The sequence below is a fragment of the Gilliamella sp. Fer1-1 genome (assembly GCF_001690825.1).
Classification (GTDB): domain Bacteria; phylum Pseudomonadota; class Gammaproteobacteria; order Enterobacterales; family Orbaceae; genus Gilliamella; species Gilliamella apicola_C.
Genome location: NZ_LZGX01000037.1, coordinates 1 through 44,896 on the forward strand (window position 1 = coordinate 1; position 44,896 = coordinate 44,896).

General features: G+C 35.8%; 31 protein-coding genes, 3 pseudogenes, 1 CRISPR repeat array and 1 riboswitch. Of the genes and pseudogenes, 17 read left to right on the forward strand and 17 right to left on the reverse strand.

Annotation, left to right across the window (positions count from 1 at the left end; all coding sequences use genetic code 11):
* Nucleotides 1-131: 131 nt before the first annotated feature.
* On the forward strand, nt 132-2,267 hold the full coding sequence (gene yccS, locus A9G28_RS05280) for a YccS family putative transporter (protein ID WP_065579981.1): 2,136 nt from the start codon (nt 132-134) through the stop codon (nt 2,265-2,267).
* Nucleotides 2,268-2,543: 276 nt separating this feature from the next.
* On the opposite strand, the gene A9G28_RS05285 is transcribed toward yccS, so the two are convergent.
* The 9 genes from A9G28_RS05285 to yejK form a co-directional block, all read right to left on the reverse strand.
* Complete coding sequence (locus A9G28_RS05285) at nt 2,544-4,778, reverse strand: hypothetical protein (protein ID WP_065579982.1); 2,235 nt, start codon at nt 4,776-4,778, stop codon at nt 2,544-2,546.
* Complete coding sequence (locus tag A9G28_RS05290) at nt 4,778-5,950, reverse strand: VWA domain-containing protein (RefSeq protein ID WP_065579983.1); 1,173 nt, start codon at nt 5,948-5,950, stop codon at nt 4,778-4,780. The genes A9G28_RS05285 and A9G28_RS05290 overlap by 1 nt, the downstream gene beginning before the upstream one ends.
* Before the next feature lie 9 nt (nt 5,951-5,959).
* A complete protein-coding gene (locus A9G28_RS05295; RefSeq protein WP_081301509.1) occupies nt 5,960-8,587 on the reverse strand; it encodes a DUF5682 family protein in 2,628 nt (875 codons plus the stop codon).
* A 16-nt stretch (nt 8,588-8,603) separates the two neighbouring features.
* The gene (locus A9G28_RS05300) at nt 8,604-9,719 is read right to left on the reverse strand and encodes an ATP-binding protein (RefSeq protein WP_141674690.1); all 1,116 of its coding nucleotides are present in this window, start codon (nt 9,717-9,719) and stop codon (nt 8,604-8,606) included.
* Nucleotides 9,695-13,393, reverse strand: coding sequence for a DUF4132 domain-containing protein (locus A9G28_RS05305; RefSeq protein WP_176702116.1), 3,699 nt, complete (start codon nt 13,391-13,393; stop codon nt 9,695-9,697). Before A9G28_RS05305 ends, A9G28_RS05300 begins: the two co-directional genes overlap by 25 nt.
* A 198-nt stretch (nt 13,394-13,591) precedes the next feature.
* Nucleotides 13,592-14,056: a hypothetical protein gene (locus A9G28_RS05310; RefSeq protein ID WP_065579986.1), complete on the reverse strand. Its 465-nt coding sequence runs from the start codon at nt 14,054-14,056 to the stop codon at nt 13,592-13,594.
* Nucleotides 14,057-14,227: 171 nt separating this feature from the next.
* Complete coding sequence (locus A9G28_RS05315; protein WP_065579987.1) at nt 14,228-15,271, reverse strand: hypothetical protein; 1,044 nt, start codon at nt 15,269-15,271, stop codon at nt 14,228-14,230.
* Nucleotides 15,268-16,113, reverse strand: coding sequence for a deoxyribonuclease IV (gene nfo, locus A9G28_RS05320; protein WP_065579988.1), 846 nt, complete (start codon nt 16,111-16,113; stop codon nt 15,268-15,270). The genes A9G28_RS05315 and nfo overlap by 4 nt, the downstream gene beginning before the upstream one ends.
* A 42-nt stretch (nt 16,114-16,155) precedes the next feature.
* Nucleotides 16,156-17,160: a nucleoid-associated protein YejK gene (yejK, locus tag A9G28_RS05325; RefSeq protein WP_065579989.1), complete on the reverse strand. Its 1,005-nt coding sequence runs from the start codon at nt 17,158-17,160 to the stop codon at nt 16,156-16,158.
* Nucleotides 17,161-17,551: 391 nt separating this feature from the next.
* Between yejK and A9G28_RS05330 the strand changes: the two genes are divergently transcribed.
* Nucleotides 17,552-18,943, forward strand: coding sequence for an MATE family efflux transporter (locus A9G28_RS05330; RefSeq protein WP_065579990.1), 1,392 nt, complete (start codon nt 17,552-17,554; stop codon nt 18,941-18,943).
* Between the two features lie 208 nt (nt 18,944-19,151).
* On the opposite strand, the gene A9G28_RS05335 is transcribed toward A9G28_RS05330, so the two are convergent.
* From A9G28_RS05335 to A9G28_RS05345, 3 genes are all read right to left on the reverse strand, one after another.
* A complete protein-coding gene (locus A9G28_RS05335; RefSeq protein ID WP_065579991.1) occupies nt 19,152-20,039 on the reverse strand; it encodes a DMT family transporter in 888 nt (295 codons plus the stop codon).
* Between the two features lie 44 nt (nt 20,040-20,083).
* On the reverse strand, nt 20,084-20,695 hold the full coding sequence (locus A9G28_RS05340; RefSeq protein WP_065579992.1) for a tetratricopeptide repeat protein: 612 nt from the start codon (nt 20,693-20,695) through the stop codon (nt 20,084-20,086).
* A 142-nt stretch (nt 20,696-20,837) separates the two neighbouring features.
* Complete coding sequence (locus A9G28_RS05345; protein WP_065579993.1) at nt 20,838-21,704, reverse strand: YicC/YloC family endoribonuclease; 867 nt, start codon at nt 21,702-21,704, stop codon at nt 20,838-20,840.
* A 159-nt stretch (nt 21,705-21,863) separates the two neighbouring features.
* Here A9G28_RS05345 and rph point away from each other — a divergent pair, with 159 nt between their 5' ends.
* From rph to A9G28_RS05370, 6 genes and pseudogenes are all read left to right on the forward strand, one after another.
* Nucleotides 21,864-22,580, forward strand: a complete 717-nt coding sequence (gene rph, locus A9G28_RS05350) for a ribonuclease PH (protein ID WP_065568489.1) — start codon at nt 21,864-21,866, stop codon at nt 22,578-22,580.
* A gap of 21 nt (nt 22,581-22,601) precedes the next feature.
* Nucleotides 22,602-23,249 carry an orotate phosphoribosyltransferase gene (gene pyrE, locus A9G28_RS05355; RefSeq protein ID WP_065579994.1) on the forward strand — a complete coding sequence of 216 codons (648 nt, stop codon included), beginning with the start codon at nt 22,602-22,604 and terminating at the stop codon, nt 23,247-23,249.
* Nucleotides 23,250-23,446: 197 nt separating this feature from the next.
* Nucleotides 23,447-24,544: a lactate oxidase gene (locus tag A9G28_RS05360; RefSeq protein WP_065579995.1), complete on the forward strand. Its 1,098-nt coding sequence runs from the start codon at nt 23,447-23,449 to the stop codon at nt 24,542-24,544.
* 607 nt (nt 24,545-25,151) lie between these two features.
* Nucleotides 25,152-25,599: a CRISPR direct-repeat array (repeat unit 28 nt; unit sequence TTTCTAAACTGCCTACACGGCAGTGAAC).
* 613 nt (nt 25,600-26,212) lie between these two features.
* Nucleotides 26,213-26,356 (forward strand): annotated as a pseudogene (locus A9G28_RS13320) (type I restriction-modification system subunit M N-terminal domain-containing protein); the annotation flags it as partial.
* 26 nt (nt 26,357-26,382) lie between these two features.
* Nucleotides 26,383-26,889 (forward strand): annotated as a pseudogene (locus tag A9G28_RS05365) (type I restriction endonuclease subunit R, EcoR124 family); the annotation flags it as partial.
* A 270-nt stretch (nt 26,890-27,159) separates the two neighbouring features.
* Nucleotides 27,160-28,167, forward strand: coding sequence for an aldo/keto reductase (locus A9G28_RS05370; RefSeq protein ID WP_065579997.1), 1,008 nt, complete (start codon nt 27,160-27,162; stop codon nt 28,165-28,167).
* 96 nt (nt 28,168-28,263) lie between these two features.
* Here A9G28_RS05370 and A9G28_RS05375 read toward each other — a convergent pair whose 3' ends face one another.
* Nucleotides 28,264-28,968, reverse strand: coding sequence for a GntR family transcriptional regulator (locus A9G28_RS05375; protein ID WP_065568478.1), 705 nt, complete (start codon nt 28,966-28,968; stop codon nt 28,264-28,266).
* Nucleotides 28,969-29,144: 176 nt separating this feature from the next.
* Between A9G28_RS05375 and A9G28_RS05380 the strand changes: the two genes are divergently transcribed.
* On the forward strand, nt 29,145-31,016 hold the full coding sequence (locus A9G28_RS05380) for a glucose PTS transporter subunit IIA (RefSeq protein ID WP_065579998.1): 1,872 nt from the start codon (nt 29,145-29,147) through the stop codon (nt 31,014-31,016).
* 13 nt (nt 31,017-31,029) lie between these two features.
* Nucleotides 31,030-32,466 carry a 6-phospho-beta-glucosidase gene (locus tag A9G28_RS05385; protein WP_065580005.1) on the forward strand — a complete coding sequence of 479 codons (1,437 nt, stop codon included), beginning with the start codon at nt 31,030-31,032 and terminating at the stop codon, nt 32,464-32,466.
* A 79-nt stretch (nt 32,467-32,545) separates the two neighbouring features.
* Here A9G28_RS05385 and dinB read toward each other — a convergent pair whose 3' ends face one another.
* The 4 genes from dinB to thiB form a co-directional block, all read right to left on the reverse strand.
* Nucleotides 32,546-33,601 (reverse strand): DNA polymerase IV, encoded by a 1,056-nt coding sequence (gene dinB, locus A9G28_RS05390; protein ID WP_065579999.1) that lies wholly within the window; start codon nt 33,599-33,601, stop codon nt 32,546-32,548.
* A gap of 747 nt (nt 33,602-34,348) precedes the next feature.
* A complete protein-coding gene (gene thiQ / locus A9G28_RS05395) occupies nt 34,349-35,053 on the reverse strand; it encodes a thiamine ABC transporter ATP-binding protein ThiQ (protein ID WP_065568475.1) in 705 nt (234 codons plus the stop codon).
* Entirely contained in the window at nt 35,031-36,620 is a 1,590-nt protein-coding gene (gene thiP, locus A9G28_RS05400) for a thiamine/thiamine pyrophosphate ABC transporter permease (protein WP_065580000.1), read from the reverse strand. The genes thiQ and thiP overlap by 23 nt, the downstream gene beginning before the upstream one ends.
* A 14-nt stretch (nt 36,621-36,634) precedes the next feature.
* On the reverse strand, nt 36,635-37,639 hold the full coding sequence (thiB, locus tag A9G28_RS05405) for a thiamine ABC transporter substrate binding subunit (RefSeq protein ID WP_081301510.1): 1,005 nt from the start codon (nt 37,637-37,639) through the stop codon (nt 36,635-36,637).
* Nucleotides 37,640-37,679: 40 nt separating this feature from the next.
* Nucleotides 37,680-37,790, reverse strand: a riboswitch (TPP riboswitch).
* 699 nt (nt 37,791-38,489) lie between these two features.
* On the opposite strand from thiB, the pseudogene A9G28_RS05415 reads away from it, so the two are divergent.
* The 7 genes and pseudogenes from A9G28_RS05415 to A9G28_RS05445 all read left to right on the forward strand — a co-directional run.
* Nucleotides 38,490-39,571: pseudogene (locus tag A9G28_RS05415) on the forward strand (IS3 family transposase).
* 8 nt (nt 39,572-39,579) lie between these two features.
* Nucleotides 39,580-39,915 (forward strand): hypothetical protein, encoded by a 336-nt coding sequence (locus tag A9G28_RS05420; protein ID WP_141674692.1) that lies wholly within the window; start codon nt 39,580-39,582, stop codon nt 39,913-39,915.
* A 70-nt stretch (nt 39,916-39,985) separates the two neighbouring features.
* A complete protein-coding gene (locus A9G28_RS05425) occupies nt 39,986-40,900 on the forward strand; it encodes a hypothetical protein (protein WP_065580002.1) in 915 nt (304 codons plus the stop codon).
* Between the two features lie 72 nt (nt 40,901-40,972).
* Complete coding sequence (locus A9G28_RS05430; RefSeq protein WP_065567329.1) at nt 40,973-41,239, forward strand: PAAR domain-containing protein; 267 nt, start codon at nt 40,973-40,975, stop codon at nt 41,237-41,239.
* Entirely contained in the window at nt 41,239-42,489 is a 1,251-nt protein-coding gene (locus tag A9G28_RS05435; RefSeq protein ID WP_065580003.1) for a hypothetical protein, read from the forward strand. The genes A9G28_RS05430 and A9G28_RS05435 overlap by 1 nt, the downstream gene beginning before the upstream one ends.
* A complete protein-coding gene (locus A9G28_RS05440; protein ID WP_065567331.1) occupies nt 42,489-42,734 on the forward strand; it encodes a hypothetical protein in 246 nt (81 codons plus the stop codon). Before A9G28_RS05435 ends, A9G28_RS05440 begins: the two co-directional genes overlap by 1 nt.
* A gap of 844 nt (nt 42,735-43,578) precedes the next feature.
* Nucleotides 43,579-44,896: type VI secretion system Vgr family protein (locus A9G28_RS05445; RefSeq protein ID WP_141674693.1), on the forward strand; the 1,318-nt coding region annotated here is incomplete at its 3' end.

The following is a 44,896-nucleotide window of genomic DNA, read 5'->3' on the forward strand; positions in this document are numbered from 1 at the left end:
AGGTATTGATTTTATTTAATTTTTTATTTTCGCCTTATAAAGAATGACAATTTTTGCCTACTCTTCCACAAATCCCGACAATATAGTATGCTACCAACCACCATTACAACTCACACTAAACCGTATACACCGTGCACGCATTCATTTTGACTTTACGTAAAGTCTTTTACAGCAGTAATCTTCTTTTTAGTCTTCGAATGTTAATTAGTTTAACGGGATCGACGTTGGTTCCGTGGTATTTAGGACACACTTCGCTGGTTATTCCGCTGACTCTTGGCGTTGTCGCGGCAGGTTTAACTGAAATCGACACCCGCCCATTAAGTCGCTGTATTAATATCATACTGACATTGTTCTGTTTTTCTATTGCGACTTTTTCGGTCGAGTGGTTATTTGATTACCCGGCATTGTTTATTGTGGGGCTGATGTCTTCAACATTTATTTTTATTATGCTAGGTACGCTTGGGCAACGTTATGGCGTCATTGCTTTTGGGTCACTTTTGATTGCTGCCTATACCATGCTTGGGCATAATTTATATACAGATAACTATACATTACCCTGTTTTTTGTTGTTAGGAACACTTTGGTATAGTATTGTTTCGTTTATTGAATCAATGATTCAACCAATTCGGACAACACAACAAGGCTTATCTTACTGTTTTTTAAAGTTGGCACAATATCTTGATGATAAAGCGGCCATGTTTGATCCCGATGAAACCAATCATTTTATCAAACAAACACAACAATTGGCCGATAGCAATAATCAGTTGGTTAATGCTTTTAATCAAACCAAAAGCACACTGTTTAATCGACTAAAGAGTTACAGAGGGCAATCTTCTGTCAAAAAGATGCTTAACTATTATTTTGTCGCACAAGATATTCATGAGCGGGCTAGCTCGTCACATAGCAATTATCAAACTTTAAGCCAGCATTTTAAGCATAGCGATATTTTGTTTCGGTTTGCCCGTATTTTAAATTTGCAAGGCAAAGCTTGCACTAAGTTAGCTGTGTCAATTAAGCTAAATCAAACTTATCAGCACGATCCCCTGTTTGTGCATTACTTTTCGTACCTTGAAGAAGCTATCAAACAATATCAAATTCGTGATAAAAACAATGCATTATTGGTTAAATCTTTGCAAAGCTTATATCAAAACTTGCTATCTATTGATCTATTATTAGCCAATGTTGATACTGAGCAACATCTATCAAAAGAACAAGAAGATAACCAATTAGTTGACGAAGAGTTAACAAGCTTTCATGATATTTTTAGCAAAATTAAACGTAATTTGACGATTAAATCAGCATTATTTCGCCACGCAATTCGTATGAGCCTTGTCTTATTTGTTGGCTATATGGTACTTTCCTTTTTCCAACTTACTCATGGCTATTGGATTATCTTAACCAGCCTATTTGTTTGCCAGCCTAATTACTCAACGACAAAACACCGATTAAAATTACGTGTAATCGGCACTCTATTAGGTATTATTATTGGCATTCCTCTTACTTATTTATTTCCTAGCGTTGAAGAGCAGTTAGTGTTAATTATCATTACTGGTTGGTTATTCTTTTTATTTAAAAATTCACAATATGCTTACGCCACCGCCTTTATTACATTGTTAGTATTTTTTAGCTTTAGCCTGATTGGTGAAAGTAGCATTTCGGTGGCTATTTCACGCATTATTGCCACCTTAATAGGGTGTTTTATTGCGTGGTTTGCCGTCAGTTTTATTTGGCCTGATTGGAAATTTAGAAACTTACCGAAATTGATTGATCGAGTTTGTCATGATGACAGCCATTATTTAGCACTAATTGGTAGCCAGTACTTATCAGGAAAAACCAACGATCCGCAATATCGATTAGCAAGGCGAGCCGCTCATGATAGCAATGCCGATTTATCGTCTTTAATTAGTTTGATGACAAAAGAGCCTCATATGAACCCAACTGTTATTGATCAAGGATTTCGTTTATTAACCCTTAATCATACATTGATTAGTTATCTTTCTACCTTAGGCGCACATCGAGATAAAGGGATTTCGCCCCACACACTTGAACTGTTTGACGATCTATCCGTGTATATTATCAATCTGTTAACAGATAAAAAACTGGATGAAAAATATCAATTAATAAAAAAATCGACCACAGATTATATTGAAACGCTCTCGATCAATGATAATCTAGCCAATAATGATTTGTTAGTTATGCAACAGTTGGTGTTAATTTTAGATATTCTGCCAGAGTTAATTGCTCTGGCTGGTAGCCTAAAAAGCTAAGTTATACTAAAGCAAGGTTACACTAAGGCAAGGCGAATTTTCTTATAACGTTTTTCATTATTTCTTTACTTACTAAAAAACGATTGATTAATTTATCAGATTGAATCACCACTTTTACTTTTTATAGAGTTTAATCATTTTTACGATTAATGCATTGGCGATTCATTTTGGCATCAATAACAACCATTTTAACGACTTTAAAATGATTTAGGATGAGAAAGCAATTGCGCCAAAAAACTTCAATAAAATCAATAGCTTTTCTGAACGATTTTTAAGCTAACAATTCGGCTTAATAAGCTGTATAGGTAATTGATAATGCATTTTTTTTAATAGATAACATAAATAAACCGCTTGTAATAGATGCGTTATCGAGATGAGTTGATTGCTAAGGATTTTGTTTAACACTAAACTTAACGAGTTTAATCCTAAAGTATCACAATCATGTTGAATTGCTTTCAATTGCTGTTTTTGATCGATAAATAATTCAAGTCGTCCTGAACAAGCCACACTTTCAAGTATTGTTAATAGTGGCTGAATAATAAAAGTTGAAAGCGAATCTTTAGTGTAATTATTTTCGCTTAACTGCATTTTTCGCATTGTATAAGTATTTGAGAGAAACATGTGTTCGGCCACTACGGTTTTTCTTCGGCGCCAAGAATCTTCAAAATCAAGATTTAAGGTTTTTATTTCATTTGTTTTTTGTGCTTTATAAAGTAAAGCGAAAGGTTCTAAATCTAAAAAACTCTCGTTTTTTACGACTTTCACTAATATGGTTAAAGGCTGATTTTGTGTTTCTAGAAAACTACGTAAAACCTCAATGCGTGATTTTCTATATTCATCCCAAAACAGCCGTAAAAATAACTGGTTTTTCTCGGCATCTTTTACGCACCAAACTAAACTTTGCCTAATTTCATCAAAATACGGTTTATCGTTATTTTGTATATGAACAAATACTACCTCATTAAAAAGCACGTCATCCAAATGGCTATTTTGCAAATAACCATTTAATACTGACCAATTTTGGAAGCCTGTAGTTGCTTTAAATTTAAGATAATTTTCATCATTCCACCCGTTTTGTTGTAACGTAGCGGTCGAACCACTACTGGCTAACTCGCCATCTTGGGATATACGTGGGTGGTGAAGTGTTATGGCATTTTGCATTAACCTATCAGGGGATGTTTGCCATATCGACATACTGTTCCAAATTGTTACACGGTTAAAATTGATATTATTTTTATCAGTTCTGGCTAATGTCGTTTCTTGGTATTGTTGTTGTTTTATATCCCAAAAGTAAAATGTTGCACCAACGGCTCCTGTTCTACTTTGCCACCAACGTCCCCCTAATGGTAATAAGTCAAGTGCTTGCTCTGTTGTTTTATATTGGCGCGTTATCTTACCTCGCAATTTGCTAAGCGGTTCACCTTGATTATGTAATAGCATTTCGGTATAAGCTTTTATCTGCCCCAAAAACAGTAAAATATCTTGTTCTTCAACGGTAAAATGGCGGTTAGCCAGTAATTCAACCAATTGACATAGTTGCCTAAGCATTGCCGCCAACCGCGGTAAATTTTGTGTTTTGGCTGATATATTGAATAATTGTAAATGCGATAGTTGATTATGACTAATATGAGATAAGCCTTGATAAATAAGCTTATAAATATATGTTTGAATCTGTTTTATGAGGGTAATTTCTTCAAGTGAAAGTAGTTGAGTCTCATTTTTTATCTGATCTACGGTTACTGGCCATTGCCATGCTTGATTATTTTGTTCAAAAAGATAAGCAATAATGGCTAAATGCACGGCCATTTTTTGTTTTATGGGGAGCGCTGAGATCATCCCATCAAAACCTGTTCCTGCTATATAAATAATAGGTTCAGAACTTTCAGGTACCGTAATACGTAGTTGCGATTGTTGCGATTGTTGGTATTGAATTGTCAGTAAATTATTGTTTTGCCAATTGCATACAAGTTCATAAGCCGTCAGTGTGTTCGCTTTACCTGCTTTTTTTAAAAGCTTGCTGGCATCTAATGATAATAATTCAGTTAACACGTTAGTTAAAGGCGTGATTGGCTTAATCTGATCTTGTTTAGCCTGATTATTAGCTTTATTCAAATCATCTAATGGCGTTAATGGTTTTATTGGGCTTTTATCATCTTGTTTAGTGCAATGAGAGGGAGTTTCTTCTGGTACTGAGTTATTTGCTGAGCTATTTGCTAAACTATTTGCTGAACCATGCTCCGAATTATGCGCTTGCAACCATAAAACAGCCGATATGATATGCTTACAATGCCCATGCGCTGGGCAACTGCAACTAGCGGCTTGAATCCCTTGTGCAGGCAAACAAACTTGTTGTCCATCAGCATTGAATTGCAAAACATTATTATTTTCTTGCTGAATAAATTCAATTTTATTTGCCTCAATATCTTTACGAGCGCGGCGAATTAAACCAATGTTAGCATAAAGCGCTAAAGCGTCTTGATCATAATTTAAATAAATTTGCTGCCAACTCATTACATAACCTCCGCTAACCAAGTAGCAAAATGTTCAGGCGTTAATGCAGCAATTTGCATACCTCGATTAGCTAATTGCTGTGAGATTTGCAAATCATAAACCGGCTCGGCATTGTCGTCTAATGCGGCTAATCCTAACATTTTAATGCGGTTACTATTCATCCTTGACACGGTGATATAAAGTTCAATGAGTGATCCCCCTTCGCAAAAATCACTAACCAATACCATAATAGTTCGATGCGGGGTTTTGACTTTTTGTTCAGCATAATTAAGCACTTTTGCAATATTTGTTCCGCCACCTAACTGAACGCTCATAAGCACTTCAACAGGATCGTGAGCTAAATGAGTAAGATCAACAATTTGCGTGTCAAAAACAAACAAGTGCAAATTAATTGTAGGTAATTTCGCCAAAATACTTGCACAAACCGCAGAATAGATAATTGAGTTATTCATTGATGCACTTTGATCAACACATAAAATAATATCCCAAGGTAAATGCCTATTCATTCGCGAGTTGAAAATGACATTTTCAATCATCAGTCGCTGGTTGTTTTGATCAAAATGTTTTAAGTTGGCTTTCATTGTAGCTCGCCAATCGAAGTTTTGGCTACAACGTATTTGGGAAGGTCGAAATCGATGTTTTTTACCGCTTATCGCATTAATAAAATTGGGTTTAATTTTTTGTAAGATCTGATCAACAACCCTTTGAATCAATTCTTTTACTGCCAAATAAACCTCTTTTTTTAATTGCCCCCGAAAATTCATTAATAAATGCAGCGAATTCATATTGGGTTCTAACGCATTAATAACGCTAGGATCGTTTAAGATCTCGTGTAATTGATAACGTTCTATTGCCTGCTGTTGCATTCGTTCAAAAGTGCTTTTAGGAAATAGTTTTCGCGTTTTATTTAACCAACTAATGGTGTTAAACACAGAATGATGATTGCTACCGCCCTTCCCTTTGTGCTTTGTGTGATCTTGTTCATCCACGTTTAACCCTCGTTGACGGTATTCATGCCGATAAAGGAAATCTAATGATTGTGCTAACCTAAGATCATTTTGATCGAATGCTATTTGATTAAGGTGATGATCAGCATATTTACCTAAAATCAACCGCCATCGTTTAATATGATTAACGGTTTGCGTGTCGATTATTGGTTTATTATTATTCATGTTTATACCTTACCGTTTAAACCAATCTTGGAGTTGTTGTTGATTAATATACTGGCAAATAGCAAATTCTAAAGCGAGTGTTTTTTGTAAGTCGTCATCACTAAATTTATATTGTTCAAAGTCCATGCTCTGCTTTTTGATATGATATTTTTTAGCAATTTTTTCAGCAATTGTCGCATTTTGTTTCGGCGTCAACTTTGCAAAGGCATATCGTAAATCAGGCAGTATTTGTATAAATTTTTCTTGATCCCAATGTACCAACAATTCATCAAGGCTCATTAGCAGTTGCGACGATTGAATAAGTAATTCTGGTGAACATTGAATCAAGCCAGTTAAATAACTACTTACCTGTTCATATTGAGCACCTAAATCAAAAGCAATTTTTATTTTTTCATCAAGTTCTGATTGGCTAATTTGCGAATCTAGGTAGCAGAGACTATCAATGGCACCACGAATTAGTGGCGCTTGGGTTAATAAAGGCTGTAAACGTTGTAAATTAAAATAAAAATCCTGCTTAAGCTTTTTCGAGTTAAGTTGCTCAGGTAAATTATTGAGTAGATCTCTAAGTGATAATAATGTATTGAAATTTTCTTGCTGTTGTTGCTCATCTGATTGCTTTAATGTATCTAGCAAGAAAAAAGCTTGCCTTGGTACTTTAGCTAATAAAGCTAACAAAGTGACACTATCATTAAGCGCTAAAAAATCACGCCCCTGCCATAAATAAAGTAATCGATGCCCACAATCAACTAATGATGACAATGTATTGTCCGTATCTAAGTATTTTGATAGCTTTGTCAATAACGTTGTAAAATAGGATGGAAATCCCATTAAAGCCGCTTTTAGCATAATTTGAACAACAAGTTGGCAAGGTTGGGTTATGCCATCTTCGGTTAATGACTCCATCAATAGATGTAGTTTTTGTAAAGCAATGTGTTCTAACCGAGTGCCTTGTTGTGATAGCTCAATTAACTTGGCTTCAACCATTGGTGTCCATTGGTATTGCCAATCTTCAAACATGATGGTTAACCGTGTTCCATACTGGTAATTGGGGCCATCAAGGCGCTGGGCAAAGCCAACATCTAAAAAAGCCAGCAGATGTAAAAAACGGCTCCGTTGCCGATGTTCAGGTTTACGGTAAATATCAATATGTGCAATTTTAGGTAATGTATCGTCTAATTTAAAACGATACTTTTTGAGCATTGCGTAAACCTCATTGACTAACGGCGGTGAAGCAATGTTACTTGGGATTTTGCCAAATTGGTCGCCCGATAAAGTACGATGAATTATTTGCCAAAATTCTCCACGCACATCATGAATGCTACCCTTGATAAAGGCTGACTGTATACCATCAAGTAAATCATATCGTCCTGGCCCACAATGCCCTCGTAACTCGGCTAATAAATAGGTTTGTTCAATCGCAGATTTTAAGGGTACCAAGCCAATTTCATTATTGACGCCATTATCAACACTTTGCTGTTTTCGTAATTGCTGCACAATATTTGATAAAAATTGCAAGGCTTGTGCTTGTCGGTGATCTTGTGTAGTTTGCGCTTGATTTTGTTCATAATTTTGTTCATAAGCTAGCATTGACTGCCACACTTCTTGATAATAAGTAGGAGAAGGCATACCGGCAAAATAGCCGTTTAATGCATCAAGCCGCTCAAAACTATAACGAATAAGCCAAGTTCGATCACTATCACGTTTATTTTGCCATTGTTTCGCCTCGCGCTGTTGATTTACTTTATTAATTTTTGCTTTGTTCGGTACAATGAGTTTTGCGTTCGCCAATCCCTCATACAACGCTAAAGTGTGAAATCCCCCTGTGACAACGACAATTTTTGCCTCTGGCATGGACTGTTTTAATTGCCTAATTGCCGTTATCATATGCTGTTCTCGTTGGCTAGAGCCTTCTAATTCAAGCGATGAAGCAGTATACTCTAGCCTTGCCATGGCACACCAAATGAAAGTATCTTCAAAAAAAGTGCGCCAGTTAGCAATATCAGCAAAATCACGTAACTCAAACAAATGTTCCCAAACTTCGTCATGATCACGACAGTGTAATTTTCTAGCTAATTGCGTAATATATTCACTGTGTTTCAAATAGGTTTCACATAACAATGATGCATCATGCTTTGGCATCATTTCTTGAACAGCTTGCTCAGCCCAAGGTAGATCAATAAATTGAATATTGGCATGGTATTTTTTGGCCAATTGCATTGCTTGCCATTCAGGCGAGTAGCTACAAAATGGGTAAAATGCGGTGCGCGTAATCAATTCCGTTGCTGATAGCAATTCATTATCGTTATCTTTTTCGTTATCTTTTTCGTTATCTTGCTTGTTACCTATCGCCTGCTCTTCATTATTTAGGTATTTTGCTATTTGGATATCAGCTTGGCAAAGTATGGCTATAGGGGGCTCAGTTTCGTGATGTAATAATTCATCGAGTATGGATGAAAAACTCGCAGGCGCTTCAATTAAAACATGGGTAGGTTTAATTTGGTTAATCAGTTGCCTAACAGCATAGCTACAAGCAGGACTATGATGACGTACAGGCGCAAAATAGATCTGCTGTTGTTGCAAAGCATCTTTACCTATTAAAGCATGTTGTAGGCGTTGTGGTAATTGTGATCGGCTCATTATCATTATTGATTAATTATTTCCAAAAATGTTTAGATACCTGATAAAACGAGTGCCATTGCGATGAATGTTTAGCCCGTTCACGCACCACATTATCCATATAAAATTGAATTCGTTTGATATCGTCAGCATTATCTTTTAAAACAACACCTATCAGTTGTTTGGCAATCTGCCCCCCATTTAGTGTGCCATCACCAAAATAATAAGCATCTAATGCTGAAGCATACACAATATTCACAGCTTCAGCCGTTGACATCACGGCATCAGGCACTTTAAGGTGAGTGCCATTTTGCGTTTGCCCTTGTCTTAGCTCTTGAAATGTGGTCACTAGCAGTTCAATGACATCAATAGGGACAATGACTTGTGATTTTAATTCGCCTAATTCCTGATTAAGTTGTGTTTGAATTAATTCTATTTCGAAATTTTTATCTGTAATAGGATTAACCGTTTCAAAATTAAAGCGACGTTTTAATGCAGCCGACATTTCGTGCACACCACGATCGTGCAAGTTTGCCGTAGCAATAAGATTAAATCCAGGCTTAGCACTCATTTTTACACTTTGCCCCATTTCAGGGATCATCATTTGCTTTTCAGACATTAATGATACCAGTGCATCTTGAATTTCGGGTGGGCAACGCGTGATCTCTTCAAAACGAACAATTTTACCTTGTTGCATACCATGGTAAATAGGCGAGCCGATTAATGCGCGCTCTGTTGGTCCTTCGGCTAATAGTAAAGCGTAATTCCAAGCATATCGGATATGATCTTCACTGGTGCCAGCCGTGCCTTGAATAGTAAGATTTGAATCGCCACTAATCGCTGCCGCTAGCAATTCAGACAACATCGATTTAGCGGTCCCCGGCTTACCGACTAACATCAAACCTTGTTTACCAAGTAAAGAAACAATTGCCCGATCGACCAGCGGATCATCACCAAAAAATTTACGACTAATGCCCAGCTCTTTATTACCTAAAATAAATTGCCGTACTAATTTGGGTGATAAGTTCCAACCTTGAGGTTTATTGTTTGCATTATCTAATTCAAGTAGCGTATTTAGCTCATCAGCATAACGTTGTTCAGCACTTAAACGAATAGCTTGTGCGTTTTTTACCATAATAGCTTCTGCTCCCATTTTGGATCAAAACCACTGCTGGCCTTAGCAACAGCCATATAATCAGCATAGCCTTCTGCAAGCAATACAGGCGGCACTTGATTAAGTTCAATTGCTCGGTGTTTTAAACCGGGTTTTTTACTAAAATACAGGTTAAAAAGTGCCACAGGAACATTTTCTTCAGGTACCATACTGCCGCTAAATTCAATATTGATATACAGATTAAGGCCAACAAAATATTTATAGTAGCCATAAAAACAACCTGCGTCTTCAACAGCATCACGTTTATAGCCCAATTTTGTTAAAATGCCACGTAGGGTAAAGCTATCAGTTAACCAGCCAAAGCATTCATTGATAATATTATTTTCAACTTTACTCACATCGGGTAATGAGTGTGTAAACTGCTCAAATAGTTGCGTGACTTTGTAGTCTTTAAGATGATGTTGCCAAGCTTTTATGTTATCACTTGATAGCAATGCCGAATGTGCAACAACGATTTTATTTACTTGATTTAATGAAATTTCATCATCGTCTGTAGTAATTAAGCTACCATCTTCGGTTGGCCTGAAGCTATTTACAATTTGCCCTTTGTCATCTAATTCAAGCCAAATTAAACGTTGAACAAGCCTTCCCACAATTGGATGTGGTTGCAAGTATTTTTGCCAATCCTCAACTCGCCAATGGCGCTGTGCGCACATGGCTTCATAAAAACGGGTCATTTGCATATTGAGTAATTGCGTTAGCTCTTTTTTACTGTTAGTAAACTGTTTTTTAGCTTCTTTCACTAACGTTACATCTTCACTTTTACGTGCTTCAGGTAACGCTTTAATTTCATCACCATCTGAATTTTTTAAATGCCATTTAAATTTATCATCGAAACTCGCCGTAAAAATTCGTTCGCCATAATCGAGCGTTAACACCCCATTATCATCTAACCCTGCGGTAGAAATGGTGCGATCAGCGAGTTCATCGGTCGTCCAACCATTACGCTTCGCAATATTTTCCACCAATAATCGTGCTTTTTCTTGTATCGATGCGGTACGATAACGGCGTGCAAGCGATAAGAGGAGTTGCGTAATAAGTGGATCATCACTATTTGCAAGTGGTTCAAGCATGGCCTCAATTTGTGCTCGTCGTTGTTGATGATCTTTCATATAGTTACGTACTAGTGAAACCGCAACACGACCTTCAATACCACGAGTTAATGCTAATAGACCTTTTGCTTTAATGGCCGATCCAAGATAGACGGCAAGTGTTTCATTTTTTATCTCTTCAAATATTTGTTCAAAAGTGATATTGGCATAACTTGGGTAATATTGAGGATATTGTTGATACCACTTGATACATTGTTGTAAGCGCTTATCCGCCAATAAATTGGCTTGTGCCTCAGCCTCTTCCACTGTTGGTCTACAAGTATCTTGTTTGATAAAACTTTGTAAAATAAATTCGCCTAATAGTTGTTGGCTTGACAAACTTAATAAACGGCTATAAATGCCTAATAATGGGTTAGCGGGTTCTTTCAACTTGACAGCTAACCATACCCACCATTGCACAATTTGTGGATCAACATCTTCTCCATTTTGCCAAGTTAATGATGGTATTAGCGTTACATCAAACCAATCAAAATCAGTAGGTTTTTTACCTTTTAAGCCTTTTTGTGCATCGGCTAATAGTTTTTTAGTGGTTAATTGCTGGCTAATATCTTCACCAATTTTTTCAAGCGCAATTAATAATGACGCTTGTACGGTTTCGCGCTTTTCTTTTTGTAAAGCCTCATTTAATGCTTTAATCGAAGATTTTTGCCCTAACTGTGCAAGCCAATTAGCTGCTGCAATACGCACTTCTTGTTTAGCCGATGATAACGCCTGCTCCACTTGGTTGTGAATATTTGGTATTACACTTAAAGCATCTTGCGCTGTATAGCGTATTTGTTTGCTTTCTTCCAAGGCTAATTCACATAGATAAGAAACATATTTAGCAGGCAAAGTTGGAAAAGTTTGTAATATTTTTATAGCGCTCGCTTTATCTATATTGATATACGACCAGATTTTGTTGGCTGGAGCAAATCCCAACGCCTCATCAAGCAAAAATTCATGTTCGGCAAAAAATGGCCATAATTTGTTTGGCTCATTTTCATAGAACTCATGATAAGTGTCTGTGGTTAAAAATGGCAAAGCAATAGCATAGAGAGAACGTTCAGGATCATCAAGTTTTGCTAATACATAGGCTATCTGCCTAAGATCAAAGTCTTTTAAAAATTCGTTTTTTTCATATAATTGTTGAAAATAATAAATGCCAGAATACTTATCAGCCAATCTAGCCGCACGCAAAAAATGAAAAAGTGTACATTCGGGTAAATTTTGTAGCCTATTTTTAGCCAATACAAATGACGTACTGAAGCTATTATTTGCTTTTTTAAATAATGCCGAAAGCTCAATTTTACCATTTAAATAGTGATATATATCATCCAAATCTTTCGATGTGACCGCTTTTAAAGCTTTATATGTTTCTGCTTCTGTCGTCCAATTTGTTAAATATTTTTTATTATATTCAGCCTCTTTTTGCGCTGCTTTTTCACATTCTATCAAATATTCTTCATAATTTTGTTGCAAAATATCTCGAGCATTGATTGGTAAATCAATATCTTGTATTGGCTCGAAATCAGCAATGACCAACGTTGCTTGTTGTTCAACGGCATTGGCACTTTCAAGCCGAGACAGTGCACTTTCAATTGCCGTAATAACGGTTTTATTTGTTTCGCTAGCTAAGGCTTGTTGTAAAATTGTCGGATCAGATGACATTCTAGCTTGCAATGTCGCAGCACTGCTACGTTGTTTAACGGTACCTGAGGTTAATAACCGTTGTAAATGTGGTTGTACTATTTCGCGCGGAGAGCTAAGTAGCATTTCCGTTGCTAGCTGGCTAACTTGTTTTGAGCTATTTAATGACTGTACAGCAATAAAGTCAATCATCAGTGTGTGGAGCTCAGGATGTTGTTGGATATATTTTAATTGCTCAACTTGCCCTAATACCGCAATACCTTGCTCGGGTAATTGTTTGAAAATCTCGATATGCTCAATAATATAAGGTAATAAATCATTAATTATAAAGAAATTTCTGAAATAACTCTGATAGTTAATTGAAATATTTTGACGATCAAAAATAGCCATTAGTAACTTTTGGCTTGATTCTGGCTCTTGAGCATCAAGCAATTGATGTAATTGTTTAATTGACCAATTTTGTCGTTGATCCTCGTTAATACAATCTGTCATTGTGGTAATCAGACCATCATATAGCAGATATAAAAACCAAGATGGTACCTGTGAAGTAATGAGTTTAATAAAGTGTAAATTGCTACAAACTGCGGCTAAAACTCGGGCAAAACGGGTTATCTGTTCATTAGAATACTCATCAGTCCAACGTTGGTAAAAAGCTATTCTTGCATCTTCCGATGAATTCGCTTTGTCATCAAGGCTAATGATATACAAATCACAAGGTCTTCTAAGTAATTCATAAAGATTTTTCGTCGAGTTTGAAGATTGGCTTAACTGATTTAAATCAACCAACACGTTTGGGTCTTCACCATATAAAATATATTGAGTAATACGTTCTGGCATGGCTTTATTCAATTGCTTTACAGGTTCAAATATGGCGGTAATTAGTTGTTGTGATGATAATTGATTTATTTTATTCATAGTTCTTTCTCCATCCATTCTGGATTCAATCTGTCTAAAGCGTTCGCAACGGCTATATAATCCGCATAACCTTCAGCAAATTAAAAAGGTAAAGAAAATTTCGTTAAAAATATCTGCGATATATCGCTTTGCCTTTTGCTCGCTTAGTATTATTTTGGCTAATAAGTCAGTAAATTGTCACAAATCTGCTTACTGGAGTTATTCCTCTTTTTCAAAAAGTAAATCTAATTTATGGGTAATTTGCATATTTGTTTCAATATAATATGCACGTAATAAATGCCATACGTGGCATTCTGGTAATTTTTGGCGACATTCTCGGTACAACGTAAGTAATAGTAGATTGTCTTGGCAAATAAATTGATTATTATTGTTTAGATCTAAACTGGGTTCTTTTTCTGCGCCATTTAAATAAGCAAAAACATCATCAAGAGTATCTGATGTCCATGCTTTTAATTTTGCATTACGTTCATGCGCATAATGATAATTTCTACCCCAAATCGCATTATCATCAGCTTCGTTTTTTGCTTTTGCGGCTAACATGACTAATTGCTGCGCATAATTTTGTTGCATAGTCTGCCTAAAACTAGCTGGTAAAGGGCTTTCTTCAATTGGGTAATAAGGTGGAATATTAAGCCCTGCTAGTGACGATACTGATTGATTCAAACCGCTATTCCTTATTTTAACTAAATTTGTTATTTATATAATTATTGTAGCTATACTAAAAATAGATAATCTTTTTAAAAAGAATCCTACATAAAATTTACTCTATTAACATCTTCTTCCTCTCAAGAACGAGATTTTACGGTTTTTCAGATAAAAATAATTTATCGGATATCAGTGCCGAGCATCACACCTTGGGACAAAATAGTCGTGCAATGGGTGCATAAATTGAAAAATAGGAGTACAAGCAAACGATGATGATTTAAAACCAAATACAACAGGTGGTTCATTCTTTAAAATTTTACCTGTCCATTGATATATAGGCTCATCTTTGCTATTTAAGTTATTTAACGGGTAAAACATGTCGCCTTCCATTATACCGTCAATCACATTCGTTATTATATTGGAGTCAGAGTCTAATATAATTAAATGTCTTGCGATGATTTCACCACTATGGAAAAATGCACTTTCATTTTTTATTGTATAATTTTCTATAAAAAAACGAAAACCATTTGCTTGAGCCAAATAACTATCCACTTTTTTTAAATCTTTCAAATCGCCATCAAATGCTAAAGAGGTAATGTCATCATTTTCATCAAGAACAGGAGAATCCTTTTCATCAATTTTGTTCCAAAATAAAGGCGTTAAGGGCTTTTGAACAAAAGGATTTTCTTTACCAATATAAACAAGATTGCTATATGAATAATCTTTCAATCCTTTTGAATCTAATTTAAAACCAAACATATAATCAGATAAATAGAAAGGACCATCATCTGCGTCTTTATAAGGATTAACAATAGCTAAAACTTTTAAGCTATTAATAGGAAATGATTTTAAATAATTTTGATCATAATCATAAATAAAAACAGTATCGTCTTCAGATATCCCCACTTCAGAAAAGAACTTAGCTCGATACGAATCAGTTAATAAATATTCTTTCTTTTTATAATTTTTTCTTTTGCCTTCTGGAATCAAAAAAACACTTTCCTTATTTTCTTCATCATATAACTTAATATCATCAGATAATGAAACAAACATAAAGTTAGGATCATCTTTAATATAATCAATAGATGCTAGTGAATATACTCGAATATCCTTCCGATAACCACTACCATCAAACTCTATCAAAGTGTTGTTTTCAAGGTTTTTTGCATAATTATAAAAACTAGGCATAGCTAAAGTAAAAATACAAAAAAAGTAGAATACTTTTTTTATCATAAGTTCACTTGCTCCTTTAACCAAGCAATTTCTTGTGCCCAAATATCCGGATCAATGGTTTCCAATATAAGCGGAATTTCGTCAATTCTTGGATCTTGCATGATATATTTAAATGCTTCTTCGCCAATATTACCTTTGCCTAAGCTATGGTGGCGATCAACATGGCTGGCAAATTCACTTTTGGCATCGTTTAAATGCATACCTCGTAAATATTTGAAACCAACAATTTTTTCAAATTCGGCAAAGGTTTCTTGGCACGCTTTTTCAGTACGGAGATCGTAACCTGCGGCAAAAGCATGGCAAGTATCAATGCAAACGCCCACTCGATTTTTGTCTTCTACTTGGTCAATGATTTGCGCTAAATGTTCAAATTTGTAGCCCAGATTAGAGCCCTGCCCTGCGGTATTTTCAATCACAGCCACAACGCTACTTGTTTTGTCTAGTGTCATGTTAATCGATTCGGCAATACGTGATAGACATTCATCAACCGATATTTGTTTTAGATCGCTTCCAGGGTGAAAATTCAGTAACGTTAAACCTAATTGTTCACAACGTTGCATTTCATCTAAAAATGCCGTGCGTGATTTTTCGAGCTGTTCACGATCAGGATGGCCTAAGTTAATTAAGTAGCTATCGTGCGGTAAAATTTGCTTGCTGGTAAAGCCATATTTTTCACAACGCTTTTTAAAGCTGTCGATAATTGCTGATTCAAGCGGTTTTGCGTGCCATTGTCGTTGATTTTTGGTAAATAGCGCAAATGCGGTTGCGCCAATTTGATAGGCATTAATTGGGGCGTTATCCACCCCACCTGCGGCACTGACATGTGCTCCAATATATTTCATTTTTTATCCTGAGAATGCTGTTTGTGTATGATTAGTGAATAATTAGTTAGTGCCACTATTGCGTTGTAGCTGATCACGTAAATTAGGTGGCACGCCTTTAATTACTAGCGTATCCGTTTGCGGATCCCATTTAACGCGTTCACCTAACAAATTCGAATCAAAACTTAATGTTAACCCACCGCCGCTACCCGAAAATTTTTTAAGCTGACGCAGTGCACTGCGATCAACGGGGAATGTTTCTTCTAAGTCATATTCGCTATTTTTAATAAATTCAACAAAATTATTTTCACCATTTGTTGGGAGCTCATTGGCTAGGTTTTTCAGCTCAATTTCTTCACCTGCTTGTAATTGTGCCTGACAGTAGTTGTAAACATTTTCGCGTGCGCTAGTTTTGTCTTGTTTATCAAATTGCATTTCTTGACAATAATCATCAACTGCTTTAACCAACGTTTTGTTTTGTGCTTTAGCATCTAAACCTTCACTAGCACCTAAATAGTCCATAAAAAAGTCAGACACTTTGCGCCCTACTCGTCCTTTTAAAAAAGTTAAGTACCGTTTTGAGTCAGCTTCGGTTTCCCACTCGGTAATGTCAACTCGAGCAATAATGTCAGCATGAGCGATATCGAGGTATTGCGTTTCGCTAATATCTAAGTCTTCATTAACTAGCATACTTAAACAGCTGTTTAATACCGCAATAATCAGGTATTCAACCGCTAAATAGCGATACTGACAAAATACGACCGTGCCCCCTTCAGCAAAAGGATATTTAGCCAATTCGTTACGCAGTTGTTTGGTTGATTCCTGACTAAAATGTAAAAAGTCTTGATTACCCAGGCGTAACTCTTTTAGCGATTGCTCAAACAAGCTGTCGCTATTAAATAGCCCATAGGCTTTGCTTTTGTTGTTATAAATACGGTTGATATCTTCAATTAGATTAACAACCGCCTGCTCATTATTTAGCATTGAATCACGAAGTTGTAATTCGATTTCTGTATCACTTTTTCTAATTAATTTATGCAGTATGATCTTTTCTATCTGTACGCTCATTGGTGAGGTTCCTATTGGATCGCAATAATCATTAAGAGCGTTATTTTATCAAAGCGTTGAAAAAGTGCTATTAACAATTTACCAGTCTGTTAAACTAGCACAGTCAAATTGCATCAAATAGATACTAAAACGCATCATTACCTAAAATTTTTTGACAAGATTTAACCGCCATAATGGCAATGAATAAATTAGGGTAGTTGCTATAAACCACTGTCAGCAATAATTAAAAATAAGTAAAAATAGCAAACCGTGTTTATTATTTTGGTAATATAACCAACAAACTGGCATGAATAAATCATAACGAATTTCAATAATGATTATATTCTTTTAACTCAAACACATAGTTATCTGTAACTTCTGTACAATATTTAACAGCAGGAAATTAAAAGCAATGGCTCACTCTCTTGATGTTTATAACGATTTTAAAAATAAAAAAATTAGTGCATTATTTTGGCAATATGCACTGCCCGCTGTAATTGGAACCATTGTCAATACGCTTTATAACATTATTGACGGCATTTTTATTGGTCACTGGATTGGCCGTGAAGCATTGAGTGGTGCAGGGATCATTTTGCCAGTAATGAACCTAACGGCAGGCATCGGTATGCTAGTAGGCATTGGTTCTGCTAGCCGAATATCGATTTTTTTAGGTCGAGGCGAAAACGACAAGGCTGAAAAGGTTGCTGGCACATCGTTTATGCTAACCGCAGTTTTAAGTGGTATTACTTTGGCGTTATTGCTCTATTTTGTTGATCCTGTTTTACATTTTGTTGGCTCTAGTGCAACCAATCATGTCTATGCCAGAGAGTTTTTAGAAGTTTATTTACCAGGTAGTATTTTTATTACGTTGACGTTTAATTACAATAATATGATGCGAGCCAGTGGTTATCCATTCAAAGCAATGGTAACTATGTTTATTAGTGTCATTGCCAATATTATTTTAGCACCTATTTTTATTATTGGCCTTGGTTGGGGAATGCGTGGCGCGGCTTTTGCAACCACATTATCGATGTTTATTAGCTTTTTATTTGTGATGCAACACTTTATCAGTAAAAACAGCAGTATTAAGCTATATCGGCGCAATTTCACTCTTAACTTAACCTATATTAAATCAATAATATCAATTGGAATGTCACCATTTGCCATGCAAGTAGCTGCCTCGATTGTGGTAGTATTTATTAATTGGCAACTAGTACATTATGCGCCTTTATCTGAAGTTTCGAGCGATGATGCCATTGCGGGCTATTCAAATGCTAATAGGTTAATTACATTGATTATTATGGTTGTAATTGGTATCAATCAAGGTATGCAACCAATTATTGGTTATAATTATGGCTCCAAAAACTATCCACGTGTTAAAGCCACCTTTTTCTATGCGGTTAAAGTTGCCACGGTGATTACCAGTATTGGGTTTCTTCTTGGATTTTTTATCCCTGATATTTTAGTACGCGCTTTTAGTTCAGATGAGGACTTGGTCTCTACATCAGCAATAGCGCTTCGATACACAACACTTTCTTTTGCATTTGTTGGCTTTCAAATGGTGACAACTAGCTTTTTTCAATGTATCGGTATGGCAAAAATTTCTATTTTGCTCAGCCTTTCCAGACAAATTTTAATTTTGTTGCCAACACTTTACCTATTACCTCGTTTGTTTGATCTCAACGGCGTTTGGGCATCATCACCTATTGCGGATCTGTTATCGGCGGGAATCGCTTTGACTGTACTGATTTGGTATTTTAAATCGATAAGAAGTCGGCATTACCCAAAACAAGTTAATCAATAATATTCTAAAATAAAAAGGGAGCATTATGCTCCCCATTTACTAAGATTAATACAATGTATCTGTTAAAGATCTCAATAATGAATCGGTTTTATCATCAACACAGGTGTCTTTAACTAATATTCTACTAGCAACATTAATCGCTATTTTTTAATTAATAATTGGGCTGGTTAAAATTTTTTAAAACCAATCAGTAAACAAAATAATCTCGTTAATTTTTCGTTATGTTTGATAATGACACCATTACCAAACAAATAAAAATAAGTAGCATGCCAATCCAACCAATTAACGACAATGTTTCACCCACAATTAGCATGGCAAGGGTTGCTGCAATGACCGGTTCTAACAAGGTGATCGTAGTTGCCATGCTGGCAGGTATTTTTGATAATCCATATCCATAACAAAGATAACCTAAAAACATAGGTATTAATGCCATATAAAAGCCAACAGCAATATTATTCCATGAATCAAAAAAAACAGCGCCAGTGATTAACATCACCGGAATCAGTAATAATCCGCCACAACCAAAGGTAGCCCCCATTGCCGCTTTACTGTTAACCTTTTTTAACATTAATTGCCGTGCTGTCCATGAATAAAGTGCATAAGTGAAACCAGCAACTAACCCCAATAAAATTCCCAAACTGATATGGTTATATTGAATTGTTGTTGCCGAATTGTCTGAAAAAACCAACATGCTCATGCCGATAATCCCCAAGACGGAACCGATAACCCATTGCTTAGTGGGTATAAAATCACGACTTCGGTATTCAATGATGGCGGATAAGATAGGCGCTGAACCTATGGAAACAGCCGTTCCAATAGTGACACCCGATAAACGCATAGACGAATAAAAAGCTAAAGGGTAAATAGCCACAGCTAATGCACCCACGATTAAAAACCGATAGTATAATCTTAATAAAGCACGGTTTTTGGCGATGTAAGAAATGGCTAACCCACATTGCAATATTCCACCAATCCCCATTGCGAACGAACCAATAAATAAAGGCGATAACATAGGGGCAAAAGTCGCTGCTGTGCCTGTTGTACCCCATAATAGTGAAGCCAGTATAACGGCTAAAATACCTAAAGACTTGTTCATTAAATCATAAATTACTCATTGTTTTGTAGGCAATTTTTTGTTGTTTAATCAAGGTTGAATCCCATTTTATTCACTTTAATATCTCGCTCACAAGATTCATCTTCCACATCATTTTCATACGACTTTTTGAACCATTCATCTGCTTTTTCTTTGTCCCTTTTGACGCCTTTACCTCGATAATACAACAAGCCAAGATTCCATTGTGCTTTAGTATTATTCTGCGCAGCGGCTTTTTCAAACCAATATTTAGCTAAACCATAATCTTGAGCAACTGCTTTACCTTCAATATACATAGCACCTAAAGCATATTGAGCATCAGCACCACCATTTTCGGCCGCTTTTTGATACCATTCAAAAGCTTTTCGGTGATCTTGCTCTACACCTTCACCTAAGTAATATAAATAACCTAGATAAAAAGCGGCTTCTGGAATGCCTTGCGCTGCAGATTTTTCATACCACTCTATTGCTTTTTGTGCATCTTTCTCGACAGAATCCCCCTGGACATACCTAACACCTAAGTAAAATTGCGCTTCTGGACTATTTTCTTCTGCCGCTTTTTTGTATAACTCCTCAAAACTCATATCTTCAAAATTTTGAGCATAAGAAAGGGGTACCATACAGATAAACAATAAGAATAATATTATTAGCTTTTTCATATAAATTCCCTTTCTAACCAAAACAAACTTCTTTAATTATAAAAATAAAAGGAGCGAAAAAAGCGCGTAATTATATCGTACCTATATCCCCCTATAGCAATACCGCAGATAATACCAAGTGCATTATTTACTAACTAACTGATTACTCAATATTTTGTACCTGTTCACGTATTTGCTCAATCAACACTTTAAGTTCAATTGCGCTAGCTGTAACATCTGCATTAATTGATTTTGATGCAATAGTGTTCGATTCGCGATTAAATTCTTGCATCATAAAATCTAACCTACGTCCAATCGCTTCGTTTTTCTTCAAAATAGAATAGGTTTCTTTAACGTGTGTCATTAGTCGATCAAGTTCTTCGGCGACATCTATACGTTGAGCAAGCATCACTATCTCTTGTTCTAAGCGAGAATGGTCAAGTTCGATATTGGCTTCTTGCAATTTGCCTTTTAAACGTTCTTTTTGCCACTCTAGTATTTGAGGCATCCAATTGCGAATCTTATCAACTTCGACAGTAATGGCTGCTAAGCGTTTAACAATCAAATCGCTAAGTGCTTTACCCTCACGCTCACGCACGGTAATAAAATCATCAATCGCACTATCTAATAAGGCTATAATTTCTTGGGAAATCGCATCCAGATTTTGCTCTTTAGCCGATAAAACCCCCGGCCAACGTAACACATCAATTGGGTTGGTTTGCCCTGATTGATGCTCGGATTGCACCCAACTTGCTGCATTAAGTATTTGTTTAGCCAAATCTTTATTTAACAAAAGTTCTTGATGTTGCCCCGCAGGATCTAGCTCAAAACGTAAATTACATTCAATTTTTCCTCGAGTTAAACGACTCCGTAATTTTTCACGGATGATAGGCTCAAGTGAACGAAATTGTTCTGGCAAGCGAATGTAAGTTTCTAAATAACGTTGATTGACTGAACGTAGCTCCCAAGAAGCGGTTCCCCATGGTTGACTTAATTCTTTTCTTGCATAGGCGGTCATACTGCAAATCATAATAACACCTTAAAATAATAAAAACTTGCTGGGCATTGTATCATATATTCTGTATAATGCGCTCTTAGCTTAGGCTAAACATTAACCCTATCTTGTTGATGTCCTCCTAAATAATGAGTTCAAAACGATATTTTTTAATTGTAACAATTGGAGAATTGCATGCGCCCGTCTGGTCGATCTGCGGAACAAATCCGCCCTATAAAAATAACCCGTCATTATACTAAGCATGCAGAAGGCTCTGTACTAGTTGAATTTGGTGAAACCAAAGTGCTTTGTAATGCCACTGTTGATGAAGGGGTACCACGTTTTCTAAAAGGCAAAAATCAAGGTTGGGTAACAGCCGAATACGGTATGTTACCACGAGCAACCAATTCACGTACGCAACGTGAAGCGGCTAAAGGCAAACAAACAGGTCGAACCATGGAAATTCAACGACTTATTGCCCGATCATTACGCGCAATGATCGATCTAGAATTATTAGGTGAATACACTATCACGCTAGATTGCGATGTTATTCAAGCCGATGGTGGTACAAGAACAGCATCAATTACTGGGGCTTGTGTTGCGCTGAACGATGCCATTAATAACATGGTTGCCGAAGGTAAAATTAAGCAAAACCCAATTAAATCTTTAGTTGCAGCTGTATCTGTCGGCATTGTAGATGGTCAAGCGCTTTGTGATTTGGAATATATAGAAGATTCAAATGCAGAAACCGATATGAATGTTGTAATGACAGATGACGGACGAATTATTGAAATACAAGGCACCGCGGAAGGTGAACCATTTAGCCATGAAGAGCTGTTAACGTTATTAGGATTAGCAAAAAATGGGATAACCGCCATTATTGATGCACAAAAACAAGCTTTGAACGACTAAACAGCTAATTGGAGAAAACCGATGAAATCATATAAAAGTGAATTTATTGAATTTGCTTTAGATAGGCAAGCATTAAAATTTGGCGAGTTCACACTAAAATCGGGGAGAAAAAGCCCCTATTTCTTTAATGCTGGATTATTTAATACTGGCAAAGATCTGGCTTTATTAGGCCGTTTTTATGCAGCTGCGTTGATGGATGCCAACTTAGAATATGATGTCATTTTTGGTCCTGCTTATAAAGGTATTCCGATTGTTTCTTCAACCGTTGTTGCACTATCAGAACACCATAATGCCGATGTCCCTTATTGTTTTAATCGCAAAGAGGCTAAAGACCATGGCGAAGGTGGCAACCTAGTCGGTAGTTCAATTTATCAGCAACGGGTTATGCTAGTTGATGATGTTATTACCGCTGGCACGGCGATTCGTGAATCGATGAGAATATTAGAAGATAACCAATCTAAACTTGCTGGTGTACTAATTTGTTTAGACCGACAAGAAAAAGGCCGTGGTGAGTTATCAGCAATCCAAGAAATTAAACAAACTTATCATTGTGATGTGATTTCAATTATCACATTAGATGATTTGATCCAATACCTCTATCAATCCCCAGAGCGACAAAATCAAGTAAAACAAGTTGAAGCTTATCGGGCTGAGTATGGCATAAAATAATCACCATTCCTTTTTCTTTTTTTACAAAAAGCATCGTAAGATGCTTTTCATCATCGCCTATCATGTCTTTATTAATATCGCATTTTTCATAATAAAAAATGCTATTTTTAGAAAAAAAGATTTTTACCTAATGTTAAATAAAAATAGCTGTGATATAACAATATGGCAACATTAATTCTCATAATTAGGAGTGAATCATGTCATACCATACAAGTAATGAAGAACACGCTATAGAGATCGTTAATATTGCTTCATTAGAAGCATTAGTTAAGGCAAGAATGGAAGCTGGTGCTTTTGGTTATATCCGCGGTGGTGCCGAAGATGAGTGGACGATGAGAGAAAACACTTTATCTTTTAATCGCAAAAAAATTGTTCCCCGAGTATTACAAGGGGTTGATCATGCCGATTTAACAACAAAATTATGGGATATCCCACTAAAAACCCCAATTATTCAATCACCATCAGCCGCACAAGGTTTAGCTCACGAAAAAGGCGAAATGGATACAGCTAAAGGGGTTGCCGCTGCGGGTTCTATTTTCTCCATTAGTACTTATGCCAATACTTCCATTGAAGAAGCTGCCAGTGCTGCTCCTAATGTACCGTATTTTTTCCAACTTTATATGAGTAAAGATGATGGTTTCAACCGTTTTATTGTTGATAAAGCAGTTAAAGCCGGTGCAAAAGCGATTATCTTAACAGTTGATTCAACGTTAGGCGGATATCGTGAAGAAGATATTATCAATAAATTCCAATTCCCTCTTCCTATGAAAAATTTAAGCGCTTATAGCCAATCAAGTGGTAATGGTGATGGTTCAGGTAAAGGCATTAGCGAAATTTATGCAGCAGCTAAACAAGGTATAGTGCCATCTGATATTCAAAAAATCAAAGAGATGGCCAAGTTACCTGTTATTGTCAAAGGCATTCAATCGCCAGAAGACGCCGCCATCGCAATATCTGCTGGGGCAGACGGAATTTGGGTATCTAACCATGGTGGACGTCAATTAGACGGTGGTCCAGCCTCGTTTGACGTATTACCAAACATTGCCGCAGTAGTTGCCAAACGGGTACCAATTATTTTTGATAGTGGCGTTCGCCGTGGTGAACATGTATTTAAAGCCTTAGCAAGCGGTGCTGATCTTGTTGCTATTGGGCGCCCTATTCTTTATGGACTAAATTTAGGTGGCGCAGAAGGTGTTAAATCCGTTTTTGATCATCTCAATAAAGAACTATCTATTACCATGCAATTAGCTGGCACAAAAACGATCGAAGATATTAAAAATACCCCACTAATTTAATGGTAGAAATTACTCGTATCACTTACCGTAATTAAAAAACGACGGTGATGAATATACATAAAACAAAATTATCGCCATATTATCAACAAGTGAGATGGCGATAATACCCTAAAAAACCATCGCTATTAATTTGGCTAAACGAATTATGGATCAATTATCCAACCATTGATAACCCCAAAAGACCGGCTCAAGCATCAACTATCATAATACCCATTACATATACCACACAAAAACAAGCAACGTAATTTTTACGTGGTTGTATGATCATTATGAATGTATTTACACAACTGTCACGTTTTAAGTTATTTTTTGTAAAAAACATTCAGGATTCTATACCGTTTCGAAATAAATAAAAACGTCCAGTATCTTATTTGTTAATAACGTATGATAACCATGGTATTAATCAAATTTGACAAAATCCCCCCATGCCCACAAACGAGTAAAACAGCTCAAAGTGATAGATATTTCACGGAGATATGGCAAAAACAACAAATAACTAGTGCCTCATAACGTTGACAACGATCTATTCGCTTTTATCATACGGTAATACTGCGTAAAGTATTTTTCAGCAAAACAGCTTATCGTTATTAGGAGATCATTTATCATATTTCTAAACTGCCTACACGGCAGTGAACTTCTGATTCGCAGCAGTGGATTAGGTTTTTGATTTCTAAACTGCCTACACGGCAGTGAACTTCAAGATCAATAGTGGTTCCTCTAATATTTTTTTCTAAACTGCCTACACGGCAGTGAACTTCCACCGAGAGTTTTATAAACATTATACAAATTTCTAAACTGCCTACACGGCAGTGAACAAACGCCGTATCTATGAAATAGCAAAAGGAGTTTTCTAAACTGCCTACACGGCAGTGAACCGTCATGTACTCTTCTAATAACTTAAAAAACTTTTCTAAACTGCCTACACGGCAGTGAACTAAGAACATCGACATGGATCCACATTACAGATTTTCTAAACTGCCTACACGGCAGTGAACCCCAATATCTCTCGCAGAATACATCCAGACAGTTTCTAAACTGCCTACACGGCAGTGAACTAGAAGCTAATATACTATCAATTTTGTATGCAAAAAGGCAAATAGTGATTTGGGTTTTAAAAACCCTTTTTTGAGGAAAGTTTTTAATTATTTGATTTTCTTTACTTTTAAAATATGGCGAAAAAAAGGGTTTTGGTTTTTAGTTTTTTGACTTTGTCATAACATAGCACAACCTAAACCTAAAAACCAAAGACTAATTTGCTTCGCTTTTTTACATTCGTTTTTTAATAAAAGCCATTAAAAATGGCGTTAAGCGTTTTCAGATTCAAATTTTATCTATCTATAAATAGATAAATAACCTATATCGATTAACTTCTTTATTATCTTTCTTAAAAGATATTGGATGATGCCCATCAATAACTTTCAAGCAACAATAAAATGAAGAAGCGCGGCCGGCTCAATTTGTTGGGATACATGAAAATCAGAGAAATAATTAGGATTGGATTTATCACCTTAATAAAGCAAATAAAAGCTCGCAGATAGAAAATTAACAACAAATCAGCTATGATATAGCACCTATAACAGTTAGCGATAAAATGACTAATAAGAAAGTAAAAATCAGTTACTCTCTAATTAGGCAACACCTATTTTTTATTTAGGAATTTTGAAAAATATGACTTCCAATAACACCCAATCAAGCACAAGTGCTCAACAACGCGATCAACTACAACGCCAAATCTGGAAAATTGCCGACGAGGTACGGGGTGCTGTTGACGGTTGGGATTTTAAACAATATGTTTTAGGCTCGCTATTTTATCTATCCAGACCAACTATTTTGTAATTTGGGATGGTGTGGTTTTCGAAATTGATCTATTAAAATCACAAGAGATCAATTTGGATTATATTCTTGAGCTAATTTATGAACAAAATAAACAAGAAAAAACCAAACAAGATATTGTTGAAGACACTCAACGATTGATTCGTTCAAGTTTAGAAAGCCGAGCTAAAGAAGGGTTAATTGTTGAGTTTATTAATCAAACGGATTTAAATAACATTCCCGATAAAGCCAGTGCGGTTAATGCTTTTTATCAATATGCACAACGTCAGCAACAAGCTGAAATTAACGCCTTAATTGAAGAAGAGAATTTAAATGAAGCAGCAGCCAAACGCTATATTGCTTCTTCATTAAAACGCAAATATGCAACCGAAAATGGCACTGAATTAAACGAAATGTTACCGAAGATGAGCCCACTTAATCCACAATATTTAATCAAAAAACGTCGGGTTTTTGAAAAAATAGCAACAATGGTTGAAAAATTTAAAGGGGTTGGTGGCAGTGATAATATCTAATTATTAACGATAAAGGGCATGGAATTGCGCACTGACTTTTCCCTGCCCGATAAATAATCAAGCAATATGGTTTGCTATAATCTGCTATGTCTTAATTTATATGTGTTTTAATTTAATCTATTTTTTAATAGATGAAGTTCTTATCCGTTCTATTTTTTGTAAAAAAGTGATCGATATCACATTAACCCACATTCAAATTTACTATAAAAATAAAAGCGCAATATAATAAGGCGCATTAGTGGTTTCTGTTTTAAATAGAGGAAAGTGATCATGCAATACACTAAACTGGGTAATAGTGATTTAACTGTCTCGCAGATTTGTTTAGGTTGTATGGGATTTGGCGATCCTACAACAGGCATTCACAACTGGACACTAAATGAATCAGAAAGCAGCAAAATTATTGGATATGCTCTTGAGCAAGGTATCAATTTTTTCGATACCGCAATCGCTTATCAAAATGGCTCAAGCGAAAGATATGTTGGCAAAGCATTACGCGATATGATCCTGCGTGATGAAGTGGTCATAGCAACAAAATTTTTACCACGTACAGCTGAGCAAATTGCTAATGGCATAACTGGGCAACAAGCTATCAACCAATCACTCAACCAAAGCCTAAAAAATTTGGGGGTGGATTACGTCGATCTTTATATTTATCACTATTGGGATTACAACACACCTATAGTAGAAGTCCTTGACACCCTTCATCAAAATATTTTGGCAGGCAAAATCCGTGCAATTGGCATTTCGAACTGTTATGCATGGCAACTGGCAAAAGCAAACACTATAGCAAAATATGAAGGCTTAACACCGTTTGTTTCAATGCAAAGCCACTATAACTTAATTATGCGTGAAGATGAGCGAGAATTATTTGGATTATGCCAAGAAGATAATATTGCTATGACGCCTTATAGCGCACTTGCCAGCGGTCGCCTTGCTCGTCCATATAACACCCAAACTGTACGCGCCAATGCGGATAACTATGCGAAGAAAAAATACGACAAAACCGCCGAGCAAGACCACGTGATCATCGATCGAGTTGCAGAAATTGCTGAACGCCACCAAGTATCCATGACGGAAGTTTCATTGGCATGGCTATTAACTAGAGTTACTGCTCCTGTTGTGGGTGCAACAAAAACCGAACAAATTCAAGATGCCGTTAAAGCAACCCAATTACAATTAAGCAATGACGAGCTAAACTACTTAGAAGAATGCTATAAACCTCACGCATTAGTTGGTATCATGGCAGATAACAAACCACAGATAAAACAAGCTAATTAACTTAGATATAAAATTGTTATCGAAAATAATAAGAATTAGTGCCTATTTACCGATAATTTAACAACGTAGCGCTGGGTTTTGGCTATGTTAAGTGGCTTATTTTGAATGATTTTGTATGCAAAATCTTGCATTTTCATAATGGTAAATAATTTTCGAGAAATCAAACGGCTCACCAGATGAGGTATAAAATATTTCTTCAACGCAAAGAGCGGGATCGCCCGCTTGTAACCCAAGATATTTTGCTATGTTTGCATCAAGTTTGATCACTTGAAAATATTTATCAGAAAAACCAATATTGATATTGTAATTTTCTTGAATATAGCTAAAAATTGAACGTTCAACAATGTCTGTATTTAAATAACAAATAAGCTTTTTGCGATAATAGGACTGTTCTAAGCAATATAATTTATCATCAACATAACGTAATCTTTTTACAAAATAAACATGTTCACTATCATCACATTGTAAATTTTCTTTCACTCTTGCACTGGGTTTGATAATGTCTACATTAAACACTTTAGATGAACCATACACATCATCTAAATCAACAGTAAAGCCATGACTTTGTAAAAAACTGAGATAACCTCTTTTTTTGCGCTCACGAACAAAAATACCGCTACCTTGCACTTGATAAATAACGCCTTGCCGTTCAAGGCAGTTAAGCGCTTTAATAATTGTGCTACGGCTTACTTGATACTGATTAATAAGTCCGTCTATATTCGCAAGTTGGGTACCTTTAGATAATTGCTGCTGATAAATCATTTGCTTTATTTTTTTTGCAACATTTTGATATTTTACCATTTATATCTTTTTGCTATTCGCCCAATAATTTACATATTATTTTATATTGCTTATGTTAAGTTAAGTTAAATAGTATAAAAAGTCGATCTAGATCACAAACAATATAATTGGTCATTAACAATTATAAAATTATCTATAAGATAAGCTTACTGAATTGATTTTAAGGAGCTTAATGGATGTCATCGAAAATAAGAGATTACAACAAGCTAGCAGTTGATATTTTAAATGAGCTAGGCGGAAAAGAGAATATTATCAACGCCTCTCGTTGTGCAACACGTCTACGCCTTGTCACAAAAACAACGCCAGAACAAGCAAAAGAAAAAATCGCAAAACTACCTGGTGTGATTACGGTTGTTGAAAAAGGTGGGCAAATCCAAGTTGTCATTGGTACGCATGTTGATAAAGTCTACAATGCATTTATTCAACTGGTTGATATTAATAACCAAGCTGTTAATAACAATGAAACCAATATTTTAAACCGTATCATTGCAACCATGTCGGCGGTATTTGCACCGTTTGTTTATATTTTAGCCGCATCAGGTATTTTACAGGGGATTTTGATCTTACTAAAATTAGCATTTGAGGGAATAGAATCAACTGGAACCTTTAGAGTATTTGATTTTATCTCTTGGGCACCTTTTACCTTTTTACCTATTTTTATTGCTATCACCGCTTCACAACATTTTCGTTGTAATCTTTATATCGCGGTTGCTTGTTGTGCTGCGCTGTTGTCCCCGACTTGGGCTGAATTTGCCAAATTAATCAGCGATGGTCAAGAAATCGATCTATTTGGCATTGCGCTATCTAAAACAACTTACGCTTCAACTGTGTTACCACCACTATTTTTAGTCTGGTTACTTTCTTATTTAGAGCGCTTCTTAGAACCTCGCCTGCACAGTATTATAAAACCGGTGCTATTACCATTATTTAGTCTTGTCATTATGGTGCCTTTAACATTACTTATTGTTGGTCCATTAACTGCCAATGGTGCACAATATATTGCTGATGGTTATAACTGGTTTGTTAATTTAGCCCCATCGTTTGCTGGTGGAATTATTGGTGCCGTTTGGCAAGTGTTTGTTATTTTTGGCGTGCACTGGGGGATCACACCGGTTATCGTTGAAAACTTTAAACAATATGGTCAAGACTCTTTCCAAGCATTTCAAACCATCGCCGTTATTGGTCAAGTCGGAGCAGCATTTGGTTTTTATTTAAAAACCAAAACTCAAGAGATGAAAGGCATTTCATTATCCGCTTTTATCACTGGCTTATTTGGGATAACCGAACCAGCTATTTATGGCGTTAACTTACGTTTTAAAAAGCCATTTATTTATGGCTGTATTTCGGCTGCTTGTGGTGGTATTGTGGCTGGGTTCTTTTCTCCTCACTACTTTGCTTATGCTGGTTTACCAGGTCCATTAACTATCGTCAATGCAATTAGCCCTAACAGCCCTAGCTCATTTATTGGTGTTGCAATTGGGTCACTTATTGCTTTGGTGGGACCTGTCGTTTTAATTCAAATCTTTGGCACTGGTGAAACTAAACAAGATGAGTCTGCTATTGAAAATGATACACCTAAAGTCTTGCTTGACGAGCTGGATATCACAAGCCCAATGACAGGACATGCTTTACCCCTAAGTGAAGTGCCTGATCCTGCTTTTGCACAAAAACTGATGGGTGAAGGGATTGCCATTGAGCCTACTGATAATCATGTTTATGCACCTTTTGATGCCGAGGTAACTGCGGTATTTGAAAATTCCAAACATGCTATTGGGTTAACATTAGATAACGGCGTTGAATTATTAATTCATGTGGGGATTGATACGGTTAATTTGACTAATAACGAGTTTGCATATCATGTTGAATTACACCAAAAAGTGAAAAAAGGTGATCTACTAATCAGCTTCAATCCTGAGGCAATAAAACAAGCGGGCTACCCACTAATCACCCCAATTATTATTGTTAATACCGATCAATACCAATTCATTTCATTAACGGATAAAACAGAAGTGACAGTTGATGATATCATATTTAAAATTAAGCAATAACAAGGAATCAAAAATGACTAAAAAACCATTTTTATGGGGCGGTGCTTTAGCCGCTCATCAATTTGAAGGTGGCTGGAACGAAGGCGGAAAAGGGCCAAGCGTAGTTGATGTCATGACAGCAGGTGCGCATGGCGTAGCAAGACAAATCACTCAAGATATTGAACCCGATAAGTTTTATCCAAACCATACGGCCATTGATTTTTATCATCATTATAAAGATGATATCAAACTCTTTGCTGAATTAGGTCTTAAATGTTTACGCACATCAATTGCTTGGACACGCATTTTTCCAAAAGGTGATGAGCTTGAGCCAAACGAAGATGGCCTGCGCTTTTATGATGATGTTTTTGATGAGCTCATTGCCCATGGCATAGAGCCTGTTATCACGCTATCACATTTTGAAATGCCATTACATATAGCTCGCCATTATGGCGGTTTTAGAAACCGTAAAACCGTGGAATTTTTTGAACGTTTTGCGACAGCATGTTTTGAGCGTTATAAAAATAAAGTTAAATACTGGATGACATTTAACGAAATCAATAACCAAATGGATACCAGCAATCCTATTTTCTTTTGGACTAATTCTGGTGTACAAGTTAAATCAGGCGAAAATCCGCAAGAAGTTCTGTACCAAGTCGCTCATTATGAACTTTTAGCAAGTGCCAAAGCAGTCATTGCCGGTAAAAAAATCAATCCTGATTTTCAAATTGGTTGTATGATCTCGCACGTGCCAATTTACCCATACTCTTGTAATCCTGAAGATATGATGGCTTCTGAAATTGCTATGCATCAACGCTTCTTCTTCCCTGATGTTCACGTTCGTGGCTATTACCCTGCATATGCATTAAAAGAGTTCGAACGTGAAGGCTATAAACTTGATATTACCCAAGAAGATCTTGCTTATTTAAAACAAGGTACAGTTGATTACATTGGTTTTAGTTACTACATGTCAACTGTCGTTAAGGCTGATGCGAAAAATGACAATCGTGACAACATTGTTAACGGGGCACTACCTAATGCGGTTGAAAATCCTTATATTAAAAGCAGTGACTGGGGTTGGCCTATTGATCCTGAGGGATTACGTTATACCTTAAATCGTTTATATGATCGTTATCAGTTACCGTTATTTATTGTCGAAAATGGATTTGGTGCCATTGATGAGCTAGAAAACGGTAACCAAGTGCATGACAAACCACGCATTGAATACCTAGGTGCTCATATTAAAGCGATGCAAACTGCCATGGATTATGATGGTGTTGATGTGATGGGCTATACCGCTTGGGGGATTATTGATGTGGTGTCATTTACCACTGGTGAAATGAAAAAACGCTATGGTGTAATTTATGTTGACCGTGATAATGAAGGCAACGGTAGCATGAAGCGTTATAAAAAAGATTCTTTTGAATGGTATAAAAAAGTCATTAGCACCAATGGTGCAAGTTTAAAGTGATAATTATCCATTAATTGATAAATGATTATGAGGATGAATACAGGCTTTGCCTGCATCCTCTTTTTTATAAGAAAAAAGCTTAAAATGGAAAAATGAGCTGTTTTTCAACTTGTGGATCGATTAACGTGACATGAAAACCAATTAACCGAACGCCACGCCCGTTACGACGTTCTAGCCAAACTTTATGGGCTTGTTTAATTAAATCGGCTTTATCTAATTTTGACCAGACATGCTCTTGAGTGGTAAGTTGAAAATCATCGAACTTAAATTTGACTCCCTGCCGAGCGATCGATAAATCAGAACGCACTTTACTTAATCGTTTTTCAAGCTCTTCAAATAATGGATCAAACTGTAATAAACACGCTTCCCAATGATGAATATCATCAACTAAAGTGCGCTCGACACCAACCGATTTGCGTTGCCTGTCATTACACACTTCTCTTTCATCAATACCTTGGCATCGTTCATACAAGACTCGCCCAAATTTGCCAAAATGGTTAAATAATTTAGTCACATCATAATTGACTATATCTTGACAGGTAAATAATCCCAAATCAGCTAATTTTTTTTCAGTCACTTTGCCCACACCAGGAATTTTTTTTAAAGGAAGCTGTTCAATAAAGCTGTCAACTTCATCAGGTGTTATCACATATTGACCATTAGGTTTGTTCATGTCAGATGCGATTTTGGCAAGAAACTTCAATGGGGCAACACCTGCTGATGCGGTTAACTCAAGTTCCTTAAAAATAGCTTGGCGGATATCTTGCGCAATCAAGGTTGCCGACCCGTGGCACAGCTTACAATCGGTCACATCAAGATAAGCTTCGTCAAGTGATAGCGCCTCGATCGCTTGAGTATATCGCTTAAATATTTGGTGGATCTGGTTTGATACTTCTTTATAGATTGCATGTCTGCCTGGTATAATTTTAAGATTGGGGCACAGTTTTATAGCTTGTGCCATTGACATTGCACTGTGCACACCATATTGGCGTGCTAAATAATTGGCAGTAGCCACCACACCGCGCTTACGAGGATCGCCCCCCACCGCAATAGGCATATTACGATAACGGGGATTATCTCTCATTTCAACAGCGGCATAAAAACAATCCATATCAACATGAATAATTTTTCGCATAAATGGTATCACGGCACATAAAATATAACTGTATAAATATACAATATCACACCTTAAGTGGCAGTGTAAACACCGACGATAGCTACTTTTCTAATTTATCAAAATCAATTAACCCTTTTTTATCATAAGGATCACCAATCCAACAGATCGATTCATGGAAAATTTCCGATTAACTAAAATTTTTTCAGTAATATATAAGCTATCACTTAATCCAGCAAAAACTAATCATGTGTTAATTACCTTTTGTGTGCTAAATTTTCGATTGACACAGTTTGGACATACCAGTTTGATAATGGTTTGTATACGTTGATATTCACGCTAACGATAACCAAAGCAGAAAACACTGTTCAAGTCAGTGTCTTCTCGTTTCTTACTAATATATTCTGGGATGGTATTTGATAAACATCTTCGTCGTGATCATAAATAAAAATATATAGCGGTAAAGCACAAACAAATAAGTGAAAAATAAGCTATCAGAGCTAAGTGCCGAACAACTAAACTTATGGCATATATGGCCATTTTGCATAAATAATTAATTAAAGTTGTTAATAATTAAGGTAATTTAAGCTAAATAGATTAATTAAATCTTAAGCGTTGACCAACAAAATAGAGATAGTGCAATTTATAAACATCTAATTAATAAATTAGTAATTAATCGCAATTTTTTAACTCAATAAAATTACAATTTGCTTAAATTGAATAATAAAATAGGCAGGTAAAAGTGTTATTTCCAAGCTTCAACCCTTTTTAAGAATAATTAAAACCCAACATTTTGGCAATTTCGTTATGTTTAGATTGTGCAAGCTGTGTTGGTAAATCGTTAAAAACAATGTTGCCATTATCAACCACCAAACAACGTGAAAAATAATTAAGTGAATCATCAAGATAGTGTGATACCATCATTAAAGTTAAATTGAAATCATCACAAATTTGATCCACTAACGCCAACATTTCAAAACGCAGAGCTTGATCGAGCGCTGAAAATGGTTCGTCTAACAATAAAACAGGGCGATGCTGAATTAAACAACGTGCTAATGCCACACGTTGCCGTTGCCCGCCTGAAAGCTGATTAGGATAACGATTGTTAAAGCCTGCTAAACTAACCTTAACTAGCATATCTTCTATTGTTTGCCGTTCAGATGCATTCAGTTTTAAACAAGGTTTTATACCTAAACCAATATTTTGCTCAACGGTTAAATGGTTAAATAAATTATTACGTTGAAATAAAATCGAAACGGGGCGTTTGCCTGGCAAGGTGCGAGTCATATTTTGATGGTTAAGTAAAATTTGCCCCGAGTTTGGTGAAACAAATCCAGCAATCAAATTTAACAAGGTACTTTTACCAGCACCACTGCGTCCAATAATGACGACTTTTTCTTTTGCTGCAATTTTGAGATTAAAATGCATTTTAAAATTATCGTAATGATAATTAATTTGATTTAGTTCGATCATAATCCATCACAACCAATAAACTAAAAGATAAGATTAACAATAATGCGGCCGTTACGGCGCTTTCTTTATAATGATAACTTGATATTTGTTCATACAAATAATACGGTAATGTGGTCACTGATTTTCCACCAAATAAAGCAATAATACCAAAATCACCCAATGATAATATTGCAGATAAAGCAAAACTCTGGATAATTAATCTTTTTAGTGCTTTATATTCAATTAAATAAAAGTGAAAAAAGCCATTAATATTAAGCGATTGACTTAATTGCCAATAGCGCGATACAACATCAAACATAGGTACAGCAAGATTTTTCAATATAAAAGGCAATGCCATCAAACCATTACATAGCATAATTAAAAAGCAAACAACGATAAAACTATGCGCAAAGGGAAATAATAATAAAAATAGACCTGATGAAAATACCATGCTTGGAATAATTAAAATCAACGATCCAACTAACATTAATTGATTACTCCACTGTATTTTGTGATTAATTAACAAACGGCTATTAGTATAAAGTAATAACAATGCCAGCAACATGGCAATAGTAGCAGAGCCAAAAGCAATTAATAATGAAAACATAACTGCCTGTTGAAAAGACGCAGTTAAAAATGACCATTGAAAAAAATATCCCCCTTCAATGAGTAGGGTCATAATCGGTAGCAAAATAAATAACCCACCAATAACAATAATAATCATACATAAAAAGGCTAAATGATTTGAAACAGGCAAACGGTAACTTTGCCTAACATAGCATGTATTAGGTTTTTGATGGTGGTTATTGTTATGAGTAAATTTTTGCATCAAACAAATAAAACAAACACAACAAATAAACTGTAAACAAGCTAAAAGCACAGCTTGAGCTAAATCTAAATCACGAATAGATTGATAAATGGCGACTTCAAATGTTGTATATTTTGGTCCGCCTCCTAGCGCTAATACGATCGCAAAGCTAGAAAAACACAGCATAAAAATAAGCGCAGCCATCGGGAACAGCTGCCGACGCAGTAATGGCCACTCAATCAATTTAAAGTAAGTAAAACTTGAAAAGTTTAATTGTGCAGCTAGCTGTTTGTGTTCAACTGGTGCACTATTTAACGTTCGATAGAATAGACAGCAAGCATACGGAAAATTTAAAAATACATGTGCAAGTAAAATGCCTGTTAACCCATAAATCGATGTCATAAATGGCACACCAAAATAACCGAAAACAGCCGCTAATAAGCCCTGTTTACCATAAACCGACAACAGCCCAGTGACGACAACAAGTGTCGGTAAAATAAAGGTAATTGGCATAATGCGCAATAATAATCTTTTACCTAAAAAATCAATCATCGACAAAGCTTTAGCCATGATAATTGCCAATAATACAGATAATAAAGTCGATAATGTTGCTTGAAATAAAGTTATCCAAATAACATGTAATAAATACTCATCAAAATAGACGACTAAATTATTAAATTTAATCGCAGTCAAACAAAGCGCAAAGAGTGCTGCGCCTAATATCATTAAGATCAGGCTAGCAGCGCTAATTCCTGGGAGTAATATTCTTAACTTCAACATTAGGTAAAATAAAACTACTTGCTAATGGCAGATTGCCATTCTCGTACCCACGTTTTTTGATTATGTTCAACTTGCTTTGCATCAAACTCAAGCGCTTTATTTATAGGTTTAACTTGCTTAAAAGCTTCGGGTAACGATGTATTAATAATAGGGTACATGGTATTTTTCTCAGCAAATTGACGTTGCACATTGGGGGTCAATAAATATTGCAAAAAAGCCCGTGCTAATTCGGGTTGCTGACTATATTTAGTAATACCAGCAACTTCAACTTGACGATAATGCCCTTCATCAAAAATAGCCGCAGCATAACGATGATCATTATCATTCATAATATGAGCAACAGGTGAAGTGCTATAGCTAAGCACAAAATCAGCTTCACCCTTTAAAAATAGCCCATAAGCTTCACTCCAGCCCTTAGTTACTGTCACGGTGTTTTTAGCTATTTTTTGCCATGCTGATGAGGCATCATCACCATAAATATTCTTTATCCAAAATAATAAACCTAACCCCGGAGTGCTAGTTCTAGGATCTTGATAGATAATCTTCCAGTTAGCTTTATTATCAACTAATTCATGCATAGAGCGTGGTGGATTGCTGATTTTTTGTTGATTATAAATAAAAGCAAAATAGCCAAAATCATAAGGCACAAAATCATCATCCCACCAGTTGGTATTTAAATTATCGGGTTTATTGATTTGGTGAGGAATAACAATATTGGCTTGTTTAGCCTGTTCTAAAAGATTATTGTCTAATCCCAAAACAACATCGGCATTGGTCTTATCGCCCTCAAGACGCATTCGATTTAAAATCGACACGCCATCGCCTAATGTAACAATCTCAACTTCACAGCCACACTGCGCTTCAAATCCCTTTTCAATTGCCCGCCCTGGTCCCCACTCAGAAATAAAAGAGTTGTAACTATACACAATCAAGGTGGGTTTTATATTGGTAGCATTTGCAATATTTGCCATAAAAAGTGCAGATAATACCAAAGATAATAACAATTTTTTACAAAACATTTTGCCTCCAAAATAGCAAATAAAAGACAAAAGGTTTGAGTAGGTATAATAACTCAAATCCCTCCGCTGGCATGATCCAGTTCAGGTTCGACGGGTTATGCTAATTTAACGATCTAACATTCTCAGCCCTCAGGCACCCCGTTGAGAACATTAATTAGTGTAGTGTTTAGGATTATGTTTGTAAACAACCAAACAAATAAAGCATTATGAACAAAACAACAAGAAATTAAAACAACCATTGATTTTATTGTTTTTTTTATGATTTTGCTTTAAAACAAAAAAGACACTTACTACGCTGAATGCTCGAAAACGAATCGATATCAATTTTTCATCAGCTTATCCATAACAAAATTAAGCTTTTGATGTCTGAAATTCTCATACCGCCGTATTTTTCCCGCCATTGATAAAAAGTTGAATTACCCATGCCCTATTTACAGCGCCGTACTTTAACAGAAATATCAGCCTCAGACTCTTTTAAAATAGATACAATTTTGTAAATATCCCCCTAAAATAGTACAAATCATAAGAGAACATATTATATGTCAAAAAATTTAGTGCAGAGTTTAAACAATAGCCAGTGGTTTGATATTGCTTTATCCACTTATCTAATGCGGATTTAGTGATGTCATATTCAGTAATAATATTTGTTTATTTTTTAGCATGTTGATATAGAATCACCATTTGTTTTTTTAATTGGTAAGTAAAACTGCGTTTTTTCTTCTTGAAATGCGATTTACCATGGGTGATTTCTTTTGTTTTTTGTTTATCGTAACAATTGTAACTACCCCCTAAAATAGTACAGCAAAAAAGTAGAAAATTCTCTATGATAAAAGTAAAAGAGGATTCAATTATGAAAAAAATGACTGAACATCAAATCGTAGCTATTTTAAAAGAAGCTGAAGCGGGTATTCCCGTTAAAGAGCTGTGCCGTAAATAGGGCATGGGTAATTCAACTTTTTATAAATGGCGGGAAAAATATGGCGGTATGGAAACTTCAGACATCAAACGTCTAAAAGAACTCGAAGCGGAAAACCGCAAGCTTAAGCAGATGTTTGCCGAACTGAGCTTAAAATCCCAGCTTCAGGAAGAAATCATAAAAAAGCTTTAGTGCCAACTGGGGCACGTAAAATGTGGGCACAGCAACTACAACAAAATCATTTGGTTACTATTGCTATGAGTTGTGCCATTGTTGGTTTAAGTCGTTGTGCTTACTATTATCAACCTAAGTTACAGGATGATTCGGTGATTGTTTCGGTGCTGAATGCTATTACAGATAGGCATTTACGCTGGGGCTTTCCTAAATGTTTTAATCGTATCAGAAAGCTCGGCTATCAATGGAATCATAAACGGGTATATCGGGTGTATTGTGAATTAAAGCTTAATCTCAGGGTAAAGCGTAAAAAACGCATTCCTCCACGATACCCAGAAAGGTTATTAGTCCCCAATAAACAAGGTGAATGTTGGTCAATGGATTTTATGAGTGACAGTAGTCGTAATCAACGTCGCTTTAGGACATTCAATGTCATCGATGACTTTAATCGTGAGGCGTTAGGGATTGATATTGCAGTAAGCTTACCCGCAGGAAGGATTACCCGTTACTTAGATAAACTGGCCGAATATCATGGGTATCCATTAAAAATACGGGTCGATAATGGGCCAGAATTTACAGGGAAAGCCTTTATAAACTGGGCTAAATCACATGATATAACCATTAATTATATCCAGCCCGGTAGCCCTTATCAAAATGGCTATATTGAACGATTTAATCGTACCTATCGTACTGAAGTACTCGATTTATATCTATTTAATAATCTAGAACAAGCAAGAAAGGTAACCGAAGAATGGTTAACGATTTATAACACCGAAAGACCGCATGAGGCATTAAATAACATGACACCGATTGAGTATAAAACACTAAAACAAGCAGCGTGATTTTCTACGTGAGTTGTGTACTAAGTTTGGGGTATTTACAAGTAAAAAAATGGTCTTATGCATTTGAACATTACGCAGAGTATAACTGCCATACTTTTCTATTCAATTTATTATATGAAGCAAATCTGGCAGATAGATATATTTTAAAAGATATACATTTTATGGGGTTTTTAACCTCAGCTAGTGATTACAAAGATGAATACCGATATATTATTGATTCTCATGGAAATGTAAGTAAATTAAAAAACACTGAAATGATGAGAAAACAAACTAATGAAATTTATAAAAAAATGAAACAAGTTAATGATAATGCCGAAAAATTAGCTGATATACTGAAAAGATAATACCTATGAAAAAAAATTAACATTAATTTTAATAATGATGCCATTATTAATCTATGTATTAGGAGCAATTATGACCGGCTTAATTAATCCATTAGATGTTGCCAAATGCATTAAAGTGCGAACCATGGGAATTAAACCCCACGTGCCTTATTATGGCTCGACCAAAATAATACTCAATCATTACCGAACTCCTGATAATTATCCTGATTTTGCACCGATTACCCTTGAAGAAGCCGAAAATGCGCCTTATCGTGTTCATGATCCATTTAGTACGGAACTTAAAATTAATGAAGTTGGCGATAATTATCAATTTAAAGAGCGTTGGAGTTATGAACGTAAACCACAATATATTTTACTTAATGAGCGGCAATTAAACAGTTTAAAAGATCTTGAAAATGGATCTCACTTTTTTATTTTAGATACGCATTTACAACTGCAACCGATCACCATTGAACAAGCAATTACGTTACCCAATTATATTAAAGTAACAAGAGAAATGGGCAAAATTATTGCTATTGAAAAAAAACCTTTGCTTTCGATTAGTAAATGGGAATATGGCTACTGGCCTCATAGCGCTAATATGCGTTATTTAAGACTTTTTTGCTATGCAATGGATAAAAAGACACTATTACGATCTCGTTATGTGGAATATGACGAAGAAGGTAATAATTTAATGACTATAATAAAAGACCAAAATAATAAACTGATCAGTATAAGGAAAACCTATCCCAAAGGAAGTCAATATTATTCTGAAACCACGTTATTTAATGAACAAGGTGATAAAACAACTATCTTTTATACTCCTAGTTCTGGGGACAGCAAAATTGTTCATCTTGATAAACAAGGAAATATAACTGACGTAACATATGGCAGTGTTCCATATCACGGAATTCCTGATTTTACAGAGGAAGAACGCTATAAAAATCTTAAAATTGATACTAGTAAAGAGTACAAGGCCGTTGATAGATTAGATTCAGAGAAATAGATTTTTGACTAAATTTTAGAAATCATATGAGCTATTTTTTAATAAATCATCAAAGTTAAAGGAAATAAAATCATGAAAGGAGTAATTAGATTAGGCGATTTAACTAATCACGGAGGTAAAGTTATTTCTGCCTCATCAAAACTTGTCGTATTTAATAAAGGTGTCGCACGTGTTGGTGATATGGTGTGCTGCCCAATACAAGGGCATGGTATTAATCCCATCATTGAAGGTGATCCGCTATTCATTGACGATGGTAAACAAGTCGCTTTCCATGGACATAGGTCGGCATGTGGTTGTGTACTAATTTCATCATTAACTAATTTTGGTAAAAAAAACTAATGGCTATCGATTTAACTTTACTACCCGAGCAAATAGCTCTAAAAAAAGGGTTGTCTCGCCTATTTTGGTTTATTGCTTTAATTGTATTTGTTGCTATTGGTTTATTTTTTACCTACATGAAACAACTCAATAGTAATTTAACGCAAAAACATCTAATGATTGGTATTACTATTTCAGTTTTAAGTTGGTTGATATTATTATCCATATGGTTTTTTATTCGAGGATGTCGTGAAACTTATGTTGAAAACTGGAATCAATTACGGGAAGAGCGAAAACAACAACTTATTGAATATGGACAAAGACCATTGTATGTTATTTTTCACCAATTGATTTCTGAGTTTGGTGATGATAACCATGCACAAGCGCTAGTTAGTGGTCTAATGTCACTTGAGCCGAAAATAACTGACCAGTCAAATTATTATGCAAACCCAATTATTTATTCAAAATTCCCATTTAATGATTTAAAACCTGATGATTTTAACCAAAAAATAGATAACTTATTTGGTAATTTGCAACAAACGCTATCTATTTTAAATGATAACGCCTTTAATGGCGTTCAAAAGCACATACGCTTATTTATTGATTCTCCTATACTCCCCGAAGATATCAAAAATATTTGGGAAAATAAATTAGGAAAAATAAGTTTATTTGCCTCTTGGCAAGTTGTTGATGCCCAAAAAAATACTATCTTTTTAGATAGCTGGTTAGATGATTCAGAAAATGACGATCATTTATTATGTTGTATCAGCTTACATTTATTTGATAGGCCCGTAACGTATAGTGCTGAAGCTATGACAAGTATTATTTTTTTAGGGGAAAACCTTATTAACCAACAAAATACCATGCAATATATACAAAAAAACAAATCGGCGATTGTTGCCTTGCATCGAACAGAAGAAGGGAAAGATCTTAATTATGTTCTTGATCATGCTCAATTATGGGGAAAATTAAGTGATGTTGAAGAGAGTCAAACACAATTAGAGGCTATTTGGCTATCACAACTCTCTTCAGAAGTTAATGCCAACGTTTTATCGCGATACGTTGATAAGCGATGTTCAATTAAAAATATTTATAACCTTGATTCAACATTTGGTATATCGGGTGAATGCGATTACTGGGTTGCATTAGCTTTTGCGATTGAATATGCCGATCAGATTGATAATAAACAAATGGTCATCGGTGAGAAAAACGCGCGTTTTAATGCCACTATTATTGATAAAATAAAAATTGATATAGAACAGGGGACATAATGAAAAAAATGGTGCTAGGTTGGGCGTTGGTTTGTTATGTTTTGGCTATCTGTGGTGTCGCTTTTGTTTGGCTTTCTGATGATACTGCTTTAATGCCTCGTCCAACAAAAGTAGAGTTTTCTTTCACAATATTATCGGTCGGCATCTTACTGAGTTGCTTTGCTATTGTAATAAAATTTATTATTAATTTTATCACTTATGACATATTTAAAGGTGAAGAAAAAAACTATTTTGTGAAGAAATAGCAATACAAACTTTTATACTAATAAGGTAAATCTTGCCATGCATTATTATTGGTATGTTCATGTAAATTTAAAACAAGATTTTAAGGAACATTCTGATATCAACGACCCAAGACACTATATGCAGCCAGCAAAAGCTGCCATGAAAAAAAATTGTTGAAGATAAAATCCGTATTTGCGGTAGTGCAGGTGAATTATAATATGAAAGATCAAGGCGTTGTTTATCGTAATTTGAAAAACGGATTGTAATGCATAGACATAACGCTGTATCCCAAACAGATGATATGATGCCTATATCATAAAGAAAAATCACCGTTACCGATTTGGCTAACCGCTTTATGATTAGTAGTCCTGCTATTTATTGCACCTAAATACCTCATTAAACATTAAATAACATGTCCCCATTGAATATAAAATACCAATACAGATAGCGTCATTTGCTAGGTGAGTTGTGTGCTCACTATCAGATATTTACCCCAATTATTCGCTTTTAAGCGCTATTTTTGTAAAAAATATTCAGGAATCTATACCGTTTCAATATGAAATCATTTTAAATTTAATGGATTAATAAATTATTTTTCATAAAGCATCAAATGGTTTACAGCCCTTATTCAGCCAAAGCATTAAACGGTTATCACTTACTGGATTAACTAATATAACTCATTAATATTCAGCACTATTTATTTAACATCTTTAAAAAAAAGGTTAAATTTCACACTAAAACTGTGTATACTTTTTGGCCGAATTGTCTGTTGTTTGCACTCAGTCATACTGAGTATACGATATAAATAATAACTAAAATAAAAATAAACAGAATAAATTATGAGGAATAATAGGAGAGCAAAACATGTCGAATGAACTTAATCGCCTTTTGGATCAACTTGGTGGTGAGTTTGGCCATTTTATGGCAGGTTTAGGGGGCGTTAGTCACAACCGCTATACCTTAACCGTTGACGGGCTGACCGCACCAATTTCAGTTTTGCATGTTGACGGTGATGAGCAGTTAAATCAACCTTGGCGTTATGTCGTTACCTTTACCAGTCCTGATAAAACCTTATTGCCCGATGCGTTTCTTAATCAAAAATCGACTTTCTTCTTTAATCCTGTTATTAACAAACCATTAACTTCCGCTATTCGTTCACTAAGCGACTTGCCCGCCGTCACGAATAAACGTACCTTGTATGGGGTGATCACCGAATTTAGCCAGCTATCGGTCAATAAAGATGAAGCTCATTACCAAGTCGTGTTATCTTCGTGCTTAGCACGGTTGGCCGTGGGGAAAAATAGTGCCATATTTCAAAATCAAAGCGTGGTCAGTGTGGTTGAAGAAGTGCTACGCAGCCACGGCTTTACCGGCATTGATTACCGGTTAGCGCTCAAAGATAGTTATCCTGAACGGGAGTTTATCACCCAGTGGCAAGAAAGCGACCTGGAATTTATTCAACGCTTATTGGCTGATGTCGGTATCTGGTTCCGCTTTGAAACCCATGCCGAACATGATTGTGATGTGATGGTGTTAAGTGATTATGAACAAGGCTATGCGCAAGTGGCCAATATCGACTATAAACCGCCGAGTGGTATGGCCGATACGGGTGTGGAAAGTGTTTGGGATATCACCTTACATAGCGAAATGGTACCGGCCTCAGTGACCGTTCAAGACTATAACTACCGTGATGCCCTAGCCGACTTACAGAGCGAAATAAATACCCAACCCAAAGTCCTCACCACCTATGGCAAGGATTACCGTTATGCCGAGCATTATAAAGGCTTAAATAGCAACGGACAAGATAACTCGCAAACGAGTAACACAAATAACAATGGCGTTGGTAACCATGGTAATCCTAATGGTAGTAACCAGTATAACGATAATCAAAACGATAATCAGATTGAAAGTGGTCAGTGGTATGCACGTATTCGCCATGAGCAGGCGATTAGCCAGCAAATTATCATTAAAGGTAAGAGTAATCACTATAACCTTGCCCCCGGTCAATGGATTAATATCAACGGCAGTCCGCTGACGAATATTAATGACGGTATCCTTATTTTAAGTGTGCAAGGACAAGGTAACCGTACCGATGCCTATGCACTCACCTTTACCGCCATTCCCTATCAAGCCTTAAAACCTTATCGCCCCGCGCCCATACGCTGGCCACAAGTCAGTGGCA

What these genes read in the sequence shown, in the direction of transcription:
- A9G28_RS05315 (WP_065579987.1), bottom strand. Translation starts at nt 15,271, where the DNA reads ATGATAAAAAAAGTATTCTACTTTTTTTGTATTTTTACTTTAGCTATG.
- A9G28_RS05335 (WP_065579991.1), bottom strand. Translation starts at nt 20,039, where the DNA reads ATGAACAAGTCTTTAGGTATTTTAGCCGTTATACTGGCTTCACTATTA.
- A9G28_RS05340 (WP_065579992.1), bottom strand. Translation starts at nt 20,695, where the DNA reads ATGAAAAAGCTAATAATATTATTCTTATTGTTTATCTGTATGGTACCC.
- thiB (WP_081301510.1), bottom strand. Translation starts at nt 37,639, where the DNA reads ATGTTTTGTAAAAAATTGTTATTATCTTTGGTATTATCTGCACTTTTT.
- rph (WP_065568489.1), top strand. Translation starts at nt 21,864, where the DNA reads ATGCGCCCGTCTGGTCGATCTGCGGAACAAATCCGCCCTATAAAAATA.
- A9G28_RS05375 (WP_065568478.1), bottom strand. Translation starts at nt 28,968, where the DNA reads ATGGTAAAATATCAAAATGTTGCAAAAAAAATAAAGCAAATGATTTAT.
- dinB (WP_065579999.1), bottom strand. Translation starts at nt 33,601, where the DNA reads ATGCGAAAAATTATTCATGTTGATATGGATTGTTTTTATGCCGCTGTT.
- A9G28_RS05385 (WP_065580005.1), top strand. Translation starts at nt 31,030, where the DNA reads ATGACTAAAAAACCATTTTTATGGGGCGGTGCTTTAGCCGCTCATCAA.
- A9G28_RS05440 (WP_065567331.1), top strand. Translation starts at nt 42,489, where the DNA reads ATGAAAAAAATGGTGCTAGGTTGGGCGTTGGTTTGTTATGTTTTGGCT.
- yejK (WP_065579989.1), bottom strand. Translation starts at nt 17,160, where the DNA reads ATGAGCGTACAGATAGAAAAGATCATACTGCATAAATTAATTAGAAAA.
- A9G28_RS05295 (WP_081301509.1), bottom strand. Translation starts at nt 8,587, where the DNA reads ATGAGCCGATCACAATTACCACAACGCCTACAACATGCTTTAATAGGT.
- pyrE (WP_065579994.1), top strand. Translation starts at nt 22,602, where the DNA reads ATGAAATCATATAAAAGTGAATTTATTGAATTTGCTTTAGATAGGCAA.
- A9G28_RS05285 (WP_065579982.1), bottom strand. Translation starts at nt 4,778, where the DNA reads ATGAGTTGGCAGCAAATTTATTTAAATTATGATCAAGACGCTTTAGCG.
- A9G28_RS05435 (WP_065580003.1), top strand. Translation starts at nt 41,239, where the DNA reads ATGGCTATCGATTTAACTTTACTACCCGAGCAAATAGCTCTAAAAAAA.
- A9G28_RS05345 (WP_065579993.1), bottom strand. Translation starts at nt 21,704, where the DNA reads ATGATTTGCAGTATGACCGCCTATGCAAGAAAAGAATTAAGTCAACCA.
- thiQ (WP_065568475.1), bottom strand. Translation starts at nt 35,053, where the DNA reads ATGATCGAACTAAATCAAATTAATTATCATTACGATAATTTTAAAATG.
- A9G28_RS05360 (WP_065579995.1), top strand. Translation starts at nt 23,447, where the DNA reads ATGTCATACCATACAAGTAATGAAGAACACGCTATAGAGATCGTTAAT.
- A9G28_RS05305 (WP_176702116.1), bottom strand. Translation starts at nt 13,393, where the DNA reads ATGAATAAAATAAATCAATTATCATCACAACAACTAATTACCGCCATA.
- A9G28_RS05430 (WP_065567329.1), top strand. Translation starts at nt 40,973, where the DNA reads ATGAAAGGAGTAATTAGATTAGGCGATTTAACTAATCACGGAGGTAAA.
- thiP (WP_065580000.1), bottom strand. Translation starts at nt 36,620, where the DNA reads ATGTTGAAGTTAAGAATATTACTCCCAGGAATTAGCGCTGCTAGCCTG.
- A9G28_RS05425 (WP_065580002.1), top strand. Translation starts at nt 39,986, where the DNA reads ATGACCGGCTTAATTAATCCATTAGATGTTGCCAAATGCATTAAAGTG.
- A9G28_RS05370 (WP_065579997.1), top strand. Translation starts at nt 27,160, where the DNA reads ATGCAATACACTAAACTGGGTAATAGTGATTTAACTGTCTCGCAGATT.
- A9G28_RS05380 (WP_065579998.1), top strand. Translation starts at nt 29,145, where the DNA reads ATGTCATCGAAAATAAGAGATTACAACAAGCTAGCAGTTGATATTTTA.
- A9G28_RS05290 (WP_065579983.1), bottom strand. Translation starts at nt 5,950, where the DNA reads ATGAATAATAATAAACCAATAATCGACACGCAAACCGTTAATCATATT.
- A9G28_RS05330 (WP_065579990.1), top strand. Translation starts at nt 17,552, where the DNA reads ATGGCTCACTCTCTTGATGTTTATAACGATTTTAAAAATAAAAAAATT.
- nfo (WP_065579988.1), bottom strand. Translation starts at nt 16,113, where the DNA reads ATGAAATATATTGGAGCACATGTCAGTGCCGCAGGTGGGGTGGATAAC.
- A9G28_RS05300 (WP_141674690.1), bottom strand. Translation starts at nt 9,719, where the DNA reads ATGGGAGCAGAAGCTATTATGGTAAAAAACGCACAAGCTATTCGTTTA.